Consider the following 40,696-nt stretch of genomic DNA (forward strand, 5'->3'; position numbering starts at 1 on the left):
TCCCGTCACTATCGCGCAGGAGGGGGAGGCGCGGCGGTACGGAGGTGGATCGGGCGGTACGCGGGGCGCGGCGCGGCCCAGGTGCGGCCATCGGCCCGCCTCCGTGCCTTCAGGCGTGATTCATACGGGAGTTGGCGGAGCCCGGGATCATGGGGCGGTCGGCCACTCCGAACGGCGCACCGCCCCGGTCGGCCGTGGCACCCGGCAGTCCCGGCCGCCGCCGAACCGCCACCACCGGCTCGCGCGGCGGGCGCGACGGGCCCGCCACCGGGCGCCCCGGGCCCGGATCCGGCGCGGTGAGCGGCCGGCGCGCCCGGTGACCATGACGACGGCGTCGCGCCAGAATCCGTACGGGATCCTGTCGGCGCCGACACACATCGACGCGGTCCGGCCACCGACGGCGAGACCTGGGACGTGACAGGGCACCGGGGCACGTACACCCCGACGCTGCCGCTGGACCGTGCGGAGGAGTCGCGCGACCTCCGACCGCACGGCAGCGACGGCAACCGCCCCGCCGCACCCCGCCCGGTCAGCCCGCCTTGGCCAGCCGGGGCGCCGTCGGCCCCGCCCCCGCCGTCCGCCCGAGCGCCACGGCGAACCGGCCACCGACGGCGAGACCTCGCCCGCCCCCGACACCCGGGCCACCCACACCTGGGACGTGACGGCGCGCCGGGCCACGTACACCCCGACGCTGCCGCTGGGCCCTGTCAAAGAGTCGTGCGACCTCCGACCGCACGGCAGCGACGGCGACCGCCCGGTCAGCCCGCCTTGGCCAGCCGTGGTGCCGTGGGCCCCGCCCCCGCCGTCCGGCCGAGCGCCGCCGCGAACCGGTCGACGACCTGTGCCAGTGCCTGTGCCGCCTCCGGGTCCAGGGTGACGGTGTCGTCGGGGCGTACGGTGATCTGCCGGTCGAGTGTGAACCAGCCCTGGACTATGTGGTCGGCGCCCATCGAGGTGAGGACGGGCCGCAGCGCGTAGTCGATCGCGAGGACGTGTGCGGTGGTGCCGCCGGTGGCGAGCGGCAGCACGGTCTTGCCCTCCAGGGCGTACTGGGGCAGCAGGTCGAGGAGGGACTTGAGCAGGCCGGAGTAGGCGGCCTTGTAGACGGGGGTGCCGATGACGACGCCGTCGGCGCGGGCGAACAGGGCGGTCGTCTCGACGATCGCGGGGTGCGCGAAGTCAGCGCCGAGCAGAGCGTCCGGGGGCAGGGTGCGCACGTCGAGCGGGATCACCTCGTGGCCCTGGGCGCGGATCCTGGTGTCGAGATGGCGCAGCAGTTTGGCGGTGCGGGAGGTCGCTGAGGGGCTTCCGGAGACGGACAGGACGGTGGCCATGGGCGGACCCTTCGGGATCGGTCATACGGAGCCGGATGTCCCGGGCGCGGCCGGTCCCGGGGCGCGCTGGGCGCCGGGGGAAGGGAGCGGGACCACGCCCGTACGCCGGCACTCGGCGGCGTGCGGGATGGGGGACGGCCGTGCGGGGCGCCCGAATACGGGGGCGCCGGGCGTCGGACCGTCAGGCGGAGCCGCGACAGAAGGAGCTGGAGACACGCGCGAGGTCGACGTGGCGTCGGCGCGTGAGGTCCAGTCGCATGGTCATGCCACCGATCAAATCAGGACCGGGTCGGACCGGTCAAGGAGACGGCCGCCCCGCCCACAGTCCGCCTCACAGGTCGCGTACCGACGCGTCAGCCCTCGCTCGCCGGGACCGCCCGCAGATGCCCGGCGCCGCGCCGCGCGCGGAGGGCCGAGCGGCGGCCGTCCGGGGCGCGCCGGGGCTCCCGGAGGACAAGGGTGAGCCGCGAATACCCCATGGCCTGCAGCGTGGTGGGTGCCTCGCCGACGATGCGGCAGTGCGTGAGGCCCCAGCGCGGGTCGGGGTGGTGCAGGGGGCGCAGCGCCCCGTCGGGGACGACGGCGTCGGCGCCGACCGAGCGGATCCAGTGCGGTACGCCGTGCAGGTAGGCGGCGTCCATGAAGGGGTCGTCGGCGACGGCCGCGCGGATCGCCGTCAGCTCCTCGTCGTCGGGGTGGCGCTCCCGCGCGTCCGCGAGGTACGCGAGCATCGGCAGGCACCAGCTCGCCTCGTGGTCGGCGAGGACGGTGCCCGCGTCGGGGTGGAAGAGCACGAAGCGCAGGAAGTTGTCGCGCGGCATCGCCGTGGCATGCGGTCCGACCCCGGCGAACAGGGCGTCGAAGGCGCGGTTGGCGAGGACCACGTCCCAGCGGTGGTCGATGACGACGGAGGGGAAGGAGACGGCGTCGAGGAGGGCGGCGTAGTCCTGGAGATAGGCCCGGCCCTCCGGTCTGGCGGGCGTGCTCCCCCAGGCCGGTCGGCGCCCTTCTGCCTCGAATGCCATTCGGGTGGTCACCCCTCTTACGGCTCTGACGGCGAGCGCTGGTCGTGCGACACGGCGGGCGGACAAGGAACACCACCCTCACACCGCGTGGCGATCGTGCTACCCCGAGCGGAAGCGTGTCAACTATCGTGGCATTTGGCGACTGTTGACGGCTGAAATACGCCACAGTTGTGGCGAGACCTGGATGGCTCGGACGAGAAGGGCTAGTCTCCACTCTGCCCCTCGCGCGGCGGATGACCCCGTCGTTCACCACTTCTCCGCAAGTGAGACCTGCGGTGGAGACCTGCGGTCGAGACCTGCGGTAAGGGGTCGACCCGTACGACCTGTTCGCGAGGGACCCGCTCGCATGGGATCTGTCGTTCTAGGAGTTCTGTCGGTGACGGATGGCTTCTCGGTGCCGGGTGGCGCGGCCTCGTCGGGCCCGCTGCCGGGTGTCGTCGCTCGCGTCGCCGCGCTGGCCGACCGTCTCGGTGTCCGCCACTCCGGAGTCCTCGACGTGACACGGCTGTCCGTCGATTCCGGTGTTCCCGAGGACGTCGTGAGGGATCTGCTGCACGGCCGCGCCGCGGGCGAACCCGATCTCCAGGCCCGCTTCCTGCAACGCTTCGACCTGCTGCGCCGGACCCGTGTCAAACCCAACGGCCGCCGCTACACCCAGCAGGAGATCGCCGACGGCGCGGGCATGTCCCGTCAGCAGGCCGGCGCGCTCATCAACGGCGACCGGCGGCCCACGATGGAGCACTGCGCCGCCATCCAGCGCTTCTTCGGCGTCCACGCGGGGTTCCTGACCGCAGAGGACGCCGACGCGCTCGGCTTCGCGCTCCAGCTCACCGAGCAGGAGCTGCTCCAGCGTCTCGCCGACCACGAGAGCGACATGGCGCCCGCGACCAGGGACGAGACCGACGACGCCCTGGAGCGGCTCCTCCAGGACCACGGCGTACGGGGCATCGCCTGGCGGGCGGCCCAACTGCCCACGGACAAGCACCGCGACAAGGTCACGGAGTGGCTCGACATGCTCCTGGAGAGCGTCAAGCCGTCCGGCCCTTCGGCGGACTCCTGACGGGGCGGGAACGGACGAGCGGATGAGCAGGCGGATGAGTGCGCGCGGTAACTCGCGGAAGAACAGGGAGATGCGCCGGCTGTGCGCCGAGCTGATCGGCGAACTGGCACTGGACGCCCCGGTGCCGCCCGCCGAGCTGCGTACCGCGCTGTGCGAGGCGATGAGCAGGCGCCGCGGCCGTCCGGTCAACCACCGGATGGCCGTCTTCCCGCCCGGCACCGCCAGCGGCCTCTGGCTGGACATGGCCGACCAGGACCTCATCGTCATCGAGGAACGCACCGCGCCCGACCACCAGTTGGTGATCCTCGGGCATGAGCTGTGGCACATGAGCGCGGGCCACACCGGCCACACCGTGGACGGTACGGGCGTCGCGACCCGGCTCCTCGGCGAGGACGTCGACCTGCGGGCGACGGTGCACACGGTGGCGGCCCGCTCCCGCTCGCACGCGGCCGACGAGGAGGACGCCGAGAGTTTCGGACTGCTCCTGGCCAGCAAGTGCCGGGGCTGGCTCTCCGGTTCGGCGCCGCACGGGCCCGCGCCCCGGGACCAGCTCGCCGGGCGGATCGAGGCGTCCCTGGGCTATCGAGGGCCGCAAGGCTGACCTGTGAACGGTCCCGAGGCTGAGGCGTGAACGGTCCCGACTACTACATCCCCGCGGTGGGGTTGGGATGCGCGCTCGCGTTCAAGCTGCCGTCCCTGCTGCGCGCCCGGCACGATCCGCTGCTGCGGTCCGTGTGCGCGCTGCTCGCGAACGCCAGTGCCGTCTTCTTCTTCGCGGCGCCCCCGACGATCGAGCAGGTCAACCGGGTCACCGGCATCACCAATGTGTCGGCGCCGCTGGTGTACTGCCTGCTCAGCGCGTTCAGCGCGTCCTGCCTGGTCCTGATCGTCAACTGGCGCGGCGGCCCCGCCGAGGTGACCCGGCGCGTGTCCCGCCGCTGGATCGTCGGCTACACGGCGGTGATCGTCGCCATCACCGTGCTGTTCCTGCTCGGCGACACGCCCACCGAACGGCTCCGCGACCTCGACACGTACTACGCCCGCACGCCGTACGTCCGCGAGATGATCGTGCTGTACCTGGCGGCGCTGACCGTCGCGGGCGTCGCCATGACGGTGCTGTGTCTGCGCTGGTCCCTGCGGGTGAGCGGGTGGCTGCGGACCGGTCTGGTCGTCATCGTGATCGGCTATGTGTTCAACCTGGCCTATCTGGCCACCAAGTTCACCGCCGTGTTCGCGCGCTGGGCGGGCGGCGACCTGGACGGCCTGAGCACCAACGCGGCGCCCGTCCTCGCGTCGGTGGGCGCCCTGATCAGCGCTGTGGGCTTCTGTCTCCCGCTGGTCGGCCGGCGGTTGACGGACCAGTGGGGGACGTGGGCCACGTACCGGCGGCTCGGCCCCCTGTGGCGCGAGCTGCGTTCGGTCTCGCCGTACGGTGTGCGGCCGGTGCGGATGTCCTGGTGGACGTCCGCCGAACTCCTCGTCACCCGGCGTGAGGCCGACATCCACGACGGGCTGCTCAGCCTGCATCCGTACTTCGACGCACGGGTCCGCGCCGACGCGTACAAGGCCGCCGTCACCGGTGGCGGCGGTCCGGTCGGTGCGCGGGCCGTCGCCGACGCGGTGATGGTGACGGCGGCGGTACGCGCGCGGGGCGCCGATCCGGAGGGCGCGGCCCTCCAGGTGGCCGGGGCGTCGGCGCCGAACATCCCGTCCGGCGAGGAGCCCCGCGATCTCGTCGGGATGTCCCTCGCGCTGAGCCGGTCCCCCGTCGTCGCGGCGGCCCGCGCGGCGGCTGCGGCCCCGTCCGGCAGCGGCACGCACGAGCCGACCCGATAACGCCAACCCGATAACGCCAACCCGATCAGGCCGACCCGATAGCTCCGGCCGCGCGCCGAACACCCCGGATTGTCAGTGGCTCCGGGCAAGCTGGTCCGTACGCATCACCCACGCACCACCCACGCACCGTCCAGCGAAGCCGACCCGGGGAGACGACCGATGCCCACCGCCGTGCTGACCGACCGTGAACGCACCGCCGTCCAGGCGTATCTGCGCCTGCTCCACACCGTGCGCGCGACCCTCGACACCCCGGTCGGCGGACGCCCGCCGCTGGTGCCCGACGGAGTGCTCGCCGACGCCGAACAGGCACTGGCGGACGCGGGACTCGTGGGGAACGAGGCGGAGTTCTTCGACCTGCTGAAGGGTTCCTGTCGCCAATCCGGGTGATCCCGAGCGCGGCAGATGTGTTCCGTGTCACGCTCGGAGCGGCATCGCAGTGGGGGAAGGGGGCCGTGGTGAGGGACATCAGCAACCCGCGCCTGGTGGAGCCGCTCGCTTCGGGAGGGCTCGCGGACTCCCTCTTCCAAACCGCCCTGGACACGCCTGACTTCGTGCAGGTGTCACGCCGCCGGGAAGGGCCGTCGGCGTCAGCATCGGCATCGGCATCGGCGGAGGAGTGGTTTCCGGTGACGGCGGCCGAGTTCCGGGACGAGGTGCTCGCGGTCGCCAAGGGCCTCCTCGCGAACGGCATCCGCTTCGGCGACCGCGTGGCCGTGATGTCCCGCACGCGGTACGAGTGGACGCTGTTCGCGTTCGCCGTGTGGACCGTCGGCGCCCGCATCGTGCCGGTGTACCCCACGTCGTCGGCGGACCAGGTGCGCTGGATCCTGCACGACACCCAGGTGTCGGCGGTCGTCGTGGAGAACGAGGACCATGCGATGACCGTCGGCGCCGTCTGCGACGGGCTGACCCTGCTGTCGCGGATATGGCAGATGGACGCCGGATGCGTGGGCCAGCTGATGGAGGAGGGCGAGGGAGTACCCGACCTCCTGGTGAGCCGGCACCGCTCCGCCGTACGCCCGCAGCAGATCGCCGCCATCGTCTACACCTCGGGCACCACGGGCCGCCACCCCCGGGGCTGTCTCCTCACCCACCGGAACCTCGCGCACGAGTGCGACACGCTCGTCACCGGCTGGCGCCCCGTCCTCACCGGCGCCGACGGCGACCGCTCCGTCCTCTCCTTCCTGCCGACCGCCCATGTGTACGGCCTGATGGTGGTCGTCGCCGCGATCCGCTGCGGTATCCGCCTCGGGCATCAGCCGGAGATGGCACCGGAGTCGCTGCTGCCCGCACTCGCGACGTTCCGCCCGTCCTGTGTGATCGCGGTGCCGTACATCTTCGAGCGGATCTTCCAGCAGGCCCGGAGAGCCGCCGAACTCTCCGGCAAACTCGCCCTGTTCGACAAGGCGACCTCGGTCGCGGTGCGGTACGCCGAGGCCGTCGAGCGCCGGCAGCGGGGCAAGGGCCCTGGTCCCGGCACGGCGCTGAAGATGCAGCACGCGCTGTACGACCACGCCGTCTACGCCCGAATCCGCGAAGTGCTCGGCGGCCGGGCGCGGTACGCGGTCTCGGGCGGTTCCACACTCCGGCGCCATCTGGGTCTGTTCTTCGCGGGCGCCGGTATCACGGTCTACGACGGGTACGGCCTGTCGGAGACCTCCGGCGGATGCACCGCGCAGCCCGTCGGCGCCGTCAAGTTCGGCACCGTCGGCAGACCGCTGCCCGGCAACTCGCTGCACATCGCGGGCGACGGCGAGATCTGGGTGCACGGCGACAATGTGTTCCTGGGCTATATGAACGACCCAGAGGCGACCCGGGCCGTGTTCCGCGCCGGCTGGTTCGCCACCGGCGACCTCGGCCACCTGGACGAGGAGGGCTACCTCGTCATCACCGGCCGCAAGAAGGACATCATCATCACCAGCGGCGGCAAGAGCGTGGCGCCGCTCGCCCTGGAGGAGGAGCTTCAGGACGACCCGCTGGTCTCGCAGTGCGTGGTCGTCGGCGACAACCAGCCGTACATCACCGCGCTGATCACCCTCGACCCGGAGGCCGTGGCGCACTGGCAGAAGCTCACCGGGCGGCCCCAGTCGCGCGTCGACGAGGTCGCCGACGACCGGGAGCTGCGGGCGCTGATCCAGCGGGCGGTGAGCCGCGCCAACTCGGGTGTGTCGCGCGCCGAGTCGATCCGTGCCTTCCGCATCCTGCCGCGTGAGTTCAGCCTCTCCAACGGTCTGCTGACGCCGTCCCTGAAGGTGCGGCGGCACGCGATCGTGTCGGCGTACGCGCGGGAGATCAAGGATCTGTACAAGCAGCGCTGAATCACGACACCGCACCGAATTGCGTGGTGAATCGGGCCGCATCGCACGGCCGCGCCGGGCTCATCCCACCCCAGAGAAAAGCACTCCGCAATGGGTGTGTCACGCCGCGTTCAAATTCAGGTCGGCCGCGAAATCCCTCCAGCGAATCTGCACATCGATTGCCCACGCCCGGCACGGAATCGCGCAAAGGTCCGGACCCCTTCTCCGGCCGTCGCGCCATTGGTGCGGGAGTGTCCTTTCTTCAAATCGGTCGCCGGCGCCGTACACCCCTCGCCGTCGTCAGATCCCGTGAAGAGGCGGGCACCAAGCCGTGGACGGTCCTGCACCGAAGCGGAAGGAGACGTACCGGAGGGCGGGGAACGGCGTGTGCGGGATTGGCAGGCCGGCGCGCGGCCGTGCTTGGATCCTCGGCATGCGGGAGTCACCCGAACGGGTTTTCCCGAATTCGTCCTGATGACGACCGCTGTACGCGGCGCGACATATTTCCCCGAGTCCGCCGTCACCGCTCAGGAATTTCCACACGAAGGGCACTCACATCATGAACTTCACTCCCCAGGTCGAGACCGCTGAAATCTCCGACAGCGACCTGGACAACGTGTCGGGCGGCCTGGTCGGCGGTGTCCTCACCACCGTGACCGCCACCGCCGACTCGGTCCTCCCGGTCTCGGACACCCTGGGCACCGTCACCGGCATCGCCGAGGGCGTCACCGGCCTGAACACGGCGCCGGTCGCGGGTCTGGTCGCCGGTCTCTGAGCCGAACCGTCGCGCAGTGAGTCCCGGAACCGCCCGGTTCCGGGACTCACGTCCTTAGCACACCGGGCATCAACAGGGGAAGCGAGCCGTGCAGTTCCGTCAGAAGGCCCTCGCCAAGCTGCGGTCCCCCGAGGAACTGGACCTGCCGGTACGGCTGGCCAGGCCGCAGGGCCGGCTCGTCCTCACCGTCACCGTCCTGGTGATGGCCGCCGCGTCGGTCTGGGCGGTGACCGGCACGGTCTCCACCACCCTGCGCGCACCCGGCGTCCTCACCCACGCGCAGGGCAGCTATGTCCTCCAGAGCCCTTACGCGGGCCAGGTCACCGATGTCCTCGCGCGGGAAGGCGTCCGGCTCGCGGCCGACGCGCCCCTGGTGAAGATCCGTACCGCGCAGGGCGACAAGGTCGTCCGGACGATCGCCGCGGGCCGGATCACCGGCATGGCCGTCGCGATCGGCGCCGTCGTCAGGACCGGCGCCGACGTCGCCACCGTCGAACGGGTCGAAAGCGCCGCCGACCCCCTCCTCGCGGTGCTGTACGTCCCGGCGGGCAGCGCCGCAACCGTCCCGGTGGGCGCCGCAGTCGACGTCACCGTCCAGTCGGTGCCCGCCAGTTCGTACGGCACCGTCAAGGGAACCGTGCAGGCGGTCGGCCGGAGCGCGCAGACACAGCGGCAGATCACCGCGTTCCTCGGGGACGGCGAGTTGAGCGACGAGTTCTCGCGGGGCGGTGCGCCCGTCGCGGTCCTGGTCCGGCTCGCGCCCGCGCCCGACACGAAGTCCGGCTACCGCTGGTCATCCCCGCAGGGTCCCCCGTACGCGCTCGACTCGATGGTCCGGGCCACCGGCGCGGTCCGGCTCGCCGAGCGGCGCCCGATCGATTGGCTGCTCCCTTGACCGCGTCGCGGGCCACCGCCGGTCCCCGCTCCCGCAGGGCGCCCAAGCCCCGTAGGACTCGTACCGCCAAGGCCGTACGGACCCCGACCGTGCTCCAGATGGAGGCCGTCGAGTGCGGTGCCGCGGCGCTGGCCATGGTCCTCGGGCACCACGGCCGGCATGTGCCCCTGGAGGAGCTGCGGATCGCCTGCGGCGTCTCGCGTGACGGGTCGCGGGCGGGCAATCTGCTGAAGGCGGCGCGGAGTTACGGGCTCCGGGCCAAGGGCATGCAGATGGACACGGCCGCGCTGGCGGCGCTGCCCGCGCCCGCGATCCTGTTCTGGGACTTCAACCACTACGTCGTCCACGACGGCATGGGGCGCCGCTTCGGGCGGCGCGGTGTGTACATCAACGACCCGGGCAAGGGCCGCCGTTTCGTGCCGATGGAGGACTTCGACACCAGCTTCACCGGGATCGTCCTGGTCTTCGAGCGGGGTGACGACTTCCGCAAGGGCGGGCGCAGGCCGGGCGTGCTCGGCGGTGTCCCCGGCCGGTTGAGCGGCACATCGGGCACCATGCCGGCCGCCGTCCTGGCGAGTCTGCTCCTGGTCGCGGTCGGCGCCGCGGTCCCGGCGCTCAGCCGCACCTATATCGACGAGTTCCTGATCGGTGGTCAGAGTTCGCTCCTCGGCGTGCTGTTCGCGGGGATGGCCGTGATGGTGCTGCTGACCGCCGTACTGACCTGGCTCCAGCAGGGCAATCTGCTGCGCGGCCGGCTCATCTCGTCCACGCTCACCAGCGCCCGGTTCCTGCGGCATCTGCTGCGCCTGCCGGTCACCTTCTTCGCCCAGCGCAGCCCGGCCGACCTGGTGCAGCGGTTGCAGTCCAACGACGCGGTCGCCGAGACCCTGGCCCGCGACCTCACGGCGGCCGGCGTGGACGCCGTCGTCGTGCTGCTCTACGCGGTGCTGCTGTGGACGTACGACCCGCAGCTCACCCTCGTCGGGGTCGCGGTCGCGCTGCTGAACGTGGCGGCGATGCGCTGGGCGGTACGGCTGCGGGCCACCCGTACGCAGAAGCTGCGGGCCGATGTGGCGCGGCTGACCAACACTTCCTACACCGGGCTCCAGTTGATCGAGACGATGAAGGCGACCGGCGGGGAGCACGGCTACTTCCGGCGGTGGGCGGGGCAGCACGCGGTGACCCTGGACGAGCAGCAGCGGCTCGGCGTGCCGACGGCGTGGCTGGGCGTGGTGGCGCCGACGCTGGCGACGCTGAACAGCGCGCTGATCCTGTGGATCGGCGGGCTGCGGGCGGTCGACGGGCAGATCTCGATCGGGCTGCTGGTCGCCTTCCAGGCGCTGGTGACCCGCTTCACCGCGCCGATCACGCGGCTCAACGGGGTCGCGGGCCGTATCCAGGACTTCGCGGCGGACGTGGCCCGGCTGAAGGACGTCGAGAACTTCCCCGCCGACTCGCTGTACGCGCGCCCCGGCGGCGCCGCGAGCACCCGCAGGCTGGCGGGCCATGTGGTGCTGGAGAACATCACGTTCGGCTACAGCCCGCTCGACAAGCCGCTACTCACCGGGTTCTCGCTGTCGGTGGGCCCGGGTCAGCAGGTCGCCCTCGTCGGTGGCTCGGGCAGCGGCAAGTCGACGGTGTCCCGGCTGATCTCGGGGCTCTACAGCCCGTGGGAGGGCACGATCCGTATCGACGGGCAGCGGATCGACGAGCTGTCGCGGGGCGCGCTTGCCGCTTCGGTGTCGTTCGTGGACCAGGACGTGTTCCTGTTCGAGGGGTCCGTACGGGACAACGTGGCGCTGTGGGATCCGTCGATCCCGGACGAGGCCGTGGTCGACGTGCTGCGGGACGCCGCGCTGTACGACGTGGTGGCGCGGCGGCCCGGCGGGATCCACAGCCGGGTCGAGCAGGACGGCCGTAACTTCTCCGGGGGCCAGCGCCAACGCCTGGAGATCGCACGGGCGTTGGTGCGGCGGCCGAGCGTGCTGGTCCTGGACGAGGTGACCAGCGCCCTGGACGCCGAGACGGAACAGGTCGTCATCGACAATCTGCGGCGGCGCGGCTGCGCCTGTGTGGTCATCGCGCACCGGCTGAGCACGGTCCGCGACAGCGACGAGATCGTGGTGCTCCGGCACGGCGTGGTCGTGGAGCGGGGCCGCCACGACGCTCTGCTCGCCGCCGGTGGCCCGTATGCCGAACTGGTCAGGGAGCGGTGACATGACCTCCGTACCCCCGCGACCCCAGCCCTTTGTCACCCCCGACGGCGGCGGCGCGGACGGTGGTGACCTGGTGCTCGGCGCCCTCGGCGGGCTCGGCACCCCCGTCGACTGCGCCGGTCTGCCGAGCCTGTCGCTGGAAGGGCCGTTGGTGCTGTGGCTGGTGCAGGAGGGCGCGATGGACCTGTTCGCGGTGGACGCGGCGGTGCGCGGCCACTGGCACTTCCTCGGCCGGCTCGAACCGGGCTCGCTGCTCCTCGGCCCGGTCGAGGGCCCCCAGCACACCCTCGTCGGCCGTCCGCTGCGGGGCTGTGTGCTGCGCCGGATTCCGCTGCGGGAGCTGTACCGGCCACCGGAGTACGGCATGGCGGCGCCGCCCATGACGAGCCCGCTGGAGTACGCGTTCGCGCTCGGCGTCGGCCGCACCCTCGGCATCCTCTTCGAGGCACCGCTCGGCGGACGCCCCGGTGAGCCGTCGACTGCGGCGGACGTGCTGTGGATGGAGGTGCCGCCCGGCAGCGTGGAGTACGGCGGCACGTACAGCGCCGACGCGGCGGCGGATCTCCTCGTCGACGGGGTGCTGTGGCAAGGCATGGTCGACCAGCAGCACCGTCTGCTCGCCGCCCTCGACCGGTGGATCGAGCAGCTCGAACGGGTCCACGAGGACCGGGCTGCGGCCGGGATCAAGGCGGGCGAGGCGGTCCGTGAGCGGGCCGACCGGACCCTGATCGACTCCATCGGACGGCCGCGCGGCGCCGGCGGCCGGCTGCCGCGCGGTGGTGAGCGGTCCCGTTCGGACGACGCCACCTATGCGGCGTGCCGGCTCGTCGGCGCGGCGGCCGGGATCCGGATCGTGGAGCCCGCGCGCGGCGGCGCCCTGGACGACCGCACCCCTCCGGTCGAGCAGGTCGCCGTCGCCTCGCGGGTCCGTACCCGCGTGGTTCGGCTCGACGGCCGCTGGTGGCGCGAGGACACCGGGCCACTGGTGGGCCACCGGGCGGCGAGCGCGAGCCCGGTCGCGCTGCTGTGGCGGCGCGGCGGGTACGAGGCCGTGCACCCGCTGTCCGGGCGGCGCACCCGGGTCGGTGAGGACAACGCCGACGAGTTCGAGCCACAGGCCCATCTGCTGTACCGGCCGCTGCCGGACCGGCGGCTCGGCCCGCTCGGGCTACTGCGGTTCAGTCTGCGCGGCACCGGCGCCGATGTGCGGCGGCTGGCGCTGAGCGGTCTGGTGACGGTCGCGTTCGGCGCGCTGGTCCCGATCGCGACGGGTCAGGTGCTCGGCTCGTTCGTCCCGGACGCGGAGCGCGGGCTCATCGCGCAGGTGTGTCTCGCGGTGATGGTCAGCGGTGTGGTGACGGCCGGGTTCCTGCTGTTGCAGAACCTCACGATCCTTCGGATGGAGGGCCGGATCGAGAGCACGCTGCAACCGGCCGTGTGGGACCGGCTGCTGCGGCTGCCCACGACGTTCTTCACGGACCGCTCGACGGGTGAGCTGGCCAGTGCCGCGATGGGTGTCAGCGCGATCCGGCGGCTGCTCAGCGGGGTCGGTCCAGTGGCGGTGCAGGCGGGCACCGTCGGCGCGATGAACCTGGTGCTGCTGTGCGTGTTCAGCGTGCCGCTCGCCCTCGCCGCGATCGGCATGCTGATCGTGATCGCCGGTGTGTTCCTCGGGCTCGGGCTGTGGCAGGTGCGGTGGCAGCGGCGGCTCGTCGTGCTCTCCAACAAGCTGAACAACCAGGCGTTCCAGACGCTGCGCGGGCTGCCGAAACTGCGGGTCGCGGCGGCCGAGAACTACGCGTACGCGGCGTGGGCCGGCGAGTTCGCGCGCAGCCGGGAACTCCAGCGGCGGGTCGGCCGGATCAAGAACGTGACGACCGTGCTCGGCGCGCTGTATCTGCCGGTCTGCTCGCTGCTGATGTTCATGCTGCTGGCGGGTCCGGCCCGGGGTTCGATGTCGGCCGGTGCCTTTCTGACCTTCCACACCGCGATGACGATGCTGCTGACGTCGGCGACGCAGCTCACCGGGGCGCTGGTGTCGGCCGCCGCCGCGCTGCCGATGTTCGAGGAGATCAAGCCGGTCCTCGACGCGGCGCCCGAGGTGAGCGAGGGCAGCACGCGGCCGGGTGTCCTGTCCGGCGCGGTCGCGGCCCGGTCGCTGTCCTTCCGGTACGCGGACGACGGTCCGCCGGTCCTGGACGACGTGTCGTTCGAGGTGCGGCCCGGCGAGTTCGTGGCGGTCGTCGGCCCCAGCGGCTGCGGGAAGTCGACGCTGCTGCGGCTGCTCATCGGCTTCGACCGGCCGCTCACGGGCAGCGTGCTGTACGACGGTCAGGATCTCGCGGCGCTCGACCAGGGTGCGGTGCGCCGGCAGTGCGGTGTGGTCCTCCAGCACGCGCAGCCGTTCACCGGGTCGATCCTCGACTGCATCTGCGGTACCGAGCCGTTCACGCAGGAGGAGGCGTGGGAGGCGGCGGAGATGGCGGGGCTCGCGGACGACATCCGGCTGATGCCGATGGGTCTGCACACCATCGTCTCGGGTGGCGGCGCGATCTCCGGCGGGCAGCGTCAGCGGCTGATGATCGCCCAGGCGCTGATCCGGCGTCCGCGCATCCTCTACTTCGACGAGGCGACCAGCGCCCTCGACAACGAGGCGCAGCGCACGGTCATCGAGAGCACGAGGGCGCTGAAGGCGACGCGGATCGTCATCGCGCACCGGCTGTCCACGGTGATGGACGCGGACCGGGTGATCGTGATGGACGAGGGACGCGTCATGGAACAGGGCCCGCCGGCGGAACTGCTCGCGAATCCGGGCGGGCGGCTGCGGGAACTGGTGCGGCGCCAACTCGCTTAGGGCTTGCCCCGTCGGGCCTCGCGCAGGGCTTTCCGTCAGGGCTCGCACAGGGCCTGCCGTCGGGGCTCGCAGGGTCTGCCGTCCGGCGGGACTTCACGCGCCGGACACACTCCGGTATGCCTCCGGTGACACCTTCTTCGCCTCCCCGCCAGAGGCGCTTGGAAGGCTTCGGCGGATGCTGGCCTTGGCTTTCACCGGTTCGCCCGGTTCCTCCGCACCCTCCGTGGACGTACGCCGCTGTCAACTGCTCGGGCTGATCGGCTCGACGGTGCTGTCGGCGGGCGGTGCGACGGCGGGTGCCCTGCCGCTGCGGGACACCTTCGACCCCGCGTCCGGGCACGCGAGCCTCGGTCTGGTCTGCGCCTACTTCGGTCTGGTCCTGCTGATCACGGCCTGGTGGCGGATGGGCCGCGCGGTGCGAGGTCCGCAGCCGCCCTCGCAGCGGTCGTTGCTGCTGACCCTGGCGATCTGGGCCTCTCCCCTGCTCATCGCGCCGCCCCTGTTCAGCCGGGACGTGTACAGCTATCTCGCGCAGGGCGCGATGGCCGACGCGCACATGGACGTGTACACGTACGGGCCCGCCCAGCTCGGCGGTCCCTTCGCCTCCGAGGTGGCCCCGCTGTGGCAGCACACGCCGGCGCCGTACGGGCCGGTCGCGGTGGGCCTCGCCGCCGCGATAGCGAAGGTGTCGAGTTCGCAGTTGTCGGCCGGTCTGTTCGGGATGCGGCTGGTCGCGCTGCTCGGCGTGGCCCTGATGGTGGCGGCGCTGCCCGCGCTCGCCCGCCGCTGCGGTACGGATCCCCGGGCCGCCGTCTGGCTCGGCGCGCTCAACCCGCTGCTCCTGCTGCACCTGGTGGCCGGTGCCCACAACGACGCCGTGATGCTCGGGCTGCTCGGTGTCGGCCTGGTGGCGGTGATGGGCGGCCGGCCACTGCCGGGCGCGGTACTCGTCACGCTGGCCGCGCTGGTGAAGGCGCCCGCCGCGCTGGGGCTCGTCGCGGTCGCGGTGCTGTGGGCGGGGCATCTCACGGGCCGGTACCGGTGGTGGCGCGCGGGCGCGGCCACCCTCGCGGTGGGGCTCGCCACGACGGCCGCCGCCACCGCCGTCACCGGCACCGGATACGGCTGGCTCACCGCCCTGGGCACCCCCGCGTCCCCGGACAACTGGTCCCTGACGAGCGTCCTCGGGCGGCTCGCCGGGTCCCTCCTGGAGGGCGCGGGCAGTGAACTCGCGCCGCTCGCGCTGCCCGCGTTCCGGCTGCTCGGCCTGTGCGCCACCGGGGTCGCGGTGCTCCTGATCTGGCTACGGCGGCCCCGTACCGTACCCGTGCACGCGCTCGGGCTGAGTCTGCTCGCGGTGGCCTTCCTGGGCCCGGCGACCCGGCCCTGGTATCTGCTGTGGGGGCTGTTCCTGGTCGCCGCGGCGACACCCGACAGTCCGGTACGGCGGGTGGTCGCGGGTGGCTGCGCGGTCCTGGCGCTGATGGTGCTGCCGAGTGGATTCGCGCCCGATCAGGCGCAGTTGGTGCTCGCGGTGACGGGTGGGGTACTGGCGGCCCTGGCGCTGCTCCAGGCCCGGTTGACACCGTCCTTCCCGTCATCGGCCTCGACGCTGCACCCCGCCGGAACCCTGTCGGCGTGGCTCCGGTGACGCGGCTCACGGTGGGGCGCACGACCGGCGGCCGGATCGCGCTCGCGGTACTCGCTGTCGTGGCGACGTCGGTCTTCCTGGTGACGGTGCCGCTGTTCCGCGAGTGGTTCGACCTGGCCGTGTACGACGGCGCGGTGGAGCACTGGGTCCATGACGGAGGCCGGCTCTACGACTTCGTGGTCCCCGGCACGCACTACGGGTTCACGTATCCGCCGTTCGCGGCGGTGTGCATGCTGCCGATGGCATGGATCGGCTGGCCGCTGGCGGTGACGATCAGTGCGGTGCTGAACGTGGTGGCGTCGGCGGCCGTCCTGTACTGGCTGGTGTGGCCGGTGATCCGGCGGCAGCCCTGGTGCGGTTGGTTCGCGGTGGTACTCGCGGTGTGTCTCTTCGCGCTCCTCGAACCGGTCCACGACACCTTCACCTTCGGTCAGGTCAATCTGATCCTGCTGGCCCTGGTCCTCGCGGACATCCGGCTGCTGTCGACACGGTTCGCCCGGTACGCGGGTATCGGCATCGGCATCGCGGCGGCCGTCAAGCTGACACCGGTCGTCTTCATCGGCTACCTCCTGGTGACCCGGCGGCACCGCGCGGCGATCGTCGCGGCGTCGGTGGCGGTCGGCGGCACGGTGATCGCCGCGCTGGCCGACCCGGCGGCGTCCCGCTACTACTGGACGAAGGCCCTGTGGGACACGACCCGCGTGGGCGACCTGACCTATGTGTCGAACCAGTCGTGGCAAGGCGTGGTGGCCCGCTACTTCGACCCGTCCCATCCGAGCCGGGCGGTGTGGGCGGTGGGGGTCGTGGTGCTGCTGGCCGTCTGGGCACGGCGCGTACGGGCCGCTCCGCGCGACGACACGACGGGCGTCGCGTTGACCGGTCTCCTCGCCTGCCTGATCAGCCCGATCACATGGGTGCACCACTTGGTGTGGGCGGTCCCGGCGCTGACGGCACTGGCGGCGGCGGGCCTGCGGCAGCCGCGCCGCCGTGGCCTGTTGCTGGCAGCGGCGGGCGCCCATGTCCTCCTGAGCAGCAGCCTGGTATGGCTGTGGCGCTTCGACTTCGCGGGGGTGACGGGCTTCCTGGGGAGCAATGCGTACGTATGGCTGTGCGCGGCCCTGCTCCTGTTCCTCCCCCTCAAGGAAAGCCGCGGCGGGGTACGTGTCTCAGGAGCGCAGCCCGTCCAACTCCGAGCCGATCGCGTGGCGTAGACCGTCGTGGCGGGGACCGAGCAGGGAACGCTCCTCGGTCCACCGCGCACGCGGGTACAGCGCCTCGCCGAGCCGATCCATGTCCGACAGGAACGCCGGCCGCTTCGCCTTCGGCAACTCCGACAGCCGCCCGACGCCCGGCTCGTCCACGAGGAGCACGGAGTATCCGGGCAGGAACTGCACATCCCCGATCACCGCGAACCCCGCCGCCAACCGCCGCATCACGGTGGGGTTCTCGCCCCTCAGCGCGGCCCCGATCCGATCTCTCCGCCAGTCGTCGGTCACGACTTCAGCCCCGATGCCGTGATGCCCTCCACGATGTAGCGCTGGGCCACCAGGAACATCACGACCAGCGGGAAGATTGCGACCACCGTTCCCGCGAAGAGGACCGGGAGGTTGATGGTCTGGGAGGTGAGGAAGGACGAGAGGGCGACCTGTGCGGTCCACTTCGACGGGTCCTGGCCGATCATCAGGGGCCAGAGGAAGGAGTTCCACGCCTCGATGAAGGCGAGGGCTCCCAGGGACGCCATCATGGTGGCCGAGTTGGGGAGGATGAGGCGCCAGTAGACGCCCAGGTGGGTCAGGCCGTCCACGCGGCCCGCCTCCTCGATCTCGGCGGGGAAACCCAGGTAGAAGCTGCGGAAGAGGATCACCGCGAAAGCGTTGAACAGGCCCGGCACGATCAGACCCCACAGGGTGTTCACACCGCCGAAGGAGCCGACGACCACGAACATCGGCAGGAAGGTCACGGCGTGCGGAATCATCAGCGTGCCGACGACCATCCCGAGGACGAGCCCCCGCCCTCGTACGTCGATACGGGCCAGCGCGTACCCCGCCATCGACGCGAACAGGGTCGACACGGGCGCCGTGATCGCCGCGATCAGCAAGGAGTTGCCGAGCGAGCGGGCGAAGGGCCGCTCGGTGTCGGAGAACAGATCGCGGAAGTTGGACAGGTTCAGGCTGCCGGGCAGCCACTTCCAGTCGGGGGACGTGACCTCGGCGGTGGTCATGAAGGAGTTGCGGAGAAGGATGTAGAAGGGGGCCAGGAAGACCACCGCCAGCGCGCACAGGACCACGTACTTGACCACCGCGCCCACCACCGGCCCGCGCGGACCCCGCCGCCCCCGCACCGGAGCCGTCTCCGCCGCCACCGCCCGCTCCTGAGTCGTCACCGCGCTCATACGGCCCCCTCCTCGGCCTTGTTCCGCCCGAAGCCGAGGACCCGGCTCTGCACCACCGTGACCAGCACGATGATGAGGGTGATCAGGAAGGCACCGGCGGAACCGACGCCGTAGTCCTGGTCGTTGAGGGCGATCTCGTACAGGGAGATCAGCGGGGTACGGACGGGTTCACTGCCGAGCGTGGCTCCGGTGGCGAAGATGTTGTAGAACTCGTCGAACGCCTGGAGCGCGGCGATCATCATCAGCAGCAGGATCGCCACCGACGTGTTGCGGAGCATCGGCAGGGTGATGTGCCGGAACGTCTGCCAGGCGCCCGCGCCGTCCAGCGCGGCGGCCTCGTAGAGCTGCCGTGGTACGGCCTGGAGCCCGGCGAGGAAGAGGATCATGTAGAGGCCGACCTGGAGCCAAAGCCTCAGGGTGATGAGGACGATCCAGTACAGCGGCGGGTCCGTGGTCTGGATCCACGGGGTCGCCTCGTCGCCGAAGAGCGCGGTGAGTGTGTTGGCGACCCCCGACGGCACCCCGCTGAACAGCGACATCTTCCACAGCAGCGAGGCCGCGACGTACGACACGGCGGCGGGCAGCAGGAAGGTCGTACGGAAGAACGCGCGGCCCCTGCCGACCCGGTTGACGAGCACCGCGAGGCCCAGCGACAGCGCGAAGGTCACCGGCACGATGAACGCCGTGAACAGCACGATCGTGGTGAGCGAGCCACGGAACCGCTCGTCCTCCAGGAGGAAGCGGTAGTTGTCGAGACCGACCCAGTCGCCGAGCTGGATGGTGCGGCGGGCGTCGCTGAAGCTGAGCAGGAACGACCAGCCGATGGCGACGTACCGGAACAGCAGCAGCCCGATCACCATCGGCGCGGTCAGGACGACGAACGCCAGGACGGCGGACCGGCGTTGCGCGCCCCACGCCTTCGGCCGGCGGGGAGCCGCCGCGCTCCGGGGCACGGTCGCCGGCTCGCGGGTCTTGAGCGGTACGGACATGGGCTCAGCCCAGCGACTTGTTGAGGGCGGCCTGGGACTTGTCCGCCGCGTCGCCGAGCGCCTTCGCCGGGTCGGCGTTCTCGCGGACGACCTTGGTGGTCGCGGCGACGAGATCGACGCCCATCGACTGGCTCCACGTGATCGGGAAGGTCTTGCTGTACTGCTGCGAGATGGTGACCGCGTCCTTCGCGGGCCCGCTCGCCAGCGCCTCCGTGTCGGCGGCCACACTGCGGCGCGGCGGCACATGGAAGCCGTACTTGACGGCCCAGTCCGTCTGGAGCGCGGCCTTCTTGATCCACAGCCACTGCACGAACTTCTTCGCCTCGTCGAGCTGCTTCGACTTGGCGTTGACGAGTTCCGTCCAGCCGCCGAGCCGTGCGACGGGCCTGCCGCCCGCCTTGAACGCGGGCCACGGCACCACACCGAAGTCGTCGCCGAGCGCCTTCTCGATCCCGGGCAGCGCCCAGAGGCCGCACCACTGCATGGCGGCGGCGTTCTGGCTGATCGCGCCGGGGTCGTACCAGTCGGTGGTGAAGCCGAGCAGCAGCGACTTGTCCTGGTGCAGTCGGCGCAGCCCGCCGATCGCCTCGGCACCGGCGGCGGACGCGTAGGTGACCTTGTCGCCCTCGATCAGCTCGCCGCCGTTGGACCACAGCAGCAGGTAGGGCGCGTCGCCGAGGCCGTCGTTGCCGACGAACAGGCCCTTCATGTCCTTCGTGGTGAGGGATTTGGCGGCCGTCGCGAGGGCGTCGAAGGTCTGCGGGGGTTCTATGCCCGCCTTCTCCAGGACGCTCTTGCGGTAGTAGAGGGTCATCACGTCGTCGATCATCTTGACGCCGTAGAGCTTGCCGTCGACGGTGACGTACTCGATGTCGGCCGGGTTGAAGTCGGACTTGGCGTCGCCGTAGATGTCGTCCAGGGGCGCCAACTGGCCCTTCTTCACCATGTCGTAGCGGAAGTCGCCGATCTCGAAGATGTCGGGTCCTTCGTCACCGAGCATCGCGGCGTTCAGCTTGGCCTCGTACTGCGAGGTGTCGGCGGCCCAGACCACCTGCACCGCGATGTCCGGGTTCTCCTTGGTGTACTCGGCGGCATACCGCTTGGCGGCGTCCTGCGTGCCCGCCTCGCCGTACTGGTGGTACCACTGTGTGAGCGTGACCTTGGCCTTGCCGCCCGCCGATCCCGACCCGCCCTGCGGATCGGTGGAACAGGCCACGGCGGTACCGGCGACGAAGAGCATCGACATGCCTAGGAAGCCGCGCCGGCTGGGGTGCGTGTTCATTAGGGGATGTCCTCTCGGGCTGTGTCTCGTCAGCGTGCTCGAACGGGTCGTGCGCTTCGTGAACGGTCGTGCGCTTCGTGAACGGGTCGTGCGCTTCGTGCTCCTGGTGCGGGGCTGGTGCGGGGTGGTATGGAGTGGTGTCCGGTCGACGTCAGGTGGCGAACAGGCGCTGTATGCTCACGGCCGCCGCGCCCCGCGCCCACTCCTCGAACGGCAGCGGACGCACCACCAGCGGACAGGCCGACGCGGCGCCGAACACCTGCGCCCCGAACGCCGCGCGGAGGTGTTCCTCGAAGAGGTCGTACGCGGCGACGCCCTCGCCGGAGACCACGACCCGCTCGGGCCCCGTGAGGTTGACCAGGGCGGCGATGCCGAGCCCGATGGCGTGGCCGGCCTCGGCGAACACCGCGCGCAGGGCGGGGTCGTGGGCGTGGGCGCGGTCCACCGCACCGGCCATGTCGAGCGCGGGTTCGCCGGTGACGGCGCGTGCCTTGGCGACGATGGCGCGCTCGGACGCGATGGCCTCGACGCAGCCCCGGCCCCCGCAGTGGCAGTCGGGCCCGTTCCGGTCGACCGGGATGTGGCCCAGCTCGCCCGCGACACCGTAACCGCCCGCGACCAGACGGCCGTTGACGACGAGGCCGCAGCCGATGCCCGCGCCGACGGTGGCCAGTGCGAAGTTGTCGGCGCCGACGCCTTCGCCGAACCAGTGCTCGGCGACGGTGAGGGCCTTGACGTCGTTCTCGACGGTGACGGTGAGTCCCGTGGCGCGCTGCACGAGGGCGCCGAGGTCGATATCGCGCCAGCCCAGAAACGGCGTATAGCGGACGGTTCCGGTCGAACTGTCGACGTCGCCGGAGATCGACAGGCCCAGACACTGGGTGCGGTCCGCGTAGCCGACGAGCATCTCCCGGGCGAGCCCGGCGATGGCCGAGACGACGTGCGCGACGTCGGCGGGGCGCTCGATGGGCTGGCGGGCGGCGGTGCGGATACCGGCCCGCAAGTCGGTCACGACACCGATCAGTTCGGTCCCGGTGACCTTGATCCCGGCGAAGAACTCCCGCTCGGGCCGGATCATCAGGGGGTGCGCGGGGCGTCCCGCGCCCACGGCGGTGCGCTCCTCCTGCGGCACCTCCTCCAGGTATCCGGCCTCCAGGATCGGCTTGACGGCCTTGGTGACGGCGGCCGGGGAGAGCCCGGTGAGCCGCGCCAGCTCAGGGCGGGAGAGCGGGCCTCGGGTGAGGACGGTCGTGAAGACTGCGCCGGCTGCCGGTGTCGCGTTGACGCCGGGCCGCCTCGGGGTCGGCAACATGGCGGAAACGTAGGCCCAATAATTTCCTGCGTCAATATTTAAATTCACCCCGGTTCGGTCGTACGCTCGGCGCGGCACCCTCACCCGGTCGCCGCACGGCGCCGGTCACCACGGTGCCCGACGCCCTCACACCCCCAAGGAGCTTGTGTGCCCGCGGTGACCTTCGACGCGCCCTCCCGCACCTATCTGCTCACCACCCCCACCACCGCCTACGCGCTGCGCATCGACGAGGACGACACCCCGCGCACGCTGCACTGGGGCCCCCGGATCACCCTCGCGCAGGCCGCGTCGCTGCCGCTCAGCACGGGCGAGAGCAGCAGTTTCGCCTCACGCGGCGGCGAGGAGCTGGGCGTCGAGGGCGGCGCCCGGTTCGGCGTGCCGTCGCTGCAACTGCGGTACGCGGACGGGACGGGCGGCACCGAGTGGCGCCATCTCGGCCACGGCGTCGGTGACGGCACCCTGGACATCCGGCTCGCCGACCGGCACTACCCCGTCGAAGTCACCCTGCACTACCGGGTGTTCGACGACAGCGAGGTGATCGAGCGCCGCGTGACCGTACGCCACACCGGCACGGGTGGGCCCGTGGAGCTGCTGCGCGCCGACTCGGCGGCCTGGACCCTGCCGCAGCGCGCCGGCTACCGCCTCAGCCACGCGGTGGGCCAATGGTGCGGGGAGACCCAGTTGCGCAGGGTCGAGGCGCCGGTCGCCGAGACGGTGTTCACCAGCAGGCGCGGGGTGTCCAGCCATCACGCCAACCCCTGGCTGATGGCCGACGCGGGCGACGCCGACGAGACGCACGGCGAGGTGTGGTCCACCGCCCTTTCCTGGAGCGGGAGTTGGCGGATCACGGCGCAGCGGACCCCGGACGGGTTCCTGAGCTGGACGGGCGGCGCCGGGCACGAGGGCACCCGGGTCACCCTGCGGTCGGGCGAGACCTGGCGGACCCCGGCGTTCTCCGGGGTGTACTCACCGGACGGCTTCGGCGGGGTGAGCCGGGCCTGGCACGCGCACATCGCGGCCCATGTCCTGCCCCTGCCCGACGAGGTGCGGCCCGTCGTCTACAACTCCTGGGAGGCCACCGGCTGGGACCTCACCGAACAGGGGCAGTTCGGGCTCGCGCGGGCCGCCGCCGACCTCGGTGTGGAGCTGTTCGTCATGGACGACGGCTGGTTCGGGTCCCGTACCAGCGACCGCGCGGGGCTCGGCGACTGGCGGCCCAACCCGGCACGGTTCCCCGAGGGTCTCGCTCCGCTGGCCGACGAGGTGCACCGGCTCGGGATGCGGTTCGGGCTCTGGGTGGAGCCCGAGATGGTGAACCCGGACAGCGATCTGTACCGCGAACACCCCGACTGGGTCCTGCACATGCCGCACCGCACCCGTACCCTCCTGCGCCACCAACTGGTCCTCAACTTCGCCCGTGAGGACGTCGCCGACTGGGCGCACAAGTGGCTCGACCGGCTGCTGACCGAGCACGAGATCGACTTCCTGAAGTGGGACATGAACCGGGCGTTCACGGAAGCGGGCCGGCCGGGCCACCCGGACCCGGACCGGCTCTGGCACGACCATGTGCACGCCGTGTACGGGCTGATGGACCGGTTGCGCGCCGATCATCCCGGGCTGCGGATCGAGGCGTGCGCGGGCGGCGGCGGCCGGGCGGACCTCGGCATGATGGCCCGCAGCGACCAGATCTGGATCTCCGACAACACCGACGCCGTGGACCGGCTGGCGATCCAGCACGGCTACAGCCAGCTCTATCCGGCGCGCACGATGTCCGCGTGGGTCACCGACAGCCCCAACACCAACACCGCCAGGACCGCGCCCCTGCGGTTCCGCTTCCACTCGGCGATGGCGGGGGTGCTCGGTCTCGGCGGCGATCTGCTGCGCTGGTCCCCGTCCGAGCGCGCCGAGGCACGCGGGCTGGTCGCCCGGTACAAGGAGATCCGCCCGGTGGTGCAGTTCGGCGCCCAGTACCGGCACCCGGAAGCCGTGCAGTACGCCACGGAGGACGAGCACGTCGTGATCGCCTGGGGCGCGCCCCGGCGGCTGCGACTGGCGGCCGTCGACACGGCGGCCCGCTACCGGGACGACGTGAGCGGCACGGTGTACGACGGGGCGGTGCTGCGCGGCACGGGGCTGCCGCTCGATCTGCCGGCGGGGGATCTGCCGAGCATGCTGGTACGGCTGGAGCGCATCGCTGACTGACGTATGACAGAAGGGAATTGACGGAGCGTCAGCGGGTCGGAGGCACCGGGAGCGGTGGCAGCGCCGTCTCGTGGACCCATGTCCTGAACAGGTCGTCCAGCGGCCCGTCCGCGTACCGCGCGGCGTGTGCGGTGAAGGCTGCCGTGGTCACCGATCCGCCCCGGTGCACCTTCGCCCAGTCGCGCAGCATCCGGAAGAACGCGGGGTCGCCGAGTGCGGCCCGCAGGGCGTGCAGGACGAGGCCGCCGCGTTCGTAGAGCCGGTCGTCGAACATCAGCTTGCGGCCCGGGTCGGCGAGCCGGAGGTCGCGGGGCAGTGCGCCGAGCATCCGGTAGGCGACGGCGGCCAGTTCGTGTGCGGTGCGTCCGCCGGAGCGCTCGGACCACAGCCACTCGGCGTACTTCGCGAAGCCCTCGTTGAGCCAGATGTGCCGCCAGTCGGCGATGCTGACGCTGTTGCCGAACCACTGGTGCGCCAGCTCGTGGGCGACCAGCCGCTCCGAACTCCGCGCCCCGTCGACATGGTTGGTGCCGAACTGCGAGAGCCCCTGCGCCTCGACGGGGACGTCCAGCTCCTCGTCGGCGACGACGACCGCGTACTCGCCGAACGGATAGGGCCCGAACAGCTCCTGGAAGAGGTCCATCATCGCGGGCTGCCGGGCGAAGTCGCGGGAGAACTCGGTGAGCAGGTGGGCGGGCAGATACGCGGTCTGCGGGACACCGCCGGGCCCGGGGTCGCCGAGCAGCACGGTCTGGTACCTGCCGATGGACAGGCCCACCAGATAGCTGGAGGTCGGCGCGGACTGCTCGTACAGCCAGGTGGTGGTGGAGGCCTTGGTGGTGCGGGTGAGCAGCCGGCCGCCGGTGACGACCGTGTACGGGGACGGTGTGGTGACGGCGATCTGGTACGCGGCCTTGTCGGCGGGCCGGTCGTTGCACGGGTACCAGGAGGGTGCGCCGGTGGGCTGGCTGGCGACCAGGGCGCCGTCCGTCAGCTCCTCCCAGCCGACCTCGCCGAAGGGGCTGCGGACCGGTGCCGGGTTGCCCGACCAGTGCACCTCGACGGTGAAGGCGGCACCGGCGCGCAGGGGCTTCGCGGGCCGGACCCGGAGCCGGCCGCCCCGGTGGGTGTAGTGCGGCGCCCGCCCGTCCACGCGGATCCGGCTGATCCGGAAGTCGGCGAGGTTGAGCTGGAACTCGGTGAGCGGGGCGCGCCCGACTATCGCGCCGAGGCGTGCGGTGCCCGCGAGACGGTTGGGACCCGGCCGGTAGTCCAGACCGAGTTCGTAGCGGTGCACCCGGTAGCGGGCGTCGCCGTTGGCCGGGAAGTACGGGTCCGCTTCCTGGGTCCGCTGACCACTCACTGCTGTGTACGCTCCCTGCGCTGTGCTCGCACGCTGTGCCGGTGTGCCGCTCAGGAGCGCCACGCCTCGATCGGGTTGCCCAGCCAGCGGGTGTCGGCGGGCACGGACTCCCCGGCCATCACGAGCGAGGCGGGGCCCAGGGTCGAGCGGGCCCCGACCGTGCTGCCGGGCAGGACGATGCCGCCGGGCCCCAAGGTGGCTCCCTCACGGAGGACCACAGTATCCGTCCGCAAGATCCGGTCATGGAAGAGGTGAGTCTGCAGGACACAGCCCCGGTTCACGGTGGCCGCGTCTCCGAGGGTCACGAGGTCCGTCTCGGGCAGCCAGTAGCTCTCGCACCACACACCCCGCCCGATCCGGCCGCCGAGCGCGCGCAGCCAGAGGGTCATCAGGGGGGTTCCGGGGACGGATCCGGTCAGCCAGGGCACGGCGAGGACCTCGACGAAGGTGTCGGCGAGTTCGTTGCGCCACACGAAGCCGCTCCACAGCGGGTGCTCGCCGGTGCGGTGGCGGCCCACCAGGAGCCACTTCGCGAGGACGGAGACGAGGGCCGCCGCAGCACCGGCGGTGAGCAGTGTCACACCGGACAGCAGGGCGGCACCCCAGATCCCGAGCCCGCCGACACCGTCCCCGCCCGCCGTGGCGAGGGCGCACAGCGCGGCGAGGGTCAGTACGCCGAGTGCGGCCGAGCAGAACACCGGGAGCAGCCGGCACAGCTCCACCAGTCCGCGCGCCCACAGCAGCCGCCGGGGCGGCTCGTAGGTGCGGCTCTGGTCGCCGTCCGCCGACGACCGGGGCAGCCGTACCGGCGGGAGGCCCAGGTACGAGCTGCCCTTCTTGGCCTTCTTCGGGGTGGCCGACAGCACGCCGACCAGACCGCCGTCGGGCACGCTGCGGCCCGGCGCGGTCATCCCGGAGTTGCCGAGGAACGCCCGGCGGCCGATCTCGGCGCGCCCGATCCGGACCCAGCCGCCGCCCAGCTCGAAGGGCGCGGTGAGGGTGTCGTCGGCGAGGAACGCGCCCTCGCCGACGGTGGTGAGGCTGGGCAGCGCGAGCACCGTGGACACCTCGGCGCCGCGCCCGATCTTCATCCCGAGCAGCCGCAGCCACACCGGGGTGATCAGCCCGGCGTACAGCGGGAACAGGGTCTCGCGGGACAGGTCCATCAGCTGGCTGACGGTCCACGCCTGCCAGCCGGTCCTGCTGTGCGCGGGATGGGTGCCGGGGCGCAGGCCGATGCTCAGGAGGCGTACGGCGATCAGCAGGAGGAGGGCGTACGCGAGGCCGAAGGCGAGCGCCGCCGGGACCACGGCGACAAGGGCGCCGCGCAGGGCGTCGCCGAATCCGGCGGCCGGGGCCACGAAGCGGCCCACGACGAGCAGTGCGGGCACGGCGGCGAGCAGGGGCAGCACGAGCAGGCCGAAGCCGGTCACGCCGTACATGGTGCGCCAGCCCGTGGAGCGCGGCGGGCGCTGCTTCGGCCAGTCGCGTTTGGCCTTGCCGAGCTTGACCGCCGGGGCACCGGCCCAGCGCTGCCCGGTGGGGACGTGCCCGGCGACCGCCGAGCCCGGCGCGACCTCGGACCGCTTGCCGACCCGGGCGCCCGGGAACAGCAGGCTGCGGGTACCGACGACGGCCCCGGCGCCGACCTTGACCGGGCCGATCTCCAGCCGGTCGCCGTCGAGCCAGTACCCGGACAGGTCGACCTCCGACTCGACGGCGCAGCCCCGGCCCAGCTTGAGCATGCCGGTCACCGGGGGCAGCGAGTGCAGGTCGACGTCGGGGCCGACGCGGGCGCCGAGCGCACGGGCGTACCGCTGGAGCCAGGAGCCGGTGAGCGAGGTGGCACCGCAGTACTCGGCGAGCCGTTCGGCCGTCCAGAGCCTCAGATGCACGGAGCCGCCGCGTGGATGGCGGCCGGGTGTCACGCCGCGCAGCAGGAGCCGCGCGCCGCCCGCCGCGAGGGCGAGGCGTCCCGGCGGGCTGAAGAACAGCGCGGCTCCGACGACGACGACCCACCAGGACGCGGTGGGCGCCCACGGGTAGGGGCCGAGCAGATGCAGCACATTGCCGAGGGCGAGCAGCGCCACGGTCCAGCGCAGACCCTTCACGGTGTACAGCGGCGCCAGGAGGAGGAGCTGGGCGATCTTGGCGCGGGTGGGGACGGGCGCGACGGTGCGGGCCGCGCCGTCGTCCGGTGCGGACCTCTCCAGGCGCCGGGCGAGCTTGCGGAGGGTGGGCTGCTGGTAGATGTCGAGGACGGCGGCTGCGGGGTAGCGGGTGCGCAGCCGGGTGGTGAGCTGGGCGGCGCCGAGGCTGCTGCCCCCTATGGCGAAGAAGTCGTCGTCGGCGCTGGTGACCGGCACACCGAGGGTCTCGCTCCACTGCTCGGCGAGCCATGCCTCGGTGCCGTAGAGCTGTTCGGCGGTGGAGCCGGTCTCCAGGTCGGGCAGGGGCCAGGGCAGGGCGTCGCGGTCGACCTTGCCGGAGGTGCGGGTGGGCAGGTCGGCGACGGGTGCGAGCAGCGGGACGAGCGCGGCGGGCAGCGCGGCGCGGAGCTGCTGGACGGCGGCGGTGTGGTCCCAGCCGTCCTGGGTGACGAGGTAGCCGACGAGGAGCTGGTTGCCGCTGCGGGCGGTCCGGACCGCGGCGGCGGCGCCCGCGACACCGGGCAGCGCCTGGAGGGCCGCGTCGACCTCACCGAGTTCGATCCGGCGTCCGCCGAGCTTGATCTGTTCGTCGCCGCGGCCGAGGAAGATCAGCCCCTCGGGTTCGGCCTTGACGAGGTCGCCGCTGCGGTACGCGCGCTCCCAGCCGAGGGAGTCCAGCGGGGCGTACTTCTCGGCGTCCTTCTCCGGGTCGAGATAGCGGGCGAGGCCGACGCCGCCGATCACGAGCTGGCCGCTGCCGCCCATCGGGACGGGCTCCCCGGCCTCGTCGACGACGGCGAGTTCCCACCCGTCGAGCGGCAGCCCGATTCTGATGGGCTCGGCGCCGGTGAGGAGCGAGGCGCAGGCGACGACGGTGGCCTCGGTCGGCCCGTAGGTGTTCCACACCTCGCGGCCCTCGGTGACCAGACGCTGCACCAGCTCGGGCGGGCACGCCTCGCCGCCGAAGATCAGCAGCCGTACGTCGCTCAGGGTCTCCGGCTCCCACAGGGCCGCCAGGGTCGGCACGGTCGACACGACGGTGATGTCCTGCTCGACCAGCCAGGGCCCCAGGTCGGCGCCGCTGCGGACCTGGGAGCGCGGCACCGGCACCAGACAGGCGCCGTGCCGCCAGGCGAGCCACATCTCCTCGCAGGAGGCGTCGAAGGCGACGGAGAGCCCGGCCATGACCCGGTCGCCCGGTCCGATCGGGTCGTCGGCGAGGAAGAGCGCGGCCTCGGCGTCCACGAACGCGGCGGCGCTGCGGTGGCTCACGGCGACGCCCTTCGGCTTGCCCGTGGAGCCGGAGGTGAAGATGATCCACGCGTCGTGCTCGGGGCTGGGCCGGCCGGCCGGGGCGCGCCGCGTGTCGGCGTCGGGGGCCGGGTCGTCACCGAACGTGACATCCGACGCACGTCCCGTGTCGGTGGCGGGCTCGCCGTGTACGGGGCGTCCGGTGTCGATGTGTCCCCCGGCACCGATGACGGCCCGCACCCCCGCCTCCCCGAACACCAGCTCGGCCCGCTCGTCGGGGTCCTCGGCGTCGACCGGCACATAGGCGGCACCGGTCGCGAGAACGGCGAGGATGGCCACGTAGAGGTCATTGGTGCCGGACGGAACGCGCACGCCGACCCGGTCGCCGAGCCCCACCCCGGCGCCCGCGAGCCGGCGCCGCACCCGCTCCACCTCGACGGCGAGGGTCCGATACGTCAGTCGGGTGGTGCCGTCGTCCAGGGCGGGCTCGTCGGGGTACTGGCGTACCGACGCGTCGAGGAGGTCGACCAGCGTGCGGGGCGGCGCGGCGGCGGACGCGGAGAACCGGGCGGTCGCGCCGAACCGTGCGCGCATCTCCTCGTCCAGGAGGACGAGTTCCTTGTTCTCCGGCGTGGGGGCCGGTGTGGTGGCTGCCATCGGGTCCTCGCGTCTCGTTCCCGGAGGATTCCGGGTCGCTGGCGGTCCCGCAGGTGTGCCTGGGGTTGTTCCGTTCCAGCAGCAAGCAACCCGGCCCAGTCTAATGAGGACCGAATGATCCCTCTCTGTGAAGTGGACCGGGCAGGGGGTGGCGTTCGCCACCCGGAGGGGCGAGGGAGGCGTCCGAATGGGGCAGATGGTGCTCCAGATGCGGGAGGTGGTGGTCCAGTCGCTCCCGTTTGGCCCGCAGATACGGCAGGTTCTCGGCGCCGGGCGTGATGAGCAGCGGCACCTGCTCGGCGACCGTGATGCCGTGGCGCCGGAGCGCTTCGCGTTTGCGCGGGTTGTTGGAGAGGAGGCGTACGGAGGACACGCCGAGGTCGTGCAGGATGGCCGCGGCGACACCGTAGTCACGGGCGTCGACGGGGAGCCCGAGCGCCAGGTTCGCGTCGACCGTGTCCAACCCCTCCGCCTGGAGCTTCATCGCCCGGAGTTTGGCGAGCAGTCCTATGCCGCGGCCTTCGTGGCCCCGGACGTAGACGAGGACGCCGCGCCCTTCGGCGGCGATGGCGGCGAGCGCCGCGGCGAGCTGGTCGCCGCATTCGCAGTGGCGTGAGCCGAAGGCGTCCCCGGTGAGACATTCGGAGTGCACCCGGGTCAGCGTCAGATCGCCCGCGACCTCGCCGTGCACGAGCGCCATCTGCTCCTCGCCGCGCTCGTGGTCCAGATAGCCGTACGCGAGGAACTCGCCGTGCGCGGTGGACAGCCGGACCGTCACCACGCGCTCGACACCCGCCGGGGGTGTCCGCGCGCCGGTTCCGCCGCCGATAGCGCCGTCACTTCCTGTCCTGGCTCCTGTCATGGCCCGACCCTAGCCGCCGACTCCCCTGTTCCGGCGGGGGAGATATCGCCATGAAACACCAACTCGCCGTGGCTTTCGTCCTGTTCGGGAGGGGTACGGCGAGGCCCACCGGGGCGCGACCGGGCCGCGTACGCTGTGGCGCGCGGGGTGGGCGAGGTGCCCGTGAAGGTGTGTGTGACGGTGTGTGTGACGGTGTGTGTGAAGGGGGACTCATGAGTGACCTGGCATCGCGGCTCCCGGTCGGTGGTGTGCTGCCGGCCGACACCACGGAGGACGTGCGGGCGCGCGGCGCCCGGATCGCCGTACTGCCGATCGGCAGTTTCGAGCAGCACGGTCCGTATCTGCCGCTGGTGACGGACACCGTCGTCGCCTGCGCCGTCGCGCGGGAGGCCGCCGCCGCGTACCCGGTGCTGCTGCTGCCGCCGTTGACCCTCTCCTGCTCGCACGAGCACGCCGCCTGGCCCGGAACGGTCAGCATCTCGGCGGCGACGCTGTACGCGGTCGTCCGGGACATCGCGCAGTCGCTGCGCCGGTCCGGTGTCGGCGCGCTGATCCTGGTGAACGGGCACGGCGGAAACTACGTCCTGCGCAACGTCGTCCAGGAGTCCCGGGGCGAGGGCCTGCGGATGGCGCTGTTCCCGGGCTCCGCGGACTGGGACGCGGCGCGCGCCAGGGCGGGCGTGGAGACCTCGGCGCACAGCGACATGCACGCGGGCGAACTGGAGACGTCGATCCTGCTCCACACGAACCCCGAACTGCTGCGCCCCGGTCACGAATCCGCCGACCTGATATCCGACGGCCGCGGCCATCTCCTCACGCTCGGCATGGACGCCTACACCGAATCCGGTGTCATCGGCCGCCCGTCCCTGGCGACGGCGGCGAAGGGACAGGAGCTGCTGGCCGGTCTGGTGGAGTCCTTCGGCGCGTATGTGTCTCTCCTGAGCGGTGACGAGGCGTGAACAGGCCGGTGGAGACGGCGGCTTCGGACCCTGCCGCACTCACGGCGGCCGACGCCTGGGAACGGCTGCTCGGCATACGGTCCCTCGCGGGCGCCGAGGCCGCGGGGCTGGTACGCGGAACGGACGGCGTCCACCGCTGGGACCGGGACGCGACGCACGAGGCGGGGGTTCTGGCCCGCCGCTATCTGCCGCTGTGCCTGGCGGGCCCGCACACCACCTTCGCCCAACTCGGCCAGAGCATCGACGGTTTCATAGCGACCCGTACCGGCGACGCGGACTACGTCACCGGAGCCGAGGACCGTCTCCATCTGCACCGGCTGCGGGCCCTGGCGGACGCGGTCGTCGTCGGCGCGGGGACGGCGACGGCGGACGACCCCCGGCTGACGGTACGGGCCTGCGCGGGGTCGCATCCGGTACGGGTCGTCCTCGATCCGCGCGGCCGGGTGCCGCAGGGGCTCCAGGTGTTCACGGACGGTGCGGCGCCGACGCTGTGGCTGGTCGGCGCGGGACACGAACCCGGGGGGCGGGTGGCGGCGGGGGTCGAGGTGGTGTCGCTACCGGACGCCGACGCGTTCGCGCCCCACCGTCTCGTCCGTACGCTGGCCCGGCGGGGCCTCGGCCGGGTGCTGGTGGAGGGGGGTGGGGTCACCGTCTCCCGCTTCCTGCACGAGAAGGTCCTGAACCGGCTGTACGTGACCGTCGCGCCGGTACTGCTCGGGGACGGGGTCCCCGGACTCCGTTTCACCGGGGAGGCCGTGATGCGGGATGCCCTGCGACCTCCGGTACGGCGCTTCACACTCGGCGAGGACACCTTGTTCGAGATGGAGTTGGGGTCGGGGTAGGGCGCAAGGGTCGGTCGGCAGGCGTGGAAACGGACGGAAACGGGCGGGAAACACCTCGCTCGTTACAACAGCCCCATGGCTCACAACCAAACTCACCACCAACCCGATGCCTCCCGGCGAACCGTGCTCCGGTCGATGGGCGTTGCCGCTGTCTCCGCCGCCGCCTCCGCGGGCGTTCTCGCGACGCCCGGCAGCGCCCTGGCCGACACCGTGGGCCGGGCACCGGCCGGACGGATACCCGATGACCTGCTGCCCGGCGGCGCGTACGACCGATTCGTCGCACAGCTCGCCGCGCGGGACCAGTTCTCGGGAACCGTGCTGCTCAGCCACCGCGGAAAGAGGGTCCTGTCCAGGGCCTACGGAATGGCCGACAAGGAGCGGTCCGTACCGAACCGGGTGGACACCGTCTTCGCGCTCGCCTCCGCATCCAAGCCGTTCACCGCCCTGGCCGTCCTCCAGCTCGCCCAACAAGGCAAGCTCGACTGCTACGGGACGCTCGGCACCTATCTCCCCGGCTTCCCGGCCGCGATCGCCGACACCGTCACCATCCATCACCTGCTCACCCACACCTCCGGCATGGGCGATCTGCTCACCAACAGCGAGTTCCTCGACAAGGCCGGCACCTGGACCAGCGCCGACGAGGTCACCACCGAGCTGGTGAAGATCATCCGGAAGCAGCCGCTGGAGTTCGCACCCGGCACGAGCAACCGGTACAGCAACAGCGGCTACGACACACTCGGCGCGATCGTGGCCGCCGTCTCCGGACAGTCCTTCTACCAGTACGTACGCCAACACATCTTCGCCGCCGCCGGTATGACACGCAGCGACTTCTTCACCCGGCCGCAGTGGCTGACGGACACCCGTATCGCGCACCCCTACGCGCTCACCTCGTCAGGAGAGCGGATCGACGCCGTCCGCGCCGGCGAGGGCGCGGCGCGCATGTTCATCGGGACGGGCGGCGGCAACGCCTTCTCCACCGGTCCCGACCTGGTCAGGTTCGCGCAGGCGCTCCAGGACGGCCACCTGCTCAACCCCGCCTACACCGAACTCTTCATGAGTGCGAAGCTGCCCATGCGCCCGCGCGGCGCGGCGGTGCCCGGTGTCCGGAGCTTCATGGCCTACGGAGCGACCGCGCCCGTCGTCAACAACCACCAACTCCTCACGCACGGCGGCGGAGCTGCGGGCGAGTCGACCAACTGGACCATCTACCGGGATCTGGACTGGTGCGGAACCATCCTCAGCAACTACGACCAGATCGACCTCACGGCGATCATCGACCGGGAGCGTGCGCCCCTCTGTGGTCCGCGCGAGGGCGGCTGATCCTGGTCGGGTGCCGCGGCGGCGGGTGACCAGCACCGCGATGCCCGGCAGGCTCGCCACGACTCCCAGCACGCCGTACACCACCGCCACCGTCAGGCCCTGGGTCGTGCCCAACCCCGTGGCGCCGAACGCCCAGGCCGTCACGCCCTCCCGGGGACCCCAGCCGCCGATGTTGAGCGGGAGGGACATGGAGAGGAGGGCGAGGGTCATCAGGGGCAGGAGGACGGTGAGCGGGGCTGTGGTGCCCGCGGTTCGGGCGGCCAGGAGGAACAGGGTCAGGTGGCCTGCCACGGTCGCGAGGGAGGTGAGCAGGACGCCCGGCCAGGTGCGGCGGGCGAGGAGGCCGGTGCGGGCCTCGGTCAGTGTGCGGGCGAGCGCTCGCCGCCAGCGCGGTACGCGTACGGCGAGCAGCGCGCCTGCCACGGTCAGCAGGGCGAGTGCCGTGACGAGGGGTCCTGCGCCCGGGAGCGCCGGGGACGGCAGGGTGAGCAGGACCGCCGTACCGACGATGAGCAGGGCGAGTTGTCCCGCGGTGCGTTCCAGGACGACCGCGCGGACGCCCCGGCCGAGGTCACCGGCGCCGCGTCCCTGCCGGACCGCGCGGTGCACGTCGCCGAGTACGCCGCCGGGCAGGGTCGCGTTGAGGAACAGGGCCCGGTAGTAGTCGCCGACGGCCCGGCCCAGGGGCAGCGGGATGCCCAGGGCGCGGGACACCAGGCACCAGCGCCACGCGCAGCACACAGTGGTGAACACGCCGACTCCGACGGCCGCGAGGAAGGTGACGGTGTCGATGCGGCGTACCCCGTCGAGGAACGGGCCCGTGCCGAGCCGCCACATCAGGAAGGCGAGGATGCCCGCGCCGGCGGCCGACGTCAGCCGGGAGCGGAGCGCCGGGCGCGCCGCCGTCACACCCCACCGGCCCGGGGCAGTGCCAGCAGATCGTGGTGGTGCACGACGACCCTCAACTCGCCTGCCGCACACTGCTCCTGACGTCGTACCAGATACCGGTCGATGTCGGGCGCGAGGTCGGGTCGCTGCTCGCGGGCCGCGCCCGTCCAGCCCCGCAGCCACTCGGCGGTCAGCGCGGAGTCGTCGGGGCCGAGGCGCCAGGGGCTGGGCTCGACGCGTACGGTCGCGCCGCGTGCCGCGAACGCGTCGTACGCGGCGGTGACGGCGTCCGGTCCGAGCAGTCCGGTGCGGCGCTGGTGGGCGTTGAAGGCGTCGGTGATCGCGGGGTCGAGGGGGTCGGTGGGGGTGAGGTCGACGCGGCCCGCGACGGAGAGGGCGAGGAGAGCGGGGCAGGCCGCGTCGGCGCAGGCCGTGGCGAGCCGTTCGACCTGGTCGAGGGTGAGCACGTCGAGCAGTGCGGACGCGGTGACGAGCGAGGTGGTGGTGAGGGTGTCGGCGGTGAGCCGGGAGAGGTCGCCGTGGTCGGCGGCGACGGTGACCGGGCTGCCGTCGAGCGCCGCGCGGGGGGTGTGTGTGGTGGCCCGCAGGAGCAGGTCGGGGTCGTGGTCGTGCAGGATCCAGTGCTGCGGTCCGGGGAGCCGGGGGGCGAGCCAGCGGCCGAGGGAGCCGGTGCCGCAGCCGAGGTCGCGGATGGTCAGGCGGGGTGTCCGCCGCCCGCCCGGTGCGCGGGACGCGGCCAGGCGGGTGCGGAGCGGTTCGAGGAGTTCCGCCGCGCGGGCGGCGGCGTCGGCGGGCTCGCGCAGCGCCAGCCAGGCCGGGGGGTAGCGGGGTGCGTCGGTGGTCGTCACGCGGCCCGCCGGGTGTCGCGCCGGAGCTGTTCGAGTACGCCGGAGAGGCTGAGCGCGGTGGTCGCCCACCCGTCGAGTGCGGTACGCCGTCTGCGGGCCGCCTGCTTGAGGCGGCGCCGCGTCTCGTGCTCGCCGAACCAGCGGCGCAGAGCGGTCGCGAGGGCCGCCGGGTCGCCGGGCGGGAGCAGCATGCCCGGCACCGCGCCGTCGGGTGCGCGGCCGATCGCTTCGGGCAGTCCCCCGACGTCCGTCGCGAGGACGGGGATGCCGCGTGCGAGGGCTTCGGTCACGGCCATGCCGTAGGTCTCGGCGGACGAGGTGAGGACCATGAGGTCGGCGGCGGCGTAGCTGGCGGCCAGGTCGGCGCCGGTCCGGGGTCCGGCGAGCCGGACGCGGTCGCCGAGTCCGTGCGTGTCGACGAGGGCGCGCAGTGCGGCGACGTATCCGGGGTCGTGGTCGAGTCCGCCGACGCAGACGCAGCTCCACGGCAGGTCGGCGATGCTCGCCAGGGCTTCCACGAGCCGGTGCTGTCCCTTGCGCGGGGTGACCGACGCGACGCACAGCAGCCGGGAGATGCCGTCGGTGCCGGGGGCGAGGGGGGCGATGTCGGTGCCGGGGGCGGCGACGTGCACGCGCGCGGGGGCGAGTCCGTGGTGGTCGATCAGCCGTCGGGCGGCCCAGGCGCTGGTGGCGACGGTCGCGGACACGGCTCGCAGGGTGGTCCGTTCCCGGGCGTCCAGGTCGGCCGCGCGGGCGGGCGCGATCCCCGTCTCGTCCGCGAGCGGCAGATGCACCAGGACGGCGATCCGCAGGCGCGCGGCCTCCGGCACCACCACCTCGGGGACCCCGCAGGCGACGAGCCCGTCCAGGAGGACGACGCTGCCGTCCGCCAACGAGGCAAGGGTGCGGGCTAGTCGGCGGCGCGCGGCCGGGGCGGGCCGGGGCCAGGCGCCGGGGACCGCGTGGTCGTGGACGCGCCAGCCGAAGCCGGAGAGGTCCAGGCCCACGCGGCGGTCGTACGTGTTGCCGCCGCTCGGTGCGGTGGGGTCGTCCACGCGTCCGGGCAGGACGAAGTGCAGGGAGCGCGTGGACATCGGGATGATGTCGGCGGGGTGCACGGGGTGGGCCCTCACAGGTCACGCTCGTAACTCGCCCAGGCCACATGCGACTCGTGGAGGGTGACGGTGAGGCCGGTGAGTCCCTGGGCGCCCGCGCCGAGCGCGCCCGCGTGGACGCGCTCGGCGAGCCGGTCGGCGATGACCTTGGCGAGGAATTCGGTGGAGGTGTTGACGCCGGCGAAGGCGGGTTCGTCGTCGAGGTTGCGGTACGTGAGGTCGCCGACCACCTCGCCGAGTTGCCGGGTGGCGAGGCCGATGTCGACCACGATGTTGTCCGCGTCGAGTTCGGGGCGGCGGAAGGTGGCGTCCACGAGGAAGGTCGCGCCGTGCAGGCGCTGCGCGGGCCCGAAGACCTCGCCGTGGAAGCTGTGGGCGACCATCAGGTGGTCGCGGACGGTGATGCTGAACAACGGATGACCCTCCAGGTGCGGCGGCGCGGTTGTCCTTGAAACGGTTCCAGAAGCTGTCGGCCGGGGCTCGCCGTTGAGTACGTCCCGGGGGTTCCGGTTGTTCAGGCCGTCTCGTACCGGACCCGGTGGCAGAGGCCCGGGAGGTTCCCGGCGGTCATGGCGGCGAGGGTTGCGGGGAGGTCTTCGAAGGCGCATTCGCCGGTGATCAGGGCGTCGAAGGCGGGGTCGGCGAGCAGGTCGAGGGCGAGGGCGAGCCGGTCGCCGAAGGTCCGGTGGGAGCGGCGGGCCGGGGACACGGCGCCGACCTGACTGGCGCGTACGACCAGACGCCGGGAGTGGAACGCCTCGCCGAGCGGGAGGCTGACCTTCCGGTCGCCGTACCAGCTCATCTCGATCACCGTGCCTTCGGGGGCGAGGAGTTCGAGGGAGCGGGTGAGGCCGGCCTCGGTGGCGCTGGCGTGCACGACGAGGTCGCAGTCGCCGAGCGCGTCGCCGGGCAGCGCGAAGTCGACGCCGAGCGCGGCGGCGGTCGCGGCGCGGGTGGGGTCCGCGTCGACCAGTTGGACACGGACACCGGGAAAGCGCCCGGCGAGGGCGGCGACGGACGCGCCGACCATGCCCGCGCCGACCACGGCGATCCGGTCGCCGACGAGGGGCGCGGCGTCCCACAGCGCGTTGACGGCGGTCTCGACGGTCCCGGCGAGGATCGCGCGCGCGGCGGGCACCGTGTCCGGCACCGGAGTGACGGCCGCCGCCGGGACCACGTAGCGCGTCTGGTGCGGGTGGAGGCAGAACACGGTACGGCCGAGGAGCCCGGCGGGGCCCTCCTCGACGGTTCCGACGGCGAGATAGCCGTACTTGACGGGCGCGGGGAAGTCGCCGTCCTGGAACGGGGCGCGCATGACGGTGTGCTGGCTCACCGGCACCCCGCCCCGGAAGACGAGGCTTTCGGTGCCTCTGCTGATGCCGGACCACAGGGCGCGTACCAGCACGTCTCCCGCGCCGACGGGTGGCAGGGCGACCTCGCGGATCTCGCCGTGGTCGGGGGTGGCGAGCCAGAAGGCCCGAGCCGCACGCTCCACAGATTTTCCTCCCGCACATCGGGGTGACACACCGTCCGCGCCGGGCGTCCGTGAACATCCGGGTGGCGTACGACGTACAGATCACTGCCAAGCCGCGAGCACGGTACGCGGCGCCGATCGACTCTGTCACCTGGGCGGAAGGGTGCGCGGTGGCTCTCAACCACATGTACGGCACGAACTTGACGCGGCACGAGACGTCCGTGGGGGCGGGCGCGCAGATCCTGGTCCTGGCGCTGCTGGGCGCGGCGCTCGGTCTGGGCCCGGCGGGCTGGCTGACCGGTCTGGCGTTCACGGCGGTGACGTGGGCGGTCCTGACCCGGGCGGTGCACCGGACCTGGCCGCGCCCCTTCGGCCCGGCGAACCGGGTGACGCTGGCCCGCGCGACGCTCGTCGGAGGCGTGACCGCGCTGGTCGCCGACTCCTTCGAGAGCCCGCCGCCCGTGACGGTCCTGGTCGCGCTGGTGACGGTGGCGCTGGTCCTGGACGCGGTGGACGGTCATGTCGCGCGCCGCACCGGGACGTCGTCGCCGCTGGGCGCCCGCTTCGACATGGAGGTGGACGCGTTCCTCATCCTGGTGCTCAGCGTGTATGTCGCCGCGTCCCTCGGTGCGTGGGTGGTGCTGATCGGCGCGATGCGGTACGCGTTCGTCGCGGCGGCCCGCGCCCTGCCCTGGCTGCGGTCACCGCTGCCCCCGAGCACGGCCCGCAAGACGGTGGCCGCGCTCCAGGGCGTCGTCCTGCTGGTGACGGGCGCCGATGTCCTCGGGCGGGGAGCGGCGACCGCGCTGGTGTTCCTGGCCCTGGCGGCGCTCGTCTGGTCGTTCGGGCGGGATGTGCGGTGGCTGTGGCGGACGGGACGCGTGTCCGGGCGGGCGAAGGCGTGACCCCGCCCGCTTCCTGGCCCCGCTCCCCGGATCACACGCCCGGATCACGCGCCCGGATCACGCCCCCGCGAGAATCAGCGCCGCCCCCTTCTCCCCGATCATCATCGACGGGGCCTGGGTGTTGCCGCTGATGATGTTCGGCATGATCGAGGAGTCGATCACCCGGAGCCCGTCGAGCCCGTGGACCCGTAGTTCGGGGTCCACCACGGCGAGGTCGTCCACGCCCATCTTGCAGGTGCCGACGGGGTGGTAGTCCGTCTTGGCCCAGCGCCGGATGTACGCCCGGATCTCCTCGTCGGTCTCCACGGAGGCCCCCGGAAGCCATTCCTCCTTGAGCAGTCCCGCGAAGGCGGGGGCCGCGAACACCTCACGCATCCGCCGGAAGCCCTCGACCGCGATCTCCCAGTCGTGCGGGTCGTCCAGATAGTTCGGGTCGACGGCCGGGAGCACCGAGCGGTCCTTCGAGACGAGCGTGACCGCACCCCGGCTGCGGGGGCGGACGTTGCACGCGAGGAGCGTCACACCGTGCCCGGGGATCTTCTCGGCGGTGTGCGAGCCGTCCTTCCACACGACGTACGCGGGCAGGAAGTGCAGTTGCAGGTCCGGTGACGTGACATCGTCCGCGCTGCTGAGGAAGGCGCCCGCCTCGGTGATCGTCGCGGTGGCGGGCCCGGTCCGGTAGAGCCCGTACTGAACGGCGTGTCGCAGCGCCCGGTCCCAGCGGTCCTCGCCGCTGTAGCTGAGCGGCTGGGCGCTGGCCCGGGTGATGTACACCTCCAACTGGTCGTGGAGGTTCTTGCCGACACCCGGCAGGTCGTGGACGACGTCGACCCCGACGGCACGCAGTTCGTCGGCGGGGCCGATGCCGGAACGCAGCAGCAGCCAGGGCGAGTTGACGGCGCCCGCGCTGAGGATGACCTCGGCGTCGGCGCGTACCGTCTCCATCCGGCCGCCGCGCTCGTAGGTCACCCCGACGGCGCGGCCGTTCTCCACGACGATGCGGTCGGCCTGGGCGCCGGTGAGGACGGTGAGGTTCGGCCGGTCCGGAATCGGGCAAGGCGCACAGGGCCGTGGCGGTGCGAGGCTCCGGCTATGGAGCGGAGTTTCGAGGTGTACGGGATGGCCGCCGCCTGTCTGAGTGCCGCCGCGCTCACTCTCGCCCTGCTCACGACGGGTGGCATACGGATCGGCGGGCCGTATCTCCTGTCCGTGGTGGTGCTCGTCCTCGCGTTGGTGCTGGTCGGGATCGCCGGGGCGCGCAAGGAGGGGGTGCGGGCGGATCGCACCATGACCGGGGTGGCCTTCGGGCGGCTTCCCGCGATGACCCGATGGACTGTCAAAGGGCTCCAGGCGGCCTGCGTCCTCGTGGCGGTCGCCACCTTCTTCACGGGCGAGGTGTTCCGGACCACGGAGACCCGGGGCGCCCACTACTACGTGTACGACGTCAAACCCGCCGGCAGCCCGCACCTGGAGGTGTCGTACGCCGAGTACCGGGCGGTGCTGATGCGTGAGGAACGCCTGCTGCTCGCGGCTGGCGGCACGCTCTTCGCGGTCGCCGCACACACGCCGCTCCCCTCCGACGCACCGCGCCACATCCAGCCACGGCGCCGACGGCGTCGCGAACCTCGCTAACCCCGATCCCACGTACCGTTCGGCGGACGCCGCAGCGTGCGGAACGACTGCTCCTCGCGCCGGGCGGCACGCACACGCCGCTCCCCTCCGACGCACCGCGCCACATCCAGCCACAGCGCCGACGGCGCCGCGAACCTCGCTAACCCCGATCCCACGTACCGTCCGGCGGACGCCGCAGCGTGCGGAACGCCTACTCCTCGCGCCGGGCGGCACGCACACGCCGCTCCCCTCCGACGCACCGCGCCACATCCAGCCACAGCGCCGACGGCGCCGCGAACCTCGCTAACCC

General features: G+C 72.3%; 33 protein-coding genes and 1 pseudogene. 17 read left to right on the forward strand and 17 right to left on the reverse strand.

All coding sequences use genetic code 11. The annotated features are described in order from the left end of the window. Positions 1 to 758: 758 nt before the first annotated feature. The 3 genes from ssuE to ACIQNU_RS34945 form a co-directional block, all read right to left on the reverse strand. Positions 759 to 1,334, reverse strand: a complete 576-nt coding sequence (gene ssuE / locus ACIQNU_RS34935; protein ID WP_401374034.1) for an NADPH-dependent FMN reductase — start codon at positions 1,332 to 1,334, stop codon at positions 759 to 761. A 181-nt stretch (positions 1,335 to 1,515) separates the two neighbouring features. Beyond that, entirely contained in the window at positions 1,516 to 1,599 is an 84-nt protein-coding gene (locus ACIQNU_RS34940; RefSeq protein ID WP_389890702.1) for a putative leader peptide, read from the reverse strand. 88 nt (positions 1,600 to 1,687) lie between these two features. Further along, positions 1,688 to 2,359 carry a hypothetical protein gene (locus ACIQNU_RS34945; RefSeq protein WP_401374036.1) on the reverse strand — a complete coding sequence of 224 codons (672 nt, stop codon included), beginning with the start codon at positions 2,357 to 2,359 and terminating at the stop codon, positions 1,688 to 1,690. A 376-nt stretch (positions 2,360 to 2,735) separates the two neighbouring features. Between ACIQNU_RS34945 and ACIQNU_RS34950 the strand changes: the two genes are divergently transcribed. The 11 genes from ACIQNU_RS34950 to ACIQNU_RS35000 all read left to right on the forward strand — a co-directional run bounded on the left by ACIQNU_RS34950 (position 2,736) and on the right by ACIQNU_RS35000 (position 17,154). Next, complete coding sequence (locus tag ACIQNU_RS34950) at positions 2,736 to 3,419, forward strand: helix-turn-helix domain-containing protein (protein WP_401374038.1); 684 nt, start codon at positions 2,736 to 2,738, stop codon at positions 3,417 to 3,419. A 70-nt stretch (positions 3,420 to 3,489) separates the two neighbouring features. Next, positions 3,490 to 4,020: a toxin-antitoxin system, toxin component gene (locus ACIQNU_RS34955; RefSeq protein ID WP_401374184.1), complete on the forward strand. Its 531-nt coding sequence runs from the start codon at positions 3,490 to 3,492 to the stop codon at positions 4,018 to 4,020. Between the two features lie 26 nt (positions 4,021 to 4,046). Next, a complete protein-coding gene (locus tag ACIQNU_RS34960; RefSeq protein WP_401374039.1) occupies positions 4,047 to 5,255 on the forward strand; it encodes an MAB_1171c family putative transporter in 1,209 nt (402 codons plus the stop codon). 159 nt (positions 5,256 to 5,414) lie between these two features. Beyond that, positions 5,415 to 5,642 carry a hypothetical protein gene (locus tag ACIQNU_RS34965; protein WP_401374040.1) on the forward strand — a complete coding sequence of 76 codons (228 nt, stop codon included), beginning with the start codon at positions 5,415 to 5,417 and terminating at the stop codon, positions 5,640 to 5,642. 68 nt (positions 5,643 to 5,710) lie between these two features. Next, the gene (locus ACIQNU_RS34970; RefSeq protein WP_401374042.1) at positions 5,711 to 7,573 is read left to right on the forward strand and encodes an AMP-dependent synthetase/ligase; all 1,863 of its coding nucleotides are present in this window, start codon (positions 5,711 to 5,713) and stop codon (positions 7,571 to 7,573) included. A gap of 538 nt (positions 7,574 to 8,111) precedes the next feature. Beyond that, the gene (locus tag ACIQNU_RS34975; RefSeq protein WP_401374044.1) at positions 8,112 to 8,327 is read left to right on the forward strand and encodes a type A2 lantipeptide; all 216 of its coding nucleotides are present in this window, start codon (positions 8,112 to 8,114) and stop codon (positions 8,325 to 8,327) included. An 88-nt stretch (positions 8,328 to 8,415) separates the two neighbouring features. After that, complete coding sequence (locus tag ACIQNU_RS34980; protein WP_401374045.1) at positions 8,416 to 9,222, forward strand: HlyD family efflux transporter periplasmic adaptor subunit; 807 nt, start codon at positions 8,416 to 8,418, stop codon at positions 9,220 to 9,222. Then, entirely contained in the window at positions 9,219 to 11,438 is a 2,220-nt protein-coding gene (locus ACIQNU_RS34985) for an NHLP family bacteriocin export ABC transporter peptidase/permease/ATPase subunit (RefSeq protein WP_401374047.1), read from the forward strand. Before ACIQNU_RS34980 ends, ACIQNU_RS34985 begins: the two co-directional genes overlap by 4 nt. A gap of 1 nt (position 11,439) precedes the next feature. Continuing rightward, positions 11,440 to 14,292, forward strand: a complete 2,853-nt coding sequence (locus ACIQNU_RS34990) for an NHLP bacteriocin export ABC transporter permease/ATPase subunit (RefSeq protein WP_401374048.1) — start codon at positions 11,440 to 11,442, stop codon at positions 14,290 to 14,292. Between the two features lie 175 nt (positions 14,293 to 14,467). Then, the gene (mptB, locus tag ACIQNU_RS34995; RefSeq protein WP_401374050.1) at positions 14,468 to 15,943 is read left to right on the forward strand and encodes a polyprenol phosphomannose-dependent alpha 1,6 mannosyltransferase MptB; all 1,476 of its coding nucleotides are present in this window, start codon (positions 14,468 to 14,470) and stop codon (positions 15,941 to 15,943) included. Beyond that, positions 15,931 to 17,154: a glycosyltransferase 87 family protein gene (locus ACIQNU_RS35000; RefSeq protein ID WP_401374051.1), complete on the forward strand. Its 1,224-nt coding sequence runs from the start codon at positions 15,931 to 15,933 to the stop codon at positions 17,152 to 17,154. Before mptB ends, ACIQNU_RS35000 begins: the two co-directional genes overlap by 13 nt. Here ACIQNU_RS35000 and ACIQNU_RS35005 read toward each other — a convergent pair. From ACIQNU_RS35005 to ACIQNU_RS35025, 5 genes are all read right to left on the reverse strand, one after another. Next, complete coding sequence (locus ACIQNU_RS35005) at positions 17,110 to 17,439, reverse strand: hypothetical protein (RefSeq protein ID WP_401374053.1); 330 nt, start codon at positions 17,437 to 17,439, stop codon at positions 17,110 to 17,112. The two genes, ACIQNU_RS35000 and ACIQNU_RS35005, sit on opposite strands and share 45 nt — an antisense overlap. Next, positions 17,436 to 18,335 carry a carbohydrate ABC transporter permease gene (locus ACIQNU_RS35010; RefSeq protein ID WP_401374054.1) on the reverse strand — a complete coding sequence of 300 codons (900 nt, stop codon included), beginning with the start codon at positions 18,333 to 18,335 and terminating at the stop codon, positions 17,436 to 17,438. Before ACIQNU_RS35010 ends, ACIQNU_RS35005 begins: the two co-directional genes overlap by 4 nt. After that, entirely contained in the window at positions 18,332 to 19,324 is a 993-nt protein-coding gene (locus ACIQNU_RS35015; RefSeq protein ID WP_401374056.1) for a carbohydrate ABC transporter permease, read from the reverse strand. The genes ACIQNU_RS35010 and ACIQNU_RS35015 overlap by 4 nt, the downstream gene beginning before the upstream one ends. Before the next feature lie 4 nt (positions 19,325 to 19,328). Beyond that, positions 19,329 to 20,606, reverse strand: a complete 1,278-nt coding sequence (locus ACIQNU_RS35020) for an ABC transporter substrate-binding protein (RefSeq protein WP_401374057.1) — start codon at positions 20,604 to 20,606, stop codon at positions 19,329 to 19,331. 151 nt (positions 20,607 to 20,757) lie between these two features. Further along, positions 20,758 to 21,918, reverse strand: coding sequence for an ROK family protein (locus ACIQNU_RS35025; RefSeq protein WP_401374059.1), 1,161 nt, complete (start codon positions 21,916 to 21,918; stop codon positions 20,758 to 20,760). A 147-nt stretch (positions 21,919 to 22,065) separates the two neighbouring features. Between ACIQNU_RS35025 and ACIQNU_RS35030 the strand changes: the two genes are divergently transcribed. Beyond that, entirely contained in the window at positions 22,066 to 24,120 is a 2,055-nt protein-coding gene (locus ACIQNU_RS35030) for an alpha-galactosidase (protein ID WP_401374060.1), read from the forward strand. 28 nt (positions 24,121 to 24,148) lie between these two features. On the opposite strand, the gene ACIQNU_RS35035 is transcribed toward ACIQNU_RS35030, so the two are convergent. From ACIQNU_RS35035 to ribA, 3 genes are all read right to left on the reverse strand, one after another. After that, the gene (locus ACIQNU_RS35035) at positions 24,149 to 25,483 is read right to left on the reverse strand and encodes a M1 family metallopeptidase (RefSeq protein WP_401374063.1); all 1,335 of its coding nucleotides are present in this window, start codon (positions 25,481 to 25,483) and stop codon (positions 24,149 to 24,151) included. Between the two features lie 50 nt (positions 25,484 to 25,533). Next, a complete protein-coding gene (locus ACIQNU_RS35040; RefSeq protein WP_401374065.1) occupies positions 25,534 to 29,541 on the reverse strand; it encodes a Pls/PosA family non-ribosomal peptide synthetase in 4,008 nt (1,335 codons plus the stop codon). Positions 29,542 to 29,641: 100 nt separating this feature from the next. Then, a complete protein-coding gene (gene ribA, locus ACIQNU_RS35045) occupies positions 29,642 to 30,403 on the reverse strand; it encodes a GTP cyclohydrolase II (RefSeq protein ID WP_401374067.1) in 762 nt (253 codons plus the stop codon). A gap of 212 nt (positions 30,404 to 30,615) precedes the next feature. Here ribA and ACIQNU_RS35050 point away from each other — a divergent pair, with 212 nt between their 5' ends. The 3 genes from ACIQNU_RS35050 to ACIQNU_RS35060 all read left to right on the forward strand — a co-directional run bounded on the left by ACIQNU_RS35050 (position 30,616) and on the right by ACIQNU_RS35060 (position 33,524). After that, positions 30,616 to 31,362 (forward strand): creatininase family protein, encoded by a 747-nt coding sequence (locus tag ACIQNU_RS35050; protein WP_401374070.1) that lies wholly within the window; start codon positions 30,616 to 30,618, stop codon positions 31,360 to 31,362. Then, complete coding sequence (locus ACIQNU_RS35055; RefSeq protein ID WP_401374073.1) at positions 31,359 to 32,204, forward strand: RibD family protein; 846 nt, start codon at positions 31,359 to 31,361, stop codon at positions 32,202 to 32,204. The genes ACIQNU_RS35050 and ACIQNU_RS35055 overlap by 4 nt, the downstream gene beginning before the upstream one ends. Positions 32,205 to 32,339: 135 nt before the next feature. Further along, complete coding sequence (locus ACIQNU_RS35060; RefSeq protein WP_401374075.1) at positions 32,340 to 33,524, forward strand: serine hydrolase domain-containing protein; 1,185 nt, start codon at positions 32,340 to 32,342, stop codon at positions 33,522 to 33,524. Between the two features lie 105 nt (positions 33,525 to 33,629). Here ACIQNU_RS35060 and ACIQNU_RS35065 read toward each other — a convergent pair. The 5 genes and pseudogenes from ACIQNU_RS35065 to ACIQNU_RS35085 form a co-directional block, all read right to left on the reverse strand. Beyond that, a pseudogene (locus ACIQNU_RS35065) lies at positions 33,630 to 34,361 on the reverse strand (YbhN family protein); the annotation flags it as partial. A gap of 68 nt (positions 34,362 to 34,429) precedes the next feature. After that, the gene (locus ACIQNU_RS35070; RefSeq protein ID WP_401374078.1) at positions 34,430 to 35,281 is read right to left on the reverse strand and encodes an SAM-dependent methyltransferase; all 852 of its coding nucleotides are present in this window, start codon (positions 35,279 to 35,281) and stop codon (positions 34,430 to 34,432) included. Beyond that, positions 35,278 to 36,375 carry a glycosyltransferase family 4 protein gene (locus ACIQNU_RS35075; RefSeq protein ID WP_401374081.1) on the reverse strand — a complete coding sequence of 366 codons (1,098 nt, stop codon included), beginning with the start codon at positions 36,373 to 36,375 and terminating at the stop codon, positions 35,278 to 35,280. Before ACIQNU_RS35075 ends, ACIQNU_RS35070 begins: the two co-directional genes overlap by 4 nt. A gap of 35 nt (positions 36,376 to 36,410) precedes the next feature. After that, complete coding sequence (locus tag ACIQNU_RS35080) at positions 36,411 to 36,809, reverse strand: 6-pyruvoyl trahydropterin synthase family protein (RefSeq protein ID WP_401374083.1); 399 nt, start codon at positions 36,807 to 36,809, stop codon at positions 36,411 to 36,413. 101 nt (positions 36,810 to 36,910) lie between these two features. After that, positions 36,911 to 37,891: a zinc-binding alcohol dehydrogenase gene (locus tag ACIQNU_RS35085; protein ID WP_401374086.1), complete on the reverse strand. Its 981-nt coding sequence runs from the start codon at positions 37,889 to 37,891 to the stop codon at positions 36,911 to 36,913. Between the two features lie 149 nt (positions 37,892 to 38,040). On the opposite strand from ACIQNU_RS35085, the gene ACIQNU_RS35090 reads away from it, so the two are divergent. Then, positions 38,041 to 38,775, forward strand: a complete 735-nt coding sequence (locus tag ACIQNU_RS35090; protein ID WP_401374089.1) for a CDP-alcohol phosphatidyltransferase family protein — start codon at positions 38,041 to 38,043, stop codon at positions 38,773 to 38,775. 57 nt (positions 38,776 to 38,832) lie between these two features. Here the strand turns inward: ACIQNU_RS35090 and ACIQNU_RS35095 are convergent, their stop codons facing one another. After that, positions 38,833 to 39,975: a GMC family oxidoreductase gene (locus tag ACIQNU_RS35095; protein ID WP_401374186.1), complete on the reverse strand. Its 1,143-nt coding sequence runs from the start codon at positions 39,973 to 39,975 to the stop codon at positions 38,833 to 38,835. Here ACIQNU_RS35095 and ACIQNU_RS35100 point away from each other — a divergent pair. Continuing rightward, on the forward strand, positions 39,868 to 40,407 hold the full coding sequence (locus ACIQNU_RS35100; protein ID WP_401374199.1) for a hypothetical protein: 540 nt from the start codon (positions 39,868 to 39,870) through the stop codon (positions 40,405 to 40,407). The genes ACIQNU_RS35095 and ACIQNU_RS35100 overlap by 108 nt on opposite strands. The last annotated feature ends 289 nt before the right edge of the window (positions 40,408 to 40,696 follow it).

It is taken from the genome of Streptomyces sp. NPDC091292 (assembly GCF_044757265.1).
GTDB lineage: Bacteria > Actinomycetota > Actinomycetes > Streptomycetales > Streptomycetaceae > Streptomyces.

What these genes read in the sequence shown, in the direction of transcription:
- ssuE (WP_401374034.1), bottom strand. Translation starts at nt 1,334, where the DNA reads ATGGCCACCGTCCTGTCCGTCTCCGGAAGCCCCTCAGCGACCTCCCGC.
- ACIQNU_RS34940 (WP_389890702.1), bottom strand. Translation starts at nt 1,599, where the DNA reads ATGACCATGCGACTGGACCTCACGCGCCGACGCCACGTCGACCTCGCG.
- ACIQNU_RS34945 (WP_401374036.1), bottom strand. Translation starts at nt 2,359, where the DNA reads ATGGCATTCGAGGCAGAAGGGCGCCGACCGGCCTGGGGGAGCACGCCC.
- ACIQNU_RS34955 (WP_401374184.1), top strand. Translation starts at nt 3,490, where the DNA reads ATGCGCCGGCTGTGCGCCGAGCTGATCGGCGAACTGGCACTGGACGCC.
- ACIQNU_RS34965 (WP_401374040.1), top strand. Translation starts at nt 5,415, where the DNA reads ATGCCCACCGCCGTGCTGACCGACCGTGAACGCACCGCCGTCCAGGCG.
- ACIQNU_RS34975 (WP_401374044.1), top strand. Translation starts at nt 8,112, where the DNA reads ATGAACTTCACTCCCCAGGTCGAGACCGCTGAAATCTCCGACAGCGAC.
- ACIQNU_RS34990 (WP_401374048.1), top strand. Translation starts at nt 11,440, where the DNA reads ATGACCTCCGTACCCCCGCGACCCCAGCCCTTTGTCACCCCCGACGGC.
- mptB (WP_401374050.1), top strand. Translation starts at nt 14,468, where the DNA reads ATGCTGGCCTTGGCTTTCACCGGTTCGCCCGGTTCCTCCGCACCCTCC.
- ACIQNU_RS35010 (WP_401374054.1), bottom strand. Translation starts at nt 18,335, where the DNA reads ATGAGCGCGGTGACGACTCAGGAGCGGGCGGTGGCGGCGGAGACGGCT.
- ACIQNU_RS35015 (WP_401374056.1), bottom strand. Translation starts at nt 19,324, where the DNA reads ATGTCCGTACCGCTCAAGACCCGCGAGCCGGCGACCGTGCCCCGGAGC.
- ACIQNU_RS35020 (WP_401374057.1), bottom strand. Translation starts at nt 20,606, where the DNA reads ATGAACACGCACCCCAGCCGGCGCGGCTTCCTAGGCATGTCGATGCTC.
- ACIQNU_RS35025 (WP_401374059.1), bottom strand. Translation starts at nt 21,918, where the DNA reads ATGTTGCCGACCCCGAGGCGGCCCGGCGTCAACGCGACACCGGCAGCC.
- ACIQNU_RS35040 (WP_401374065.1), bottom strand. Translation starts at nt 29,541, where the DNA reads ATGGCAGCCACCACACCGGCCCCCACGCCGGAGAACAAGGAACTCGTC.
- ribA (WP_401374067.1), bottom strand. Translation starts at nt 30,403, where the DNA reads ATGACAGGAGCCAGGACAGGAAGTGACGGCGCTATCGGCGGCGGAACC.
- ACIQNU_RS35050 (WP_401374070.1), top strand. Translation starts at nt 30,616, where the DNA reads ATGAGTGACCTGGCATCGCGGCTCCCGGTCGGTGGTGTGCTGCCGGCC.
- ACIQNU_RS35060 (WP_401374075.1), top strand. Translation starts at nt 32,340, where the DNA reads ATGGGCGTTGCCGCTGTCTCCGCCGCCGCCTCCGCGGGCGTTCTCGCG.
- ACIQNU_RS35075 (WP_401374081.1), bottom strand. Translation starts at nt 36,375, where the DNA reads ATGTCCACGCGCTCCCTGCACTTCGTCCTGCCCGGACGCGTGGACGAC.
- ACIQNU_RS35100 (WP_401374199.1), top strand. Translation starts at nt 39,868, where the DNA reads ATGGAGCGGAGTTTCGAGGTGTACGGGATGGCCGCCGCCTGTCTGAGT.